Origin of the sequence: Elioraea sp. (assembly GCF_022842375.1) — a bacterium.
In the GTDB taxonomy this organism is placed as follows: domain Bacteria; phylum Pseudomonadota; class Alphaproteobacteria; order Acetobacterales; family Acetobacteraceae; genus Elioraea_A.
On record NZ_JALHPR010000024.1, the window covers coordinates 1 to 54,688 of the forward strand.

The window sequence follows — 54,688 nt, forward strand, 5'->3', positions numbered from 1 at the left end:
GCCACGGGGGCTGCGTTGACGCCCCAGGTCGCGATCGCGCGCGCCGAGGGCCACGTCTGGCCCCTCGGCGCGCCGCTGCCGGCCGGCGAGCCTGCCACGCTCGCGCCACGCTTGGCCGCATTGGCCGGGCGCGGGGCGGCGCTGCTCGCGCTCGACGTGCCGATTGGCCTGCCGCACCGCTTCGCCACGGCGCATCTGGCGGTGCATCCCGGCTTCGCTGCCTGGCTCGACGCCCTGCACGACGATGCGCCCTTCCTCCGCCCGGCAGCGACCCTGGCCGACGTCTCTCCCGCCCGCCCGTTCTTTCCGGCGGGCCAGGTCGCAGGGGCTGGGCTGAAGGCAAGCTTCCTCGACCGCCTCGGCCTCGACGGCGAGACGCTGCTGCGCGCCTGCGACCGTGGCGGCCGGACGGCCAACGGTGGCCGGATCGCGCGCGCCTGCGGCCTGTTCTGGACGCTGGGCGGCAACCAGGTCGGCAAGGCGGCGGCAAGTGCCTGGCGCGAAGTGCTGCTGCCGGCCCGCGCGTCAGGGCTCAGGCTCTGGCCGTTCGAGGGAACCCTCGCCGCACTTGCCACGCCCGGTGGCGTCGTGGCGGCCGAGGCGTACCCAGGCGAGGGCTATGCCCGGCTCGGCCTCCGCTTTCCCTCGGCGAAGCGGCGACAGGGCTGGCGCGCGGCGCAGGCCGCCGCAATCGCTGCCTGGTGCGCGCGCCATGGCATCGTGCCGGACACATCGCTCGCGGCCCGCATCGCCGACGGCTTCGGCCCATCGCCAGAGGGCGAGGATGCGTTCGACGCGACCATCGGCGCGCTGGCCGCCATCACCGTCGCTGCCGGCATCGATCCGGAGGGAACGCCCGACGACCCTGCCATCCGCTCCTGGGAGGGATGGATGCTGGGGCGGATCGATCAGCCCCCGTAAAGACCTGCGGTATCGGCCCGCGCCTTGGCGAGCGAGACGAGCAGGTCGAGGACCGGCGTCGCCACCCCGGCCAGCCGCGCGAGATCGAGCGGCACGGTGAATTGCGCATCCACCTCCATCTGCCGTCCGAGCTCGAGGTCCTGCAGGATCGAGGGCTTGTGCGCGAAGCCGCCCCAGGCATCGAGCCGCGCCGCGACATCGAGCGTCACGTGCCGCCCATGCGCGGCGGCGACGGCGAGGCATTCATGCATCGCGTCGATGCCGGCCTGGCGCAGCACGGGGTCGCCGATCATGCCGGCAAGCCCCTTGCCGGTGAGGATGGCCAGCGGGCCGGAGGCGACGTTGCCCGACAGCTTCTCCCACACCGCCGTGCGGATGTCGGCCTCGACCGGCGCGCCCATGCCGCCGGCCTCGAGCGCGGCTGAGATCATCTTCGCACGCGGGCTGATCGTGCCATCGGGCTCGCCGAGGATCACCCGGCTCCTGGCCTGCGCCACGTTCACCACGCCGGGCTCGATCACGGTGCAGGCGGAGTAGACGACGCCGCCCATCGCACGACCGATACCGACCCCGTCCCACAAGGCACCGCCAGGGTCGAGCACATCGAGCCGCGTGCCGTCATGCGGCCCGCCTTCCTTGTGGAAGTACCACCAGGGGATGCCGTTGATCACGTAGGCCACCGGCGTCTCCGGGCCGAGCAGCGGCGCGATCGCGGCCGCGACGGAGGCGAGCGCGGGCGCCTTCGTCGTCACGATCACCGCATCCTGTGGCCCGAGCGCTGCGGGGTCGGCCGAGCAGGCGACGCGCTGCACCTCGTCGAGCTCCGGCGTGATGACGCGGATGCCGCGTGCCGCGATCGCCTGCCCTTGCGCGCCGCGGGCGACGACCGAGACATCCGCCCCGCCGCGTGCGAGGCGGAACGCGACATGCCCGCCGATCGCTCCGGCGCCGAACACAGCGATGCGCATCAGCGTGCGGCCCGGAGATGCGCGATGAGCCGCGCCCCGGTCTCGGCGAGCCAGGTGGCTGCCCGCGCGCCCGTCTCGGCGTTGCCGAAGGCGGGGTTGGCGCCGGAGACGCCCGATGGCGCGATGTCGTCGATCTCGAGCGGCACGGTCACCTCCACATCCTCGAAACGAATGGCGCCGAACCCGGTGACCTTGAGGCCAAGCACGGGCGGCGGCGGTACGGGCCCTGCCATCAGGTCGGGCCGACAGAGCTCGGGGAACAATGCGAGGGCGACCGACCACACGGGGTCGGCGCCATGCCCGATTGGCCCGAGCGCACCCGGCGGCGGCTTCGCGACGTCGCCCGCGAAGGCGGGCCACTTGGCCGCGAGCGCGCGCCAGATATGCAGGCAGGGAACGAGCGCGCCGCCGCGGCGCTTGATGCCGCGCGTCACCTCGTCGATGGTCGGGTTGTTCCCGGAATGACCGTTGACGATCAGCACCCGGTCGAGCCCGTGGCCCATCAGGCTGTCGAGCGTGTCCTCGAGCAGCGCCGAGAGCGTCTCGCGCCGAAGCGCGATGCCGCCGGGCACGGGGCGGAACCAGTCGGCGTAGCCGAACGGGATCACGGGGGCGACGAGCGCCTCCGCCCCCTGCTGAACCGCACGCTCGGCCATCATCACGGCCAGTCGTTCCGCCAGCAGATAGTCGCCCATCGGCGCATGCGGGCCCTGCTCCTCCAGGCTGCCGAGGGGCAGCAGGATGACGGGCCGCCGCGTGAACCGCTCGCGCGCCTCGGCCGAGGTGAGCTCGGCCAGCTTCAGCTTGCGTTGCATCGGCTCAGCGCAGGATGTCGAGCGCCGCGCGCGACAGCGCCTCGACGCCGATGGTGATCGATCGTTCGTCGGGCTGGTATGCGCTGTTGTGCAGGCTATCGCTGCGGCCCGGCGTGCCGGAGCCAATGCGGAGATGTGCTGCCGGCATCGCATCGGCGAAATAGGCGAAATCCTCGGCCCCCATGCTCGCCGCACCCTCGATCACCGCCGCCTCGCCGAAGGTGCGCCGCATCGTGCCGAGCACGCGGTCGAGCAGCGGCGCGTCGTTCACCAGCGGCGGCACCTTCCGCGCGTAGACGAACTCCGATGGCAGCCTCAGTCCCGTCTCGATGCCGGCGAGGAGGCGGCGCATCCCAGCCTCCACGGCATCGCGCGCAGTGGCGTCGAGTGTGCGCACGGTGCCCTTCAGCGTCACGGCATCGGGGATGATGTTGCGCACCGTTCCCCCCTGGATGTGGCCCACCGTGACGACGGCGGGCGAGAGCGGGTTCACCTCGCGGCTGACCAGCGTCTGCAACTGGCCGATGAAGAGCGCAGCGCCCACCACCGGGTCGATCGCCTGGTGCGGGTGCGCCGCGTGGCCGGAACGGCCGCGGAACACGATGTCGAACGCATCCGACGCCGCCTGGCAAGCACCGTTCACATAGGCGATGGAGCCGACCGGCTGGTACGGCCAGTTGTGGAAGCCGAGCGCGTAGTCGGGCTTCGCCTCGTCGAGGATGCCGTCGGCGATCATCGCAGCCGCCCCTTCGAGGATCTCCTCCGCCGGTTGGAAAACCAGCATCACGCGGCCCGCGAAGCTTGGCGCAAGGCGCTTGAGCACGGCCGCGGCACCGAGCAGCGTCGTGGTGTGAAGATCATGCCCGCAGGCGTGCATCCTGCCATCCTGCGCTGATGCGAAGTCGAGGCCCGTCTGCTCATGGATCGGCAGGGCATCCATGTCGGCGCGGATCAGCAATGTCGGACCCGGGCGCCCGCCCTCGATCATGCCCACCACGCCGGTGCGCCCCACGCCGGTGCGCGCGGCGATGCCGAGGCGGCCGAGTTCCTCGGCGACGCGCGCCGCGGTGGCGTGCTCCTCGAAGGCGAGTTCGGGGTTGCGGTGAAGGTCGCGGCGGATGGCGATCAGCGCGGGTGCGATACGGTCCGCTTCCTCGCGCACGACGCTCTCTGGGTCGTTGGCAGCCATCTTCCGTCCTGTTGCTGAAAGGGCGCGACGACGCCCCGGCACGCGGCAGGCGTGCGGTTTCACGGGTTGAGCACGCCGCGGGCGCGCGCGTTCGTCACGCAATGATGGAGCGCCCCGTGGGCCCGGGCAAGTGCGGTATCGGCTGCTTGCCGCGGGCGGGGCAGCGTGCCATACGCAAGGCGGGGGAGAGAACGCAGCGAGGGAGGGATCGCATGACCGGAGACGGTCACCCGAACGAACGCGCAATGACGCCGGTGCCACGCCGGGCACTCGTGGCGGCATTTGCCGTCATGGCCGGCTGGGCGTCGCTGAGCATGCCCGCGCGCGCCCAGGCACCCTGGCCCAATGGCCCGATCCGCTTCGTCGTTCCCTTCGCGCCTGGCGGCACGACCGACATCATGGCCCGCCTCGTCGGCGAACGGCTGCAGGTGCGGCTCGGCGTTCCCGTGGTGGTCGAGAACCGCGCTGGGGCGGGTGCGACGGTCGGCAGCCTGGTGGTGGCTCAGGCCGCCTCGGATGGACAGACGATCGTGATGAGCAACATCGCCAGCCACGCGATCAGCCCGAGCCTCTACCGCAACATCCGCTACGACCCGGTGAAGGATTTCGCGCACATCGCCATGGTGACGGTGAACCCCTCGGTCATGGTCGCTAACCCCAGGTTCGAGGCGCAGAGCCTCCAGGCCTATATCGCACTCGCGAAGGCGAGGCCCGGGCGCGTGGACTATGCGACGTCCGGGGCCGGTTCGTCGAACCACCTGATCGGCGTGCGCCTCTCCCTCGCCGCGGGGGTCGAGCTCAACCACATCCCCTATCGCGGCGCCGGCCCCGCGATGACGGACGTGATCGCAGGCGTCGTCGGCGTGATGTTCGACAGCCTTCCCTCCGCCGCCTCGCATATCCGCGGCGGAAGCGTGAACGCCCTCGCCATCTCCTCGAATGAGCGCAACCCTGCGTTCCCGAACGTGCCGACCTTCCGCGAGGCGGGCGTCGACATCGTGTCCTACTCCTGGTTTGGTGTCTCAGCACCCGCGGGAACGCCGGCGGCGATCGTGGCGAGGCTCAATGCCGAGATCCGCGCAGCGGTGGCCGAGCCTGCCGTTGCGCAGCGGCTCGAGGAACTCGGCGGCAGCCCGCGCGACTGGACGGCGGAGCAGTACACCGCCTTCGTCGCAGAGGAGTTCGCTGCCTGGGCGCCGGTCGTGCGCGCCTCGGGAGCAACGGTGCAGTGAAGGTTTGGGCAACGATGCGCGGCGCAAGGGAGCGCACCCGATGAAGCTGAAGCCCGACGCGCAGGCCCTTCTGGCCGGTTTCCTGTTCATCGCCTTCGCCGGCGCAATGCTGTGGATGAACATGGAGCATCCGATCGGCACCGCGCGGCGGATGGGGCCGGGCTACATGCCAATGCTGGCATTCTGGATCCTGGGCGGCGTCGGCGTCGCGGTGATGATCGGCGGGCTGTTCAGCGGTGCGAACGCGATCGGACGCTTCGTCTGGCGCGACATGGCTCTCATCCTGGCCGCGATGATCGTGTTCGGCCTGACGGTCGAGCGGCTCGGCTTCGTCGCCTCGATCACGCTCTGCGTCATCATCGCCTCGTTTGCCGAGAAGGTGTACCGGCCGGTCAGGGTTGCCGGGCTGATCGCGTTCCTGCTGGCCCTCTGCTGGTTCCTGTTCATCTGGTATCTGGACATCCGGATCCCGGTCTTCCCGTGGTCATACTGAGGGCGCCGCGATGGAACTCCTGTCCAACCTCGCCTTCGGCTTCGGCGTCGCGCTCACCTTCCAGAACATGGGCGCCTGCCTGATCGGCGCGCTGCTCGGCACCGCCATCGGCGTTCTCCCGGGAATCGGGCCGGTGGCGACGATCAGCCTGCTGCTGCCGCTGACCTTCGGCATGCCGTCGACCACCGCCATCATCATGCTCGCGGGCATCTACTACGGCGCTCAGTACGGCGGCTCGACCACCTCGATCCTGATGAACCTGCCGGGCGAGGTGAGTTCCGTCATCACTGCGCTCGACGGCTACCAGATGGCGCGCAACGGCGAGGCGGGGCCTGCGCTCGCGGTCGCGGCGCTGGGTTCGTTCTTCGCTGGCTCGGTCGCCACCCTGCTGGTCGCCGCCTCAGGCCCGCTGCTCACCTCCGTGGCGCTGTCCTTCGGCCCGGCCGACTATTTCAGCCTGATGTTCCTCGGCCTCATCGTCTCGGCGGTGCTCAGTGAGGGCAGCCCGATGAAATCGATCGGCATGATGGTCGCAGGTGTCGGGCTGGGTCTCGTCGGCACCGACGTGCAGACCGGCCAGCAGCGCTTCACCTTCAACATCCCCGAACTGTCCGACGGGATCGGCTTCGCGCCGATGGCGATGGGCATGTTCGGCGTCGCTGAGATCATTCGCAACCTCGAGATGCCCGAGGTGCGCGACGCGCTGAAAACCAAGATCACGCGGCTGTGGCTGACCAAGGAACAGTTCAAGCGGGTCTCCGGCCCGGTGCTGCGCGGCACCGCGCTCGGCTCCATCGTGGGCATCCTGCCGGGCGGCGGCGCCGCGCTCGCCTCGATGGGCGCCTATACGCTCGAACGGCGCATCAGCCGCAACAAGGCGATGTTCGGCAAGGGCGCAATCGAGGGCGTCGCAGCGCCCGAGGCCGCGAACAACGCAGCGGCCCAGACCTCGTTCATCCCGCTGCTCACCCTCGGCATCCCAGCCAATGCGGTGATGGCACTGATGGTCGGCGCGCTGATCATCCAGGGCATCCAGCCGGGCCCGCGCATGATCGAGGCGCAGCCCGACCTGTTCTGGGGCCTGATCGCCTCGATGTGGATCGGCAACCTGATGCTGGTGGTGATCAACCTGCCGCTGATCGGCATGTGGGTCAGGCTGCTGAAGGTACCGTACGACCTGATGTACCCGGCCATCCTCGTGTTCTGCGCGATCGGCGTGTACAGCCTCAACAACAACAGCTTCGATGTCTACGTCACGGTCGTATTCGGCTTCCTCGGCTACGTGTTCAGCAAGATCGGCTGCCCCCCCGCGCCGATGCTGATCGGCTTCGTGCTGGGGCCGATGATGGAGGAGCATCTCCGCCGCGCCATGCTGCTCTCGCGCGGCGACCCGATGGTGTTCCTGCAGCGCCCGATCAGCGCGACGCTGCTCGGCCTCGCCCTGCTCGCCGTGATCGCGATGGCGCTGCCCTCGATCCGCCGCGGCAAGGACCAGGCCCTGGCTGGATGATCGGGGCTGGCTGACACAGGACCCGGACGATGACGATCCTCGACGTGACGTGCCTTTCAGCGGCCGGCCCACAGCGGCGCACGCTTGCCGTGCGCGCCCTCGTCGTCGCCGGCCTCACGGGGCGCGACACGGCGGCGGTGGAGCATCACCTGCATGAGCTCGCCGCCATCGGCGTGAAGCGGCCCGCCCGCATCCCTGCCTATTTCCGCAACACCTTCTCGCTGATCACCCATGGCACCGCGATCGAGGTGCTCGGGCCGGACACGTCGGGCGAGGTCGAGTTCGTCCTTGTCGGCATGCCGGATGGGCTCTGGGTGGGCTTGGGCTCCGACCACACCGACCGCCGCGTCGAGGCGGTGGCGATCGACGTCTCGAAGCAGCTCTGCGCCAAGGTCATCGCGCCGGTGCTGTGGAAGTTCGATGAGCTCGCCGCGCACTGGGACAGGCTGACGCTCAAGGCCTGGATCGAGGAGGATGGCGGCCTGAAACCGTACCAGGACGGCAGCGTCGCCGCGATCCGCCGGCCCGAGGACCTGATCGCCGGCTACACCAGCGGCGCGCCGCTGCCGACAGGCACGGTGATGTTCGGCGGCACGTTCGGTGCGATCGGCGGCATCCGGCCAAGCCCGCGCTTCGAGATGGAGCTGGCCGACCCCGTGCTGGGCCGCGCCATCCACCATGGCTATACCGCCGCCACGCTGCCGCTCGCCTGATCGCTCGGATCAGCCGAGCGTCTTCTGCATCAGCACAAGGTCGAGCCAGCGATCGAACTTGCGGCCGACCTCGGGCATGACGCCCGCGCGCACGAAACCGAACCGCGCGTGCAGCGCGAGCGAGGCCGCGTTGCCCGCCTCGATCGCGCCCACCATCACGTGGACGCCGCGCGCGGCGGCGCGGTCGATCAACGCACCCAGCAGCGCCGTTCCCGCACCGGATCGATGCGCCAGCGGGTCGACATACAGCCCATGCTCGACAGTGTGCAGGTAGCCCTCGAACGGGCGGAACGGCCCGAAGCTGCCGAAGCCGATCACGCCGCCCGCCCGTTCCGCCACGAGCACGGGAAGCCCCGCGCGGCGCCGATCCTCGAGCCAGGCAGCCCGTTGCGTGAGCGTCACCGGCGTGACGTTCCAGTTCGCGGTGGTGCTGACGATCGCGTGGTTGGTGATCGCCGTGATCGCGGGAACGTCGCCGCCGCCAGCCTCTCGGATCATGGTCTCGCGGATGGTGGTGCCGCGCCCCTTGCCCTGTTCCTGCATCCTGCCTGGTCTTCGCCCTCCGCCGAATGGTTCCCGCCCATCCTCATGCCATGCTCGGCGCCATGACGCGACCCCACCCGGCCCCGATCGCACGCGCCGATGCAGCGTTGCTGATCGTCGCATTGGCCGCCGTCACGTCGCTGTCGAACTTCCACCGCGCCTCGCTCGCCGTGATCGCGCCTGAGCTGTCGGCGGAACTGGGCCTCGATGCGGCCTCGCTCGGGCTCGCGAACGGCGTGTTCTTCCTGGCCCTTGGCCTGATGCAGATCCCCGTGGGCCTGCTGTTCGACAGGATCGGCGCGCGCGCGACGGTCGCTGCCCTCGGCCTCGTCACATTCGCCGGCGCCATCGGCCATGCGGCAGCGACCGATGCCGCGGAGGTGATCGCCGCGCGCTTCGTGCTCGGCGTCGGCTCGGCGGCGAGCTTCATGAGCGCTGTGTATCTCTGCTCGCGCTGGTTCGGCCCCGCACGGCTTGCCGGAACCGTCAGCCGCGTCTTCGCGCTGAGCCAGGCGGGAACGCTGCTGGCCGGCACCCCGCTCGCTGCGGCCAGTGCCGTGATCGGCTGGCGCGGCGCGTTCCTCGCGGTCGCTGCGCTCACCGCGTTGATCGGCCTCCTGTTCCACCGCATCGTGCGTGACGATCCGCCGGGCATCGTGCCGGCCCCGCGGCGGGCGGAGCGTGCCGGCGCTGTGCTTGCCGGCCTCGGCGCGGTGCTGCGCACGCGGGGGCTGTTCCCGATCCTTGCGATCCACGGCTTTGCCTATGCCTCCGCCGCGGTGGTCCTCACCCTCTGGGCGGGGCCGTATCTCGCCGATGTGCATGGGCTCGGGCCGATCGGTCGCGGCAACGTGATGCTGGCCATGTCGCTCGCCCAGGCCGGCGGGACGCTGCTGGTCGGCCCGCTCGACCTCAGGTTCAACACGCGGAAGTGGATCGTCGTGCCGGGGGCATGCGTGACGCTGGCGATCCTCGCATTGCTGGCCGCCTTTCCGGCCATGCCCGCGGCGGCCAGCATCGCGTTGCTCGTCCTTTTGTGTGGGACCACGACCTACAGCGTCATCACCGTGAGCCATGGCAGGAGCCTCTTTCCAGACCACCTCGCAGGCCGCGGCGTCACCACCGTGAACATCGCCCAGGTGGGGGGCGCGGCGCTGCTCCCCGTGCTGACGGGCAGCGCCGTGACGCATGTCGGCGCGGGCGCGGTCCCAGCCCCGCCTGGTGCGTACGGTGCCTGCTTCGGCGTGATCGCGCTCTGCCTCGGCGCTGGGCTGCTCGTGTATGCGCTTCGCGCGCGTGATGCGAAGCCGAGACACTGAGCGGCCCGATCGCGGATCTGTTATTGCAATACGATGATGGTACCGTGACAAGCTTTTGTCATGGACCGGGGACTGCTTCGCGACACGTTGCTTTTCACGGCATTCACCGTCGCCGTTGCGGTCGCGGCCCTTGCGCGGCATCCGGATGAATGGCTGATCGGCGAGGACGGGTTCCTCGAGACACTTTCGGCGCTGCTCTACGCCACGGCCTTCTTCCTTGGCGGCGCGACGTTGCTGCGCCTTCGCCGTACTGCGCACTCAGCCCTGTGGTTCATCACTCCCTTCGGCCTGCTCTGCGCGCTCGACGAGATCAGCTTCGGCACGCGCCTGTTCGGCTATGACGCACCCCCGCTCAAGGGCGGCGGCGAGTTCGATGGCGCGCATGACCTGATCATCCTGGCGAAGCGGGAACTCCTCGGCCTTGACCAGGGCGATGCGCTGCTGCTGCTTGGCTGTGCCACCCTGATCGCTCTCGGCGCGACCGTGCTGCTCCGCCGACGCCTGGTTGCCGCAGCGCACGCCGTGCTTGCAGACCCCGTGTTGTTGCGCGTGGCCGCCTGCATTTCCTTCCTCGTTGGTTCCCAGGCGCTCGACATCGAGCTCGTGACCATTCCGAAGCAGATGTACCTCGAGGAATGGGGCGAAACCTCGGGCGGGTTCTGGCTGCTCGCCGCCGCCGTCGCCGCACGCAGGCCCGCCGCCATTCCGCATCACCGCGCGCGGCCCAAGCACCGTCACGCGATCAGCGCGACCACCCCGACGGCGACGAGGATGCTGTACGCAACCACGCGGAACGATGCCTGGCCGACGCGGCCGAACAGCGCCGCGCCCACGCGCACGAATGCGAGCAGCACCGGTACGAGCAGTGCGACCTTCACCAGCACCTCGGCCGTGAACAGCCCGCCGACATAGGGCGGGATGAGCGAGACGAGGCCGAGGATGGCAAAGAACAGGATCAGGTTCGCCCGGTGCTCGCGCGCCTCCTCCGTTCCCGCCAGCAGGTAGACGATCACGGGCGGCCCGCTCATCCCGGTGGAGCCCTTCATCAGCCCCGCCGTGGCGCCGACGGCCATGGTGAGCGGAAGCGGGCGAGAGCCGCGATACCGCCAGCCGCTCGCCAGCACCCCGCCGAACACGAGGACGAGCCCGCCCATCACACGCGTCAGAATCTCGGGGTCGGCCACGAACAGCACCCAGGCGCCGAAGGGCACCATGGCGCAGGCGGCGAAGGCCATCGGGAAGGCGACGCGGCGGTTGACGTGCTGCCAGGCGCCGAACAGCAGCTGGCTGCCGATCAGCGCCTCCATCAGCAACATCGCCGGCACGCCGACGGTGGGGCCCCAGAGGACGCTGTAGACGGGGGCAAGCGTGATGGCGGTGCCGAAGCCGGCGAAGCCACGCATGATGCCCGCGACCGCCGTCGCCGCCGCGGCCACGCCCAGCCGCCAGTCGACCGCCGCGAGCAGCGCCTCGGCAACACCGCTGAGCATCAGCGATTCACCACGGCTGGGTGGCGTCGAGCGGCTCGAGCGGCACCACGGCGGTGTTCACCAGCACCTTGCCGGCATGCTCGAAATTCACCGTCACCCGGTCGCCGACCACGCTCTGCACCTGGCCCTCGCCCCATTCGGGGCGTTCGGGGTGGCGCACGCGCTGGCCAGGGACGAGGTGGGAGGGCACGGCGGAAAGGATAGGCGGTCGCCGCCGGCCGCACCACACCCCGAAGCCACCGGGCCGCGCCACCGCCCGGTCGGGTTGCCGGGGCCGCGCCCCCCGCCTAGCATCCCTCGCAGCGGCACGCCGAGGCCGCAATGGGAGGATCCAGGCATGGCGGGAATGAACAGGCGCGCTGCGCTTGCGGGCATGGGGGCTGCGCTGCTGGCGCGCCCGGCGCTGGGGCAGTCCGGCTGGCCCACCGGGCCGATCAGGATCATCGTTCCCTTCCCGCCCGGCGGCAGCACCGATGCCGTCGCGCGCCTCGCCTCTCCTGGCCTGCAGCAGGCACTCGGCGTTCCCATCGTGATCGAGAACCGCGCCGGGGCGGCCGGCAGCATCGGCACCAGTGCCGTTGCCCGCGCCGAGCCCGACGGCAATACTTGGCTGCTGACGTTCGACAGCCATGCGGTGCTCGAGGCATTGCTGCCGTCGCTGAACTTCAGCCCCGAGCGCGACCTCGTGCCGGTGATGCATATCGGCGGCGCCCCCTACGTCCTTGCCACCAGGCCGGACAAGCCCTTCCGCACGATCGCGGATGTGGTCGCGGCGGCCAAGGCACGGCCGGATGCGGTGAGCTTCGGGTCCACCGGAAACGGCACGGTCGGGCATCTCGCGATGACACTGCTCGGCCAGCGCGCCGACGTGCGCCTCACCCACATCGCCTATCGCGGCGGCGGCCCTGCCGTAACGGATGCGGTGGCCGGCAACATCGACCTCATCATCGGCTCCGCAGCCGTGCTGAACCCACAGATCGCCGGCGGCAGGCTTCGCGCCGTGGTGCAGATGGGGTCGGAGCGCCTGTCGGCACTCGCCGACACGCCGACGATGCAGCAATCGGGCTTCGACGGTTTCCTCGCCGAGGCCTGGTGGGCCGTGTTCGCTCCGGCGCGCACGCCGGCCCCGGTGATCGAGCGGTTCCATGGCGCCCTCGTCACGGCGTTCCGGGAGCCGAAGGTGGTCGAGACCATGACCACGGCACAGCAGGCACGGATCGTGCTATCCTCGCCCGACGAGGCAGCCCGCTTCGTTGCCCGCGAGGTCGAGGTGTGGGGCAAGGTGGTGCGCGACAACCAGATCAAGCCGGACTGACCGGGCGGCGAAACGGCGCTGCCTGGTCAGTCGTTCCTGCTACCTTGCCCAGGGGTTGCGGCGACCGGCGGGGCGTGCCGGCTGGGCGGGCGGCACAGCCCAGGGCGCCTCCCATGCTGGCCTGCCGGCCCCGTCCGCGACGGTGATCGCGGCCAGCGCCGCCACACGCTGCGCCACCGTCGGGTGCGTGCGGAACCAGCGGAGCCAGCGTGGCCCGCGCGCCGTCATGCGCTCGAAATCATCGCCCTGGATGCGCTCGAGCCTTCTCAGCGCCGCGGCGAGCGCTGCCGGCTCGCCTGTCAGCTCCGCGGCCCCGGCATCGGCCAGGAACTCGCGCGCGCGGGTGAGCGAAAGCGTCAGCAGGTCCGCCACCAGCGGCGAGAGGATCAGCAGCACGGGCAGCAACGGATGCGCCCCGATCGCGCCGAAGCCGGCGAAGATCGCCACGATCAGCCCGGCCTGCGCCATCGCCCGGGTGGCGGTGGCAGCGATCGTGGCGAGCCTGAGCACGAACAGGTCGCCATCGCGCACATGGCTCACCTCATGCGCGAGCACGGCGGCAAGCTCCTCCGGCGGCAGCGCCTCGACCAGCGCGCGCGTCACCCCGATGCCGGGCGCTGCCATGGTGCCGGCGGCGATGGCCTGCAGATGCCGCTGCGGCAGCAGCCAGAGCCGCGGCGCGGCGGCGAGCCCGGCGCGGGCCGAGAGCGTGGCCAGCATCGCGTGCAGCCCCGGCGCCTGGAACGGCGAGAGCGGCACCGCACCGAGCGCCTGGCGGAACACCGCCTCGGACGGCGCGGCCGACAGGACGAAGGTCATGGCCGCGAAACCGAGCCCGACTCCAAGTCCGAGCCCGCCTGCCGCAAGGTGGCCGATCGCTGCGGCCAGACCCGCCAGGGCAGTCAGGATCAGCGCGGTCTCCAGCCTGTTCCTCGCCCGGCTGCGGGCGAGCAGCGCACGGTCGGTCGTCTGGCGGGGCCGTGGCGGCAGCTGTTGCATCGCGCTGCTGGTGGTATCGCCTTAATCCCCGTGGCGCTATAGCTCCTGCGCCGCCCGAACACGGCACCCGAACACAGCAACGGTTCACGCCATGTCCCTGACACGCCTTTCCCCTGTCATTCCGGTCATCCTCTCGGGCGGAACCGGCACCCGCCTCTGGCCGGCGAGCCGCGAGAGCCTGCCGAAGCAGCTCCTGCCCCTCGTCTCGGGCAGGACGATGATCGTCGAGACGGCGCTGCGCGCGCCGCCCGAGGCCGGGTTCGCCGCTCCCATCATTGTCTGCAACGAGGCGCACCGGTTCATGGTGGGCGAACAGCTGCGCGAGGCGGGCGTCGCCGGCGCGCGGATCGTGCTCGAGCCCGAGGGTCGCAACAGCGCGCCCGCGATCGCCGCCGCCGCCGTGCTGGTGGCCGAGACCGATCCCGACGCCCCGCTCTGGATGATGGCGGCGGACGCCGCGATCATCGACATCCCCGCCCTGCACCGGGCCGTCGCCGCCGCCGCGGCGGCCGCGCGCGCGGGCCATGTCGTGACCTTCGGCATGACGCCGACCGCCGCGGAGACGGGCTATGGATATATCGAGACGGGGGCCGCACTCGCTGGCCTCGACGGTGTCCATGCCGTCGCGCGGTTCACCGAGAAGCCCGATGCCGCGACGGCGGAGGCCTTCCTCGCCGGGGGCAAGCACCTCTGGAACAGCGGCATGTTCCTGTTCACCGCAGCGACCCTGATCGCCGAGCTCGAGCGGCATGCGCCGGACGTGCTGACGGCCGTGCGTGCCGCCGTTGCCGCGCGCACCACCGATCTCGACTTCATCCGCCTCGACAAGGCGGCATTCGCCCGCGCTCCCTCGATCAGCCTCGACTATGCGGTGGCCGAGCGGACGACGAAGGCCGCCGTGGTGCCCGCATCGCTCGGCTGGTCGGACGTCGGCTCGTGGGCAGCGCTGTGGGAGCTCGCCGCGAAGGACGCCTCGGGCAATGCCGCGGTCGGCAACGTCCTGATCGAGGACAGCCGCAACAGCTACGTCCGCAGCGACGGGCCGCTGGTCGCGGTTCTCGGGCTCGAGGATGCCATCGTGGTCGCGACCGAGGACGCGGTGCTCGCCATGCCGCGAAGCCGTGCGCAGGACGTCAAGCGCATCGTCGACCGGCTGAAGGCGGCGAAGCGGCGCGAAGCGACCGAGCACAAGCGGATGTACCGCCCCTGGGGCTTCTACGAGGGCCTGATCATGGGCGAGCGGTTCCAGGTCAAGCGCATCGTCGTGAAGCCGGGCGGGCGACTGTCGCTGCAGAAGCACATGCACCGGGCCGAGCACTGGGTGGTGGTGAACGGCACGGCGGAAGTGACGCGCGACGACGAGGTGCTGCTGGTGCGCGAGAACGAAAGCGTCTACCTGCCGCTCGGCTGCGTCCATCGCCTGGTGAACCAGGGCAAGATCCCGCTCGCACTGATCGAGGTGCAGTCGGGTCCCTATCTCGGGGAGGACGACATCGTCCGCCTCGAGGACGTGTACGGGCGAGGCTAGCGGCCGATGGATCTCGAGCTTCGCGGCAAGGTCGCCCTCGTCACCGGCGCGTCCGCCGGCCTCGGCCGTGCGATCGCGCGCGAGCTCGCGGCGGAAGGCGCACGGCTTGCCATCCTCGCCCGCCGCGAGGCATTGCTCGCCGAGGCAGCAGCCGAGATCGTCGCCGCCGGCGCCGAGCCACCCCTCGTGATCGTGGCAGACGTGACCGATCCGGCGACGGCCGACCATGCGCGCGACTCCGTCACCGCCCGCTTCGGGCGCTGCGACATCCTCGTCAACAACGCCGGCGGCTCGCGCCCGCAAGTCGGGCTCGGCGACGATGCGGCGTGGGAGGAGGCGATGGCGCTGAACTTCACCGCCGGGCGCCGCATCACGCACGCGATCGTTCCGCTGATGCAGCAGCATCGATTCGGCCGCATCGTAAACCTCACCGGCCAGGACGAGCCCTTCAACGTCAATGCCGCCAACGCGCCGAACGGGGCGGTGCATATCTGGGCCAAGGCCCTGTCGCGCGCTCTCGGGTCTGACGGCATCACCGTGAACTCGATCGCACCAGGCCGCATCCATTCCGAGCAGATCGACCAGCGCGTGATGCCGACCGAGGAAAGCCGGCGTGCGTGGGTGGCAGCGAACGTGCCGGTCGGCTACATCGGCGAGCCGCGCGACCTCGCCGTGCTCGTGGCCTTCCTCGCCTCGCCGGTTGCCCGCTACATCACCGGCCAGGTGATCCATGTCGATGGTGGAACGCGGCGGTTCAGCCATTAGGACCAGCCTGCTACGGTGCCTCCGTGCACACGCTCGAAGTCGTCCTCTTCCTGATCGCCGCCGCCCTGCCACTCGCGCTCATCGCGCGGTGGCTGGCGCTGCCTTATGCGGTGGCCCTCGTGATCGGCGGCATGGCGCTCGCCGTCGTGCCGTTCCTGCCGGAAGTCAGGGTCGAGCCGAGCTTCGTGTTGACCTTCTTCCTGCCGCCGCTGCTGCAATCCGCTGCCTTCTTCATGCCGTGGCGGGCCTTCAAGGCCAATCTCCGCCCGATCCTGATGCTCGCCGTCGGGCTCGTGCTGTTCACCACGCTGCTCGTGGGCGTCGCTGCGAAGCTGCTGCTGCCTGACCTGCCCTGGGCCGTCTGCTTCGCGCTTGGCGCGATCGTCTCGCCGCCCGATGCGGTCGCCGCCGCCTCAGTGCTCGAGCGCCTGCGCATCCCCAAGCGCCTGCTCGTGATCCTTGAGGGCGAGAGCCTGGTGAACGATGCCTCCGGCCTCATCCTCTACAATTTCGCCATTGCCGCGGTGCTGACGGGCGGGTTCTCCGCCACGGAGGCGGCAGGGCGGTTCGTCGTCGTCGCCGCCGGTGGCATCGGCGTGGGGCTCCTTGTCGGGCTTGGCGCCGCCTGGGTGATCCGTCGCCTGCCGGAGACGATGCTGGTGATCACCACGTCCTTCCTCGCCGCCTACGCCGCCTATCTCCTGCCCGAGCGGATCGGCGCCTCCGGCGTGCTCGGCACCGTCTCCTGCGGCCTCGTGCTCGGCTGGCGCGCGCCGAAGGACCTTACCCCCCGCGCGCGGATCGAGGGCAAGGCGACGTGGGATGTCGCGGTCTACCTGCTGAACAGCGCGCTGTTCCTGCTGATCGGCATGAGCCTCGACGAGCTGGTCGAGCGGATCGAGCGGCAATCGCTGGTAGAGATGCTCCTGATCGGACTCGTGATCTCCGCCGTCACCATCCTCGTGCGGTTCGTCTGGGTGTTCCCTGCCGCCTGGCTTGCACGCGCCGTTTTGCCGCCACTGAAGCGGCGCGATCCGCTGCCGTCATGGCGCGTGCTCACCGTCCTCTCCTGGGCCGGCATGCGCGGCGTCGTCAGCCTGGCCGCCGCCCTCGCAATCCCCGAGCGGCTGCCGGACGGCACGCCCTTCCCGGGTCGCGACATCGTCCTGGTGCTGACCTTCGTCGTGATCCTCATCACGCTGGTCGGCCAGGCGACGACGCTCGGGCCACTGATCCGCCGCCTCGGCGTCACCCGCCCCGGGGCGGAGACTGACCCGCATGCCGAGACACGGACGCTGATCGCCGACGTGGCACTCGCTCATCTCCGCGGCCGGGCGTCAGACCCGCTCGACGGTGCGATGGCGCACGACCTCCTGCCTGAGTTCGAGGCGCGCGCGGCAGCCGTGCGCGGCACGGGCGGCGCGGCGGCAGCGGCGGCCACCGCCCGTCTCTCGCTCTATCTGGAGACGAAACGGATCCAGCAGCGCGCGCTCGTGAAGCTCCAACGCGAGGGCAGGATCGAGGACGAGACGCTGCGGCATCTGCAGGAGGAGCTCGATTTCGACGAGCTCAGGATGCGGCGCGCCCTCGGCCAGGCCACCGAGGACTAGACACGCAGCCTACGCAGCGAGCGCCTGGATGCGCGCCGCGAGGTCCTTCATCGAGAAAGGCTTGGCGAGGAACTGCACCGCGCTGCCGGGCAGGTCGGCCAGCGCCTCGGTCTCGGCGTAGCCGGAGACGAGGATCACCGGCAGCGTCGGCAGGATTGCACGCACGGCGCGGACAAGCTGCGGCCCGTCCATCCCGGGCATCGACACGTCGCTCACCATCACCGCAGGCGGCGCCTCGGCGGCGGCGAGCACGGCGAGTGCCGCCTCGCCGGAATCGGCCGCGAGCACGCGCCAGCCCGAGAGCTCGAGCCCACGTGTCGTCAGCCGCCGCACGGCCTCCTCGTCCTCGACCAGCAGCACGGTGCCGCGCACGGGCGGCCGCTCGGCCTGGTCTCTGCGAACAGGCTCTGCCGGCAGCGTCGCATCGGCGCTGCTGCGGCGCGGGATCGCCGGGCGCGACAGCGAATCCTGGGGCGGATCAGGCGCGAGCGCGCCCTCGTGGCGCGGCAGGTAGATGCGGAACGTCGTGCCTTCCCCCGGGCTGCTCTCGACCGCGATGAACCCGTCCGTCTGGCGAACGATTCCATACACCATGGCGAGGCCGAGCCCCGTGCCACCCGTCTCGCGCTTGGTGGTGAAGAACGGCTCGAACAGCCTTCCCAGGTGCTCCGGCTTGATGCCCGTTCCCGTATCGGCTACCTCGACCATCGCGTAGCGGCCAGGCGGGATCACCTCCTGGCCGCGCACGAGCGGGCGATAGAGCGTCACGGCGCCGGTTCGGATCGACAGCCGCCCACCCTGCGTCATCGCATCGCGGGCATTGAGGGCGAGGTTCACCACCACCTGGTCGAACTGCACCGGGTCGACGCGAACAAGGCTTCCCGGCTGGTCGAGGTCGAGCGCGATGGCGATGCGCTGGCCGAGCAGGCGGCGCAGCAGGCTCGCCACGTCCTCGATCGCGGCGTTGAGCGCGAGCACGCGCGGCTGCAGCGTCTGCTTGCGGCCGAAGGCGAGCAGCTGGCGCACCAGCGCAGCCCCCCGCTCGGCGCTGCGGCGGATGTGCACGAGGTCGCCACGCGTCGTCTCGTCCTGGTCCTGCCGGTCGAGGCTCATGTCGGCGGCAGCGATCACCGCCGTCAGCAGGTTGTTGAAGTCATGCGCGATGCCGCCGGCAAGCTGGCCGACGGCCTGCATCTTCTGTGTCTGCGCAAGCTGGGTCTCGAGCGCGCGGTGGCGGGTGATGTCGATCAGCCGAACGACCGCGCCACCGACCGTGCCGTCATCGTCGACAAGCGGTGAGACCGAGACCATCGCGACCGTGACGCCTACGCCCTCCTCGCCCCCGCCGCGACCCAATCGAAGCTCGAGCCCCGTGCGGCCGACCGGCATGGCGGCGAGGCGCGCCAGCTCCGCCGCCAGCATCGCGCGATCCTCGGGGTGGACGAGCCCGTCGAGGCGATGGCCGGGCGAGGCCGCATCGGGATCGGCACCGGCCAGGATGACGAGGGCCTCGTTCGCCGCGACGATCGCGCCCGACCGGTCGACGATGGCGATGCCGATCGCCGCCTCGTCGAACAGCCTGCGCCAGGCCACGCCATCGCCGGCGACGAGCGCGTCAAGCAAAGGCGACGGCGCGTAGGGCGTCTCAGCCACCACCCGCTCCACCAGCACGGCGGCGCAGGCGCCACACATAGGCAATGATCTCTGCCACGGCCTGGTAATGCTCCTCCGGGATCTCGCGATCAAGGTCGACAGTATAGAGCGCGCGGGCCAGCGGCGGGTTGGCGATGATGGGAACCTCGTGCTTTTCCGCCGCAGCCCTGATCCGTGCCGCCATGTGGTCGACACCCTTCGCGACGATGCGCGGCGCCCCCTGCCCGCCCGTCTCGTAGGCCAGCGCGACGGCATAGTGGGTCGGGTTCGTGATCACCACCTCGGCGGTGGGGACGGCCGACATCATCCTGTTGCGCGACCGTTCGATGCGGATGCGCTTCAACCGTGCGCGGATCTCGGGGTCACCCTCGGTCTGCTTCATTTCCTCGCGCAGATCCTCACGCGACATGCGAAGCCGCCGCTGGTGGTCATAGCGCACCCAGACGAAGTCGAGCACGGCAATGGCGGTGAAGGCAGCGGCAAGTGCCGCGAGCAGCAGGAAGCTGTCTGCGAGCAGCGTCGCCATCAGCTGGCTCGTCTCCCACGTGATCGAGGGAACGAGCTGCCAGGTCATGCCGTCGAGCACCAGCCAGGACACGACGCAGAGTATCGCGAGCTTGGCGACGTTCTTCAGGAACTCAACGATGTTCTGCGCCGAGACGAGGCGCTTCACGCCGGCGATCGGGCTCAGTCGCGAGAGTTTCGGTTCGATCAGGGTGGACGAGACCATTCCCCGCGTCTGCATGAGGGTCGTCAGCGGACCGAGCAGCATCGGCAGCGCCACGATCGCGAGCGTGGCGAGAGCGCCCCAGAGCAGCGTGTCCCAAATCACCGGCGAGAACGCGCCGTCGGTGAGTTGCGCCGGCTGTTCGATCAGCACCAACGCGCTCTCGACCAGCTTGTGCGCCGCTGGCGGGAGGATCAGCGCCATGCCGATCAGCGCGCCGACCATGCCTGCCGCACCGGCAATTTCGCGCGAGACGGCAACCTGGCCTTCCTCGCGCGCCTTCTCGAGCCGCCGTTGTGTCGGGGCTTCCGTCTTTTCGCCCGGGCCCTCCTCGTCCGACATCCCGGCTCAGAGCCCCGGCATGGAGGAGAAGAGCGCCCGCGCACCCTCGACCCAGGCGGCGAGCATGCTGCCGGCGAGCAGCGCCATCAGCGCGAGACCGCCGATGATCTGCACCGGCATCGCAACGAAATAGACCTGCATCTGCGGCACGATGCGCGACATCACGCCGAGCGCCAGCTGGAACACGATGCCAGCAAGCACGAAGGGCCCGGAGAGCTGGAAGGCAAGCCCAAAGGTCGCTGCGGCCATGCGCACGGCTGCGTCGGCTGCCGCCTCCGCTGGAAACGGGGCACCCGGCGGGATCACCCCGTAGGAGCCGACGAGGGCCGCGAGCGGCAGCGCATGCAGGCCCGTCGCGAACAAAAGCACGATGGCACCGAGGCCGAGGAGGCGCGACAGCGCGGTTCCCGTGGCACCGAAGGCGGGATCGAACAGCACCGCCGAGGAGAGGCCAAGCAGGAAGCCGATGAACTGTGCCGCAAGCGGGAGCACGAGCACGACCATCCGCGCAAGCCCGCCAAGCCAGAGCCCGACGAGGCATTCGGTGACGACGAGCAGAACCGCCCTCGCCGCATCCACCGGCGGCGGGGGCAACCCAGGCGAGACGATCGGCCAGACGACGGCAGAGAACGAGAGCGCGATGCCGGCCTTCACCGTCACCGGCACCTCGGCCTCGCCGAATGCAGGCAGCGCCATCACCGCAGCGCCGATGCGGCAGACCACGAGCAGGAACCCGAAGGTCCAGGCAGGCAGCAATGCGGGCAGGTCCGCGACCGCAAGCATCAGCTCAGAAGCCGCCGCCGCCGACCGCGATCATGCGATCGAAGAGCCGTTCCGCGAACGTGCCGAGCGTGCCGCCGATGAACGGCGCCGTCAGGGCAGCGACAGCGGCGACCGCGATCACCTTCGGCACGAACACGAGCGAGGCTTCGTTGACCTGCGTCAGCGCCTGCAGCAGCGAGACGATGAGGCCGACGACGAGGGCGGCGATCATCAGCGGCGCGCTCGCGAGGATCGTCACCCACAAGCCCTCGCGCACCAGCGCGAGTACGTCCTGGTCGGTCATCCCCACCCCCTTCTGGGCCAGAGATTGCAAGGAAGAGACGCCAAGCGGCGTCAGATCGGCATCCGCATCACGTCCTGGTAGGCCTGGATCACGCGGTCGCGGATCGCGACCGTGGTCTGCAACGCAAGCTCGGCGCGCGCGACCGCGGTGACGACGGAGGTGATGTCGCCGCCGCCCGCGATCGCATCCATCGCGGCGCGGTCGCTCTGCCGCGCTGCGTCGACGGTCCCGGTGACCGCGCGCTCGAGCAGCGCGCCAAAGCCACTTGGGCCGCCTGCCCCCATGGCTGCACCGGCGGCAGCACCCGCTGGCTCGCCCGGCTGGCCGAGCGCGGTTGCGGCATAGCGGGAGGCGGCGGTCGCGGCTGGAATGGAGGCCATGGTCAGGTCCCTCAGCGCAGGAGCTCGATCGCGCGGGTGAGCATCCCGCGCGTGACTTCGAGGACCGACAGGTTGGCGCTGTAGCCGCGCTGCGCCTCGCGCATGTCCATCATCTCGATGAAGCTGTTCACGTTCGGCACTTTCACGTAGCCGTTGTCGTCAGCTGCCGGGTGGCTGGGATCGAAGCGCGTGCCGAAGGCACTCTGGTCGCGGTCGACGCCCTTCACACGCACGGTCTCCGCACCGAGGGCGCGGTCGAGCCTGTTCTCGAACGCGACCGTCTTGCGGCGATATGGCTCGCCCCCCGGGCTGGTCGCCGTGGTGTCGCGGTTGGCCATGTTCTCGGCCACCACGCGCAGGCGCAGCGCCTGGGCATCCATGCCGCTCGCCGAGATCCTGAACGACTTGAAGAGGTCCATCACGTCCTCCGAAACAGCCGCGGGTCCTGGCGGCGCAGCGGCGCATTCTGCCGGGCAAACCTTTCCACCGCGTTGCGCCGGGCCAAGCAGCGGCGGGTCATCCGCCGCGGCCGAGCGCGATGCGGAAGAGGCCCAGGTACTTCCGGTAGAGGCCGGTGGCGAGTTCGTGGTGCATCTCCGTCTCGGCCACGCGTGCCACCTGGTCGTCCATCCGCACGGCGTTGCCGTCCTGCGTGCGCTCCGCGGCCTCACGTTCCGGCCTTATGGCCTGGGCGCCGGCGGCCGGAGTGATGTGGCGGGCGGAGGTCTGCACCATCGCGACGTTGCCGGTCGTTCGCGCCATCACCTTGGCGAACGCAGGCAGGTCGCGCGCGGCGTAGCCCGGCGTGTCGGCGTTGGCGATGTTCTGGGCGAGCACCTGCTGGCGCTGGGCGAGCCAGCCGAGGCGCTGTTCCGCGAGTTTGAGGAGGCCGATCCTGCCGGGGTCCATCGATCGATCCTTGAGCAGCACGCGCTGCGGTCACCTCTTCTGCGCCGGCAGGATGAACGGCGCGTTAACGGCGGCATGCATGCGTCCTTAATCCCTTGCTAACCCGGCCATGGTGATGTTCGGCCTGCGCCGCCAGGACGGAGGTGCGAAGGCAGAGGCCGGCAGGACCAATGGCCAGACTGGACAATGACGGACACGACGATGGCGACGATGCCGGGCCGAAGGATGCGGTCGAGGCGATCGCTGCCGCCGTGACGCAGCTGACCGAGACGCTCGTGCTCGCGCGCGTGCTCGTGCATGCGGGCATGGCGGTCGACCTTGGCGGGCTCGAGCGCGAGGTCGGCGATCTCTGCGCCGACGCCATTGCGCTGCCGCGCGCCGAAGGCCGCGACATGGCGACCCCGCTCGCCGACCTGCTCGCCGAGATCGAGCTTCTCGAACGCGCGATGGAGGACCGCCCACCCACTCTGTGAGTTCCCCCTCACGTCCCACCATGCAGCACACGGCAGAAGGCCTGCGCACCCATGGATACGCTTTCCTCCATTCCGCTCGCGATCGGCGCGCTGGCCGCGACGATCGGCGCGATCTTCCTGGTCGCGGCGATCGCGCGCCGTAGCGGCCTTGCCGCTGCCGCGCGGCCCGGCCGCAGGCTCGCGATCGTCGAGACCGTCTCCCTCGACCCGCGCAGGCGCCTCATTCTCGCCCGCTGCGATGGCGGGGAGGCGCTGCTGCTCGTCGGCGGGGAAAGCGACCAGGTGGTCGGATGGATCACGCCACCGGCAACATCGACCAAGGCCGGGGTGACGCCATGATCCGGGCGCTCGTCATCGCGCTCATCCTGCTCGTGCCCTCGGCAGCACTGGCACAGAGCGTCACGCTCGATCTCGGCGAGGCGACGGACGGCTCGGCAGCGACCCGGCTGATCCAGCTCACCGCGCTGATCGCGCTGCTCTCGCTCGCACCGTCGCTGCTCGTGATGGTCACGTCGTTCGCACGCATCGTCATCGTTCTCAGCCTCCTCCGCAGCGCGCTCGGCACACAGGGGACGCCGCCCAATATCGTGCTGATCGGGCTGGCGCTGTTCCTCACCTTCTTCGTCATGCAACCGGCCTTCGAGGCTGCCTGGTTGCAGGGCATCCTGCCGATGACCGAGGGGCGCGTGGCCGAGCTCGAGGGCATGCGGCTTGCCGCGGAGCCGTTCCGACGGTTCATGCTCGCCAACCTCCGCGAAGCCGACCTGTCGCTGTTCCTCGACCTCGCACGCCTGCCCCTGCCCGAGACGGCGGATGCGACGCCGTGGCGCGCGCTGGTTCCCGCCTTCCTGGTGGGCGAGCTTCGTCGCGCCTTCGAGATCGGGTTCCTGCTGTTCATTCCGTTCCTGGTGATCGATCTCGTCGTCGCCTCCGTGCTGATGAGCATGGGCATGATGATGCTGCCGCCCACCGTCGTGTCGCTGCCGTTCAAGCTGATCTTCTTCGTGCTGGTCGATGGCTGGCGCCTCATCTCCGGCTCCCTCGCGCAGGGGTTCGTCACAGGCTGACAGGCTGGAGTCCGGCCCGCTTCCGATCCGAACCGCTTCCGTGTCATGATTGCGCCGGATCGGCCGTGGCAGAAGGCGCGCGGCCGCCCATGACGTGGTTCGGGGGCGTGGCATGCGGCGGTTGTTGCTCGGGCTGATCGTTCTGCTGCTGGCATCCGGCGGCGCATCCGCAGACGAGGACTGGCGGAGGCTCTGCACGCTCGGCGGCGTGGCCGACCGTGATGGCCGCATCGCCATCGCGCCGCAGGCATCCGCAAGCACGATCTCCTCGGTGCTGCCCGATGGCGGCCTCGTTCCATTCAGCATCGAGCGACGCTTCGAAGCCGACCTCGCCTATTTCGCGCTCGTCGGCCGACTCGGCGACACACCGGGCCTTCACGGCAATCGCGTGCCGGCAGGCGCGCGCGAGGCCCCCGTGCTGCACGCGCGCGCGACCGAGGACAGCCAGCGCACGGAGCTCAGGATCAGGCTGCCGCGCGTCGAGACCTTCGCGCTCTGGCCGGCACATCGCGTCATCATCATGGTCTGCCGTCCGAACAGGGGCGCGATCGAGGCGGTGGGCGCAATCGACGTTCCGATCGCAGGATACGGCACCGCGGTCGTCGGTGCGCTCGCCCTCGTCGCGCTCGTGCTCATCGCCACCGCCGCGGTCCGCCGGCGCATGTCTCCGGGCCTCAGCGTCGCCCGCTCGCTCGACCCGCTCGTGATCGCGCAGGACGGCCTCGGCTATGGCTCGATCTCGCGGCTGCAGGTGTTCTTCTTCAGCCTGATCGTGTTCGGCCTTCTCACCTACATCGCATTGCGCACAGGTGTTGTCGCGGCAATCTCGGGCGATGTGCTGATCCTGATGGGCATCGCCGCCGTCGGCACGGCAGGGGCCGCGCTCGTCGGCAACACGGGGCCGGTGGCGACGCGCACTGCGGAGACGGAGCGCACGCCAGCGGACTCGGGATCGGGCTCGGGCTCGCTCGCACCGGAGACGCGCATCTTCCTCGCCGCCACCGGCCTCGTGCCGCTCGACCGCGTGGCGCAATGGCGTGACCTGTTCGTGGCGCGCGGCGAGATCGACATCTTCCGCGTGCAGGCGGTGGTGTTCAGCATCTTCGTCGGCGGCACGCTGGTCATTTCGGGGCTCGAACAGCTTGCGGCCTACGAGATCCCACCAACGGTGCTCGGGCTGCTCGGCCTCAGCCAGGCCTCCTATGTCGGCGGCAAGATCGTGTTCCGGCGCCCGGGCGACATCGCCGAGCTCGACTCTGCCGCAGCCACCGCGCGCGCCGCCCTGGCTGCGATCGCCGCCGGTGACACCTCGGCTCCGATGCTCGACCAGGCACGGATCGCACTCGGGCAGTTGAGGAGGGCGCTCGCGCTGCTTCTGGAGGAGGCCGTGCCGCAGGCGCGGATGGAAGCCCTGATCGCCGCTGCCGCACGCCAAGGAAGGCAATGAGTGAAGGGAACAGGCGCATGATCTTCACCACGACCAACAGCGTCGCCGGGCGCGAGATCACCGGCTATCTCGGCATCGTCTTCGGTGACGCGATCGTCGGCGTGAACGTGTTCCGCGACCTCTTCGCCTCGATCCGCGACATCGTCGGCGGCCGCTCCGCCGCCTACGAGAAGGAGCTTGCCGCGGCCCGCCAGGCAGCGCTCGAAAGCCTGCTCGAGGAAGCCCGGCTGCTCGGCGCCGACGCCGTCGTCGGCGTCGACATCGACTATGCAACGGTCGGGCAGAACGGCAGCATGATGATGGTGACGACGACTGGGACGGCCGTGACGCTCGGGCCTGCGACGGGCTGAACCGTCACCGCGTCGGCAGAAGCTCGGCGATATAGGGCGGCAGCGCGAAGGCGGCCTGGTGCACCCCGGGGCTCCAGTACCGCGTGGTGCCGAGGATGCCGGCCTCGGCTGCGCGCCGGGCGATCTCATCGGCGGCAACGCGCCGCAGCGATCCATCCTGCGCGGACCAGCCAAGCGTCATGAACCCGCCGACATAGGTCGGCACCGCCGCGAGGTAGGCCGAAACGTCAGCGAAATGACGGGCGCGGCGGAGGGAGGTGTCGCGCAGCTCGTCGCCCTGCATGAAGGGAACGCCGCACTGGTTCACCAGGATGCCGCCAGGGCCGAGGATGCGCGCGCAATCGGCGTAGAACGCATCCGTGAACAGCACCTCGCCGACGCCGATCGGATCGGTGCTGTCGACGATGACCACGTCATAGGCGCCCGCCTCGGCCTCGCGTACATGGGCGATGCCGTCTGCGATCAGCACACGGGCGCGCGGATCGTCCCACGCAGCGCCGCCGATGCCCGGAAGATGGGCGCGAGAGAGACGCACAACCGCGGCATCGATCTCGACCATCGTCGCCTCGGCCACGCCGCTGTGGGCGAGGACGCGCCGCAGCACCCCGCCGTCGCCGGCGCCGATGATCAGCACGCGCCGCGCCGCGCCATGGGCGATGAGCGGCACGTGGACGATCATCTCCTGGTAGGCGAACTCATCGGCTTCGGTGATCTGCACCACGCCGTCGAGCAGCATGGCACGGCCATGGCTCTCGGTCTCGACGATGCGGATGTCCTGGAAATCGGAGCGCTCGTGCGCGATCTCGCGCAGGATGCGGAAGCGCTGCCCCCAGGCGGGGTAGAGCGCCTCCGCGATCCAGGTTTCCTCCGGCAAGGGAAGTACGCCGTCTAGGAGATCACACCGCGCCGCTGCTCGGACACTTCGACGCGGCCGGCGCGGAACGCCACCTTCAGGTGCGGCAGCGCGAGATGCGGATCGCACGCGCCGCACATGAAGATGTCGATCGCCGCATAGCCTCGCTCGGGCCACGTGTGGATCGAGATGTGGCTCTCGGCCAGCACGAGAACGCCCGAGACGCCGCCGTTCGGCGTGAAATGATGGAAATGCCCGTGCAGGATGGTCGCCCCGGCCGCCACGGCTCCGGCGCGCAGCGCGGCATCGACATGCGCGGGATCATCCAGCGCGTCGGCTTCCCAGAGATCGACGAGCAGGTGCATGCCGGCGAAACGAACGCCGTCCCGCTCGATGAAATAGTCCTTCGGCGCCTCGTCCACGGTGGTGCCTGCGGCATCCCGTGTCGTTGCGCCCTCCGTCTGGGCATCCATCGTCGTCTGGGCTTCGCTCGGAAACTCCGAGACCATCCCCAGTCGGGCGAGAGCGTTCATCGCGAACCCCTTCCAACCAGCAGATGACCAGCGGCTGCGGTCAACTTCCCGCACTAACGGGCGCGGCTATGTGCGGCAAGCGCCACGGGGATGCAAGCAGAAATCGAACATTGCTGCGGCGCGAACACGAACGCGTCATGCCTTTGCAACAAGGGGTCAGTTGGGCACCGCGCCACCGCCGATCGCGGCGATGCTGCGCGGCAGGGCACGGGCGAGCTCGACTTCGGCGGCGAGCCGCGGCAGGTCGATCGCACCGCCGGCAGGGTCTGACGTCAGCAGCCGGAACGGTTCGGCGAAGGCCCCGTTGGCCATCTGTTCCCCGCGTGTCGAGGCGAGCGACGCAAGCGTCGCCGTGTCGCCGGCCAGAGCCGCGGCGGCGGCGAAGCGCACAAGCAGGCGACGCTGCGGCTCATCCAGCGCCACGTCAGGCGGGGGAAGCCGCGTTTCAGCAAGTTCGGCGAGCGCGGAGACAACCTCGCCCCACACGCCCTTCGCGGCGGCGATCTCGACGCGCGCCTCGGCGGCACCCGGCAGGCCGCGCAGCATCGCGAGCGCTTCGGTGTGCTTGCCATCGGCCGACATCGCGCGGGCGCGGACGAGCAGGCGATCCGCCGCCAGCGTTGCCGGCAACCGTTCCGCCTCGCTCGCGGCGAGTGCGCCGAGCGCGCTTTCGGCATCCTGGTCGCCGAGCCTGAGCTGGGCGAGGCGAAGCCCGGTGCGGGCACGATCGAGCCCGCCCTCTGGCTGTGCCGTCATCAGCCGCGTCAGCATCGTCGCGGCCCGGCTGGTGAGATCGAGCGCGATCAGGCGCTCGGCCACGCGGGCAACCACCGCATCGCCGGCAGAGCCTGTCGGCAGCAGGTCGGCGCTCTCCTCGAAGAGTGCGACGGCCTGCGCGGCGGGCAGCGCATCGGCAGCACCGTCACGGAAAAGAGCGAGGAAGGCGCCGGCCGTGCGCGGCCTGATCTCGGCGATGTGCTCGGGGAACGACGCTTCCGTCTCGCGCAGCAGGGAGAGCGCGCCGCTCCAGTCACCGGCCTCGCCGCGCAGCTCGGCGGCGCGAAGCCGCAGCAACCGCTCGGACGCATCGCCGCGCCAGGCATAGAGCAGCGGCTCGAGTTTCGCAGCGGCCTCGGGCGCGCCGATCCTGCCTTCGCGCAGCGCGAGTTCGGCCGCACGCGACAGGGCGCGATACCGCATCCGCCGGTCCCGCGCGTCGCCGAGCGCCTCGTAGGCGGCAAGGGCATCGTCAACCCGGCCTTGCGCCTCCGCCAGCAGCGCGCGGGCGAGCGCGAGCGAGGGGACATCGCCGACGCGTGCAAGCAGTGCCGCGGCGGCGGCAGCCTCGCCACCGGCGGCCATCGCCTCGGCAGCGGCACTGCCAAGGCGCGTGCGCAACGCATCGGGGTAGGACGGCAGGAGCCCGGCGCTCGCGGAGAACAGCGGTGCGGTCGACGCAGGTGGCTCGCCTTCCTGGTCTGCCAGGTAGGCGCGCCAGAGGGTGATCTCGTCGGTGCCGTCCAGGCGTGGGTCCTTCAGCGCCGGGCGGGCATCGTCCAACCGCCCCGCGATGAGCGAGGCAGCGCCGGCGAGCGCCGCCCAGCGGGGCGTCGCGCCAGCCACGGGGTCCTCGGCGGCGGCGACATCGAGCACCGCGCGTGCCTCGACGCCGAAGCCGAGCGCGAGCATCGCCTCGGCGAGCGCAATCCGCGGCCGCGCGCGGGCAAGCGGCGGGGCCAGGGCGGCTTCGCCGCGCAGCAGGCGCACCCGTTCCGCAAGCGCATCATGCGGCAGGGCGGGAAGATCGAAGGCGCGGGTGAGCGCGTGGCCGGCGAGCGCGTCCGGCGAGGCAAGCTGGGCTGGCGAGAGAGCGAGCCCGCGTTCGAGCTGCGGCCCGGCTGCAAGGACGAAGCCCTCGGGCTGCACGCGCATCGTCACGTGGTCGGATTGCGCGGTGATCGCCACGCCACGCAGCGTCGGCACCAGCGAGAACTCGGCAAAGGCGCGCGCGACCGGCTGGCGCGCCTCGCCGGCCTTCAGCGTGCCGACGATCAGGAGCTCGCCCGTTTCCGGGTCATGCAGGTGCACGGCACGGCCCGCATTGGCTGCCCGCAGCAGAAGCCGCCGGCCGGAGGGGTCATCCTGCACCTCGGCGGGAACCGATTCGGAGGCAGCGGCCCCGGCGGGCAGGATCTCGACGATCAGGCCGCGCTCACCCGGCAGCACGCGGGCGGCCGCCGGCAGCGGTGCCGGGATGCGCAGCAGCGTCGCTGCGCTGCCGACCGTCAGGACCGCCCTGCCGAAGACGGGATCGTTGCGGAGGGCCGCGAGATCGACGGGCCGCGGATCGTCGAACACGACCCAGAGTTCGCTGCCCCGGCGCATCACCGCGACACCCGTATCGCGCTCGAACGGAAGCCGGGCCGCAGGCCCTTCCGTGCCGCGATGCGGCAGGGCGGCGAGGCTGATCGGCACTTGGCGCTGCGGCACCGGCTGCAGCAGGGGAACTGGTCGCGGCGCCTGCTCGGGCTGCGGCTGGGCAGCGGCCTGGCGTGGTCGCTCCGCCGGGTTGGCCGGGCGCGGCGGCAGCGGCAGGGCATCACGCGCCGGCGTCGGCAGCTCGGGCGGCGGGGGCGGGGGCAGCGGAAGCGATGCGAGGCGCTGCGCCGGAGCCGCGAGGGGAGGGGCCAGGGGAGGGGCCAGGGGAGGCGCTAAAGGAGTCGCCAGAGGAGCCGGCACGGATGAGGGAGCTGCCGAGGGTGCGGGCGGTGTGATCCCCGCCTGGGGTTGGAGCTGGGCCGGGGAACGGGGTGCCGCGGCAGCATTCGCCTGCGCCGCTTCGGGGGGGAAGATGTCAAGGACGATGCGCCCGCCGAGGCGGTAGTCACGCACCCGAACGCCAGGCTTCAGCGTGATCACCACGCTGCTGCCCTCGGCTGTGAAGCCTTCCACCATCGGCGGAAGACGGCGAAGCGAGGCCGTATCGAAGCCCGGCGTGCGCGCGAACCGTACACGCACGCGATCGCCCTCGCGCACCACTGTGTAGTCGGCAGGCGTGGGCCAGTCGAACACCACGCGGCTGTAGGTCGGATGGACGCCGAAACGAAGCGCGACAGCCTCCTCGGCCCTTGCCTCGATCCCTGCCGACGCGAGCAGGAGAGGCAGGGCGAGACAAGAGGCGAGGAGGGTGTTGCGCATCAGTCGAAACTCGCGAGAAGGCGGTCGATCTCGGCCTGATCGACACCGTTTCCGGGAAGCTGCGGGCCGTTCAGCAGCGCTGCCTCGCCTTCGGGCTCGGATTTCGGCGAAAGCCGCGCCTCGCCCGGAACACGCGCGGCGAAGGTATCGATGATCGCCCCGATCCGCTCCTCGATGGACTTGAGGGTGGAGACGACCTTGGTGATCCTCTGTCCGGTGATGTCCTGGAAGCTGCACGCCTCGTAGATCCGCGTGGTCGCTCCCTGGAGCTTGTCCGACACCTCGGCGCTGACCTCGGAGGAGATCATGTCGAAGGTCTCGCAGGCATCGAGGATCTCATTGGTCGCCCGTGCCGTCGCCTCGACGATGGCATCGAGCTCATCGGTCGCCGACGGGATGAAGCTGCCGTTGATGTCCTCGACCTGGAGCGAGGCGATCTCCTGCTTCGCCGCCGCGATCGTGCGAGCAATCTGCTCGACCTCCGAGAGCAGGGTTGCCTCTGTCTGCGAAAGGTCGCCGTGCATCGTTCCGAGCACTGTCTCGACGATGTTGGCGACCGCTTCCGGCGTCGTCGCGTCGCGGTGGCGGTCACGCAGGACCGCAAGCCGCTCCGCGAGCTCCGCCACGCCCGTCGGGCCTTGCACTCCCTCAGGCATGGACCAGCACCTTCTCGATCTTCTCCTTCAGCGTCTCGGCGTTGAAGGGCTTCACGATGTAGTTCGAGACGCCGGCCTGCTTGGCGGCAACGACGTTCTCGGTCTTGCTCTCTGCCGTCACCATGATGAACGGCATGTTCTTCAGCTTCGCGTCGGCGCGCACTTCCTGGAGAAGCTGCAGACCCGTCATCGGCTGCATGTTCCAGTCGCTGATCACGAGCCCGTAGCTGCCGGTGCGCAGCATCGACAGGGCCGCGGCACCATCGGTTGCCTCATCCACATTCTGGAAGTCGAGCTGCCGCAGCAGGTTGCGGATGATGCGCAGCATCGTCTTGTAGTCGTCGACGATGAGGATGTTCATGTTCTTGTCCATGTGCCCGTCCTGTCCTCTCTGTTCCCTTGCGTGATCGGTGTTCAGCGGCCGGCCTCGGCGCGAGGTCCTGTCGCACGCCGCCTTGCCAGCTCAGCCGTCAGCGCCTTCGCCTTGTCCGGCTCCATGCCAGCAAGGATCGTCGCCGCCGACCGCTCCTTCATGCGGTCGACCACCTCTACCAGCGTGACCATTTCAAGTTCGTTGAAGATGCGCGCGGCATCGCGTGGGCGCATGTTCTCGTAGATGCGCACGAGGCCACGCCAGCCGCTGTCCTCACGCTCGCGCGCCGCCTTGTCGAGCGCCTCGAGGCGCTGCTGCAGGGCGCCGAGTTCCTCGACGCGGCGTGACAGGCGCTGCTCGGTGGCCACGAGCACGCTCTCGCGCACGGCCAGCGCCTGCTCGCGGGCATCGAGGGAGGCGCGGCGAGCACGCAGTTCCTCGAGCACGGAGCGTTCCGCGGCCGTGATGGCGCCAGGCTGGGCATCCTGAACCTGATTCTGGGCCTGATTCTGGGCCTGATTCTGACCCTGGCCCTGGCCCTGGGCCTGGGCTGGCTGCGCCGGGGCATCAGAGGCGGCACGGAACGGCTCCGCCGTCACGCGCGCTGCCTGCGCCGGCGTGCCGATCGGCAGCAACGTCGCATCGCCGCGGCGTGCGGCATCAGGCGCGCGGAGCGCGAGATCGGTTGCCTTCACCGCGAGCAGCACGGCCATCACGACGATGGCGCTCGGCAAGAGACGCGGCGTGAAGCGGAGGGACATGCTCATCGCGCCGCCCGCAGGGCCTGGAGAAGGTCGCGCTCCGCCTGGCTGCGAACGCGTGGCGCATCGGCCTCCGCCGCCGGCGGGGTGGGCATCGGTGCGAGATTGGCGCGCGAGGGCAGGCCGCGCTCGCTCACCGCGCCGCGCGCCTCGCGCACCGCGCCGTCGAGCCTGTCGGCAAGCTGCTCGCCACGCTCAAGCAGGAACAGGAGGTCATCGCGCAGCCGCGCCGCACCCTCGACCTGCTCGGTCACCTGCCGCCCCGCACCTTCGGCGGCGGCACGCAGCCGTGCGGTCGAGGCCTCGGCGCGCGCCGTCGCCTCGTTGAAGCCGGCGACGAGCGCCTCGAGCGCTGCGTTGTCGCGGCGCAGAACGCCAAGCCGCCGCTCGAGCCTGATGGCGTACCAGAGGGTTGCCGCGAGCAGCAGCGCGAGTGCGAACTCGAACCCCCATTGCAGCGCTGCCATGGTCATGCGCGCACTCCTTCCCGCCGCGGTGCGTCACGGTCGATCCGCACTGCCATGCGGCCGTTCCGCCGCCCCATGTGCCCCTCGAAGAGCGACACGCCACCGCAACGAAGCCTCACCGGGCTGTCGATCGTGCTGTTGAGCACGAGCTGGCTTCCCGGCCGCATCCGCACGATGTCGGAGAGCTTCATCCACTGCTCGTCCAGCACCGCGTCCATCTCGACATCCGTCTCGAGCAGCTCGTCGGCCAGGTGGTTTTCCCAGATGCTGTCGCGGCCGAACTTCTCGCCCATGAACTGCTGCAGCAGCATCTCGCGCACGGGCTCGAGCGTGGCATAGGGCAGCAGCAGCTCGAGCTTGCCGCCGCGATCGTCCATCTCGACGCGCAGCTTCGCCAGCACGGCGGCGTTGGAGAGGCGTGAGACGACGGCAAAGCGCGGGTTGGTCTCGAGCCTCTCGAAGCGGAAGTTCACGGGGCAGAGCGGGTCGAAGCTCTGCGCAAGGTCGGCCAGCACCACGTGGATCATGCGCTCGACCAGCGTGCGCTCGATCGTGGTGTAGGGGCGGCCCTCGATGCGCATCGGTGCGGTGCCGCGGCGGCCACCGAGCAGCACGTCGACGATCGAGTAGATCATCGCGCTATCGACCACCATCAGCCCGTAATTGTCCCACTCCTCCGCCTTGAACACGGCGAGCATGGCGGGCAGCGGGATGGAGTTCAGGTAGTCACCGAAGCGCAGCGACACGATGTTGTCGATCGACACCTCGACGTTGTCTGAGGTGAAGTTGCGCAGGGACGTCGACATGATGCGGACGAGACGGTCATAGACGATCTCGAGCATCGGCAGGCGTTCGTAGGTGATCAGGCCGGAGGAGATGATCCTCTGGATGCCCGACATCTGGTCATCGCCGCTGCCGCCACCCTCGAAGCCGAGCAGGCTGTCGATCTCGGCCTGGTTCAGGACGCGCGCCGCATCGACGCCGCCTCCATCACCTTCGCCCTCCTCGCCGTCGACCGAGGCACCCCACGCCGCGGCGAGCGCGTCGTCGTCGATCTCTTCGTTCTGGCCGTCGGCCGGGTCTGCCGGAGGTGTCATTGCACGAGCATCTCGACGAAGAGCACATCGGTGACGCGGGCAGGCCGCGTGGCGACACTGGCGCGCGCGATCAACTCCTCGCGGAGCCGGTGCATGCCGGCTGACCCCCGAAGCTCCTCGGGGCGAAGCTCGCGCAGATAGGTGGTGAAGAGGTCCTGCAGCCGCGGCACGGCGGCCTGCACATGCGCGAGGTCACGCCCATCGGCGATCTCGATCTTCGACCTGAGCTTGAGGTAGCTCGCGCGCCGATTGCCGACATTGAGGTTGACGATGATCTCGGGCATCTCGAACAGCGCCGGCACGATCGGCGGCGGCTCGGAGGGTTCCGCCTCGGCCGCGGGCTTGGCGCCCATGCCGAGCATTCCAGGCAGGATGCCGCTGAACCAGAGGCCGGCACCGGCGATGACAAGCACGAGCGGCACGGCGAGCAGGATGAGCTTGCCCTTGCCCTTCTTCTTGCCTTCGCCGCCCTCTTCGGCCCCCTGCTCTGGTGCCGCTGCCGCTGCCCCGCCAGACATCGGCGCTTCTCCTGCCCGAGCGAGCCCACCCCCATGGCGACCTCACGCATGCATCTGTGCCCGGGACCGGTTAACGAAGCTTGAAGCCGGCAAGAATTGCTGCCCCGCGCCGAAGCGCGACGCGCATCGTCCGCCTCACCCGGCACACCCTGCCGCCCGAACCGCTGCCTTTCGGCGAAACCAGCCTCGAAGCTGGGTTGCGCACGCTGGCACGGGCCTTGCTCGATCCGGGATGGACGGCACCTCGCCACCGAGGATGCCACGGCCTGGAAGACGCAGATGGAACAGACGACCTACGTTGCCCTCTCCCGCATGATCGCGATCCAGCGCCAGACGGAGATGACGGCGCACAACATCGCCAATGCGGGGACGCCGGGCTTCAAGAGCTCGCAGAAGGTGTTCGCCGACTATCTGCTGACGCAGCACCGCGTCGACCAGCCCGCCAGCGCGCGCACGATCCACTTCGTGCAGGACCGGGCCACGCACCGCGACCACGAGGCGGCGCCGATGCAGCGCACCGGCAACACGCTTGATGTCGGCATCGCATCGGATGGGTTCCTCGCCTTCGAGACGCCGCGCGGCGAACGCTACGGCCGCAACGGGCGCATGACGCTCGACCCGAACGGCAGGATCACCTCCTCGGAGGGCTATCCCGTCCTCTCGACCGATGGCACGCCGCTTGTCGTCGCGCCGAACGAGAGCCGCATCTCGATCTCTGCCGATGGCACGGTGAGCACACCCGACGGCGAGATCGGCCGGCTGCGCGTCATGCGTTTCGAGCAGCCGCAGAAGCTGATCGCCGAGGGTGCGACGCTGTACCGCGCCGACGAGGGGCAGGAGCCGCAGGCAGTGGCGGCACCTGGCGTGATGCAAGGCATGGTCGAGGAAGCGAACGTCCAGCCCGTCGTCGAGCTGACGAGGCTCATGGCGCAGCAGCGCGAGTTCGAGTTCGCTGCGCAATTCGTCGAGCGCGAGGGCGAGCGCCAGCTCCAGGCGGTCGAGCGCCTGCTGCGCCGGCGCAGCTGACGCCGCGCGCCCAGGACAAGGCCCGGAAAGGACAGAGACCCATGCGTTCCCTCCACATCGCCGCGACCGGGATGCTCGCGCAGCAGACCAATGTCGAGGTGATCTCGAACAACATCGCCAACCTCTCGACCACTGGCTACAAGCGACGCCGCGCGGAGTTCCAGGACCTGATCTACCAGAACCTCCGCCGCGTCGGCTCCACCAGCTCCGATACCGGAACGGTTGTTCCCTCCGGCGTGCAGATCGGCCTCGGCGTCAAGACGGCCGCCGTCTACCGCATCGCCGAGCAGGGCAACCTGAGCCAGACCGACAACCGCTTCGACCTCGCGATCCGCGGCCCTGGCTATTTCCAGGTCGAGCTTCCCTCAGGCGAGACCGCCTACTCGCGCGACGGGACGTTCGGCCTCTCGCCGCAGGGTGAGATCGTGACGGCCGATGGCTTCCGCGTGCTTCCCGGCATCCAGATCCCCAACCAGGCGCGCGACGTGACGATCAACGCCAATGGCGAAGTGCTGGTGAAGCTCGACGGCCAGGCGGCGCTGCAGAACGTGGGCCAGATCCAGACGGCGATCTTCGCCAACGACGCCGGCCTCGAGGCAATCGGCGACAACCTGTTCCTCGAAACACCGGCCTCGGGTCAGGTGCAGGCGGGCGTTCCCGGCTCGCCCGGTTTCGGCAACATCATGCAGGGCTTCGTCGAGACCTCGAACGTCAACGTCGTCTCGGAGATCACGAGCCTGATCACCGCCCAGCGCGCCTACGAGATGAACAGCAAGGTGATCACTGCGTCCGACGAGATGCTCTCGACACTCACACGGATGCGCTGAGGAGGATCGACGCCATGCGCACATCGCTTCTGCTCGGTGCCACCCTGGCCGCCGCGCTCGCCGCTGGACTCGCGGGTGGGGCGGCAGCGCTCACGCCACGCAGCCACGTCGTGGTGCACGGGCCCGAGGTCAGGCTGTCGGATCTGTTCGACGGCACGCTGCCGCGCGGTGACCGGGTGCTCGGCCCCTCGCCCGCGCCCGGCCGCGTCTATACCGTCGAGGCGGGGCAGCTCACCGCCATCGCGCGCGCCAACGGCATCACGCTCGCCTCGCCGACGACGGCGGTGGTGGAGCGCCCCGGCCGCCCGCTCTCGCGCGAGACGATCGAGGAGGCGCTGCGCGAGGCACTGCTCGCCGCCGGCGCGATCGACACCGCCGATGCGCCCATCGCGCTGAACGCCTTCACCGCACCCGTCGTTCCGCTGTCGACGGCGCAGCCGCGCATCATCGTCGAGGATCTCGGCTGGGATGCCGGCCAGGCGCGCTTCAATGCGCAGATCGCCGCGATCGTCGGGCCCGAGGCGCCGGTGCGCGCACGTATCGCAGGAAGGGTGGATGACACCGTCGCGGTGCCGGTCGCCGTGCGCAGGCTTGCCGAGGGCGATACGATCCGCGCCTCCGACATCAAGCTCGTCCGCATGTCGCCAGCCCGCGTGCCACAGGACGCCGTGCTCGACCCCCAGCGCCTTGCAGGCCGCACGCTGCGCCAGTCGGTTGCCGCCGGCGCGCCGCTGGCCGGCGAACAGTTCGGCACCGCATCGGCCGTGCAGAAGGGTGCGGCTGTGGTGATGCTCGTCGACCTGCCAGGCCTCTCGATCACCGCCCAGGGCCGCGCGCTCGAGGATGGCGCACAGGGAGCCCGCATCCAGGTGATGAACGTCGCCTCCCGCGCCGTGCTCGAGGCCGTCGTCCTCGGGCCAGGACGGGTTCGCGTCGCGGCCGACAGCGCGCCGATCAGCAGGCCCCAGCAGGGACGCACGCCCCAGCGCCGCGCGGAGCTCGTCCGATGATCCGTCTCGCAGCCATCCTGCTCGCCGGCACCATGCTCGCCGGCTGCAACGCCGCCACGCGGCTCGCCGAGATCGGGCGCGGGCCACGCCTGTCGGAGATCGAGAACCCGACGCAGACGCCGGAGTATCGCCCCGTCAGCATGCCGATGCCGCAGGCGCGCGAGCCGGTGCCGAATGCCAACAGTCTCTGGCGGCCGGGCGCGCGCGCCTTCTTCCGTGATCAGCGCGCCGCCCAGGTCGGCGACATCGTCACCGTGCTCGTGAGCATCCGTGACGAGGCGCAGCTCGCCAACAGCTCGACCCGCTCGCGCGACAACAGCGAGAGCCTGGGCCTGCCCGCGATGCTCGGCCTCGAGAGCTCGATCAACCGCATCCTGCCCAACAGCGTCTCCGCCTCGAACCTCGTCTCCGGCAACTCGACCAGCGGCTCGACAGGCACAGGGCAGATCCAGCGCAACGAAACCGTGACGCTGCGTGTCGCTGCCGTGGTGACGCAGGTGCTGCCGAACGGCAACCTCGTGGTCGGCGCGCGGCAGGAGGTGCGGGTGAACAACGAGCTCCGCGACCTCGGCATCGCGGGCGTCATCCGCCCGCAGGATATCCAGAGCGACAACACGGTGCGCCATGACCGCATGGCGGAGGCGCGAATCTCCTATATCGGTCGCGGCATGCTGTCGGACGTGCAGCAGCCGCGCTACGGCCAGCAGCTGCTCGACATCATCCTGCCCTTCTGAGAGAGCATCCGTCAGTTCTAGGCCAGCGCGGCGAGGACGGTGTCGAGCGTGGCACCCTGGGCGGAGGCAGCGCCGAGCGCCGCGACGAGCTTGGTCTCGCTCGCCTTGCCGATCAGCGCCTCGGCCTGCGGCGTCACGGAAATGCCCACGGCCCCCAGCACCTGCATCAGTTGGCGCCCGACGACGGAAAGCGCCTTGCGGCAGCGGAGATCGAACGGTACAGAAACGAAATCGATCTTCATCTTGATCTTGTTGCGCGACGAGGCCTCGTACAGCGCGTGGAATCCGGCCTGCAGCGTGACGACCTGGATCATCCCGCCGACCGCGGCCTGCCCGCCGTAGCTCTCGTTGGCGTGGAACTCGAACTCGGTCTCGAGCGAGGCGGTCTTCGGCACGAGCAGGTCGATCTGCTCGATGCTGTGAAGGCCCTTGCTCAGCGCGTCGAACAGCCCGCCGACGACTTCCGCCGGCGAGGGAACCGGCGCGCCCGAGCCCTCACGCTTCGGCCCGGCGAGCTTGCCGAGGCCGCGGATGAGGTTGTCGGCCTGCGCCTGCGCCGCCGCGCGCAGCGGACCGTCGTCCTCCTCCACCGCGCATTTGGCGAGCTTGCCGATCGTTGCCAGGAGCGACGGTGCCAGCGAGGAAAGGCCGATCGCCGCCAGGCTCTCCGCGAGCACGGCGGTATAGGTCGCGAGCGAGGTGAAGGCCGTCAACGCCATGGTCGCCTCCTGGTCTCTATGCGTCAGCCCATCGGGCGGATCCCCTGGGCGGGTGTGAGGTTGAGCGTGAACACCGCCTGGCCACCGGGGCCGAGATCGAGCGTGACGGCAACGCTGCCGCCGCCGATCGCGAGATTGGTCTGGTTCAGCCGCCCCTCCGCCTGGTTCACCGCATCGGCGATGGCGGTGAGCGGCGCCGTTGGATCAAGCGCGATCGGGAACGGCATCCTGCCCTCGCCGAACTGGGCCCAGACGGCCTCGAGCATGCGCGAGAGCGCCTCGAACATCTGCCTCGGGCTGGGCTGCACATCGGCGGCAAGGCCGAACAGGCTGCGCGCCGTATCGGTCATCGCCTTGGTGGCCGCCTCGGCTGCCGCCCCGCTAAGGCCGAGCGTGGCAAGCGTGGCGCCGAGCGCCGTGGCGCCAGCGCCGATCGGCGTGTTCGACAGCGTCTCCGCTGCCTGCTGGACGATGGGCGAAAGCGGGAACGGCACCGTGGTCAGCCCTTCGCCGCGGCACGCAGCCGCGCGAGCAGGAGCTTCTCTGCCCGCGTCAGCAAGGCGATGCTGCCCTCCGCGCCGGCTCGGTCGCCACCGGCGAGCAACGACGCGACGGCGTCGAGCCGTGCCGCAAGCGCGCGCGGTGCATCACCGTCCTTGCCCTTGGGGGCAGCGCGCGCGAGCGCTTCCGCGACATGCGCAACGGCTGCGGAACTGAGCCTGGCATCGCCCTCGCGCACTGTCTCGGCGAGCGCGCCAGCCGCCTCGTTGCCGCCACGCACGATGCCTCTGCCGATCAGCGCGCCGGCCTTCGCCTCGGTCTCGCGCGGGGAATAGGGAACCTGCACCACCGTCAGCTTGATCGTCGCGTGGTTGGTCTCCCGTGTCGACGAAGTCTCCACGGTGAACATCGGATTGAGCACGCGCACACCTGAGAGGTCGGCGCCGTACTTGGCCGTCTCTGCCACCGCAACCCAGTCGAAATCGAGCGTGACTTCCGCCTGCTTCGTTGCCAGCGCGCCGAGATCGGTCACGGAGGTTTCGAGCAGCCTCGCATGTCCCCGCGCCAGGGCATCGAGCACGGTGACGACGAGCTTGCCGATCTGTTCGGGCTGTTGCGGCCACGCCATGGGCGCCCTCCATCAGCACACGCTAGGTGATGGAAAGCGAGTACGCAACAATCCGTTTGCGCAGCGAACTGCCTTCCCCCCTTGGCCCTGGCCGGCGGATGGTCAATCCTCACCCTTGCCTTCCCCTCCCGCATGGCAGGACCGGAGCATGACCGCGATCGACCCCGTGACCGTATCCGTCGTCCAGCATCGCCTGCAGGCGATCGTCGAGGAGATGGGCGAGGCGATGCTGCGCACCGCCTATTCGCAGATCCTGAACTCGAGCCGCGACTTCTCCACTGCCCTGACTGACCCTGAAGGCAGGCTGGTCGCGCAGGCCGAGCACGTGCCCATCCATGTCGGCGCCCTGCCCTGGGCGGTGAAGTCGGTGCATGACTATTTCCGCGGCCGGATCCATCCCGGCGATGTGTTCCTGCTGAACGACCCGTATCGCGGCGGCAATCATCTGCCTGACCTGACGGCCTTCGTGCCGGTGTTCGACGGTGATCGCCTGGCCTTCTGGGCGATCAACCGCTCGCACCAGAGCGATATCGGCGGCGCCACGCACGGTGCCTACAACCCGGCCGCGACCGAGATCTGGCAGGAGGGCATCCGCATCCCGCCGTTGCGCCTCTACGATCGTGGCAGGCTGATCGACGACGTGGCCGAACTGCTCGTGCTGAACGTGCGCCACCCGCGTGATTTCCGCGGTGACCTCGCGGCGATGATCGGCTCCGCCCGCGTCGGCGAGAGGCGATTGCAGGCGCTGCTTGCCGAATTCGGCTCACCCACCGCGCATGCGGCGATCGAGGCCGTTCTCGATGGGGCGGAGCGCCAGGTGCGCGCGGTGATCGCCGCCTGGCCCGACGGCGTCTACCACGGCGAGGCGATCATCGATGATGATGGGCATCGATTCCGCGACATCCATATCCGCGCGACCGTGACCAAGACAGGCAGCGACCTCGTCGTCGATCTCTCCGACAGCCACGAGGAAGTCGATGGTTTCATCAATTCTGCCTATGCGAACACGCGCTCTGCCGTCGTCGTGGCACTTGCCTACCTGATCGATCCGGAGACGCCGAAGAACGACGGTGCGTTCCGCCCCCTCACCGTCATCACGCGCGAGGGAACCATCGTCCACCCGCGCCCGGGCAAGCCGGTGACGCTGTCGACCAATTGCTGCGGCCAGGAGATCATCGAGGCCGTGATCAAGGCGCTGGCGCCTGCCTGCCCTGATCGTGCGATGGCGGGATGGGGGCGGCGCTTTCGCATCGCCATCCAGGGCCGCGATCCGCGGCGCGACCGGCCCTTCATCTGGCACCTGTTCCAGGCCCGCCCCGGCGGTGGCGCGTCGCCCGTGGGCGATGGCTGGCCAGGGGCTGGCGAGTGGCAGGCGGCAGGCGGCATCAAGTTCGGCAGCATCGAGGTGGCTGAGGTGCGCTTCCCGCTGTTCTTCCTCCGTCACGAATTCCGCCCCGACAGCGGCGGCGACGGGCGCTTCCGCGGCGGCCCTGGGGGCGACCTTGCCTTCGCCGTGGAGGTGGCCGAGCCCGCCGTCGCGAACACGGCCGGCGACGGTATCCGCCACGGTGCGTGCGGCCTGTTCGGCGGGCATGACGGCGCGCCCCACCACTATGTGCTGCGGTCTGCCAGTGGCGGGAAACGTGAGCTGAAGACGAAGGAGGCCGGCATCGTGATCGCGCCGGGCGACATGATCATTGCGCAGTCGGGCGGCGGCGGTGGCTGGGGCGACCCAGCGGAACGCAGCCTGGAGGAACGCCAGCGCGACGAAACGCTCGGCTTCGTCACCGGCGAGGCCCGGTGATGCGCTATCGCATCGGAATCGATGTCGGCGGCACCTTCACCGACCTTGTCGCGGTTGACGAGGCCGGGCGCGTCGTTCACGCCAAGGCCGCCTCCACACCGCATGACCAGTCGCTCGGCGTCATGGAGGGGCTCGGGCTCCTTGCCGCCGCGCTCGACCTCGGCCTGCCACACTTACTTGCGGGGACGGAACGGATCGTCCACGGTACGACGGTGGCCACCAACGCGCTGCTCGAGCGCAAGGGTGCGCGTACCGCGCTGCTGACCACCGAGGGGCATCGCGACATCCTCGAGATGCGCGAGGGGCTGAAGGACGATCGCTACAACCTCCGCATGCCGCCGCCCGAGCCGCTGGTGCCGCGCGATCTTCGCCTCGGCGTTGCCGAGCGCATCCGCCATGACGGGCGTATCGAGACACCGCTCGACCCGGCCTCCCTCGCACGGGCGATCGAGGTGCTACGCGCGCGCGAGGTCGAGGCCGTGGCCGTCTGCTATCTCCATGCCTATCGCGATCCGTCGCATGAGCGTGCCACGGCGGAGGCCATCCGCGCGGCACTGCCTGGCAGCTACGTCTCGCTCAGTTCGGATGTGCTGCCGCAGATCAAGGAGTACGAGCGCACCTGCACGACCGTGGTCAACGCCTATGTCGGGCCTGCACTTCGCCGCTATCTCGAACGGCTCGCGGTCAGGCTTGCGGAGGCGGGTTCGCCCGTGCCGCTGCTGATCATCCAGTCGCATGGCGGGGTGGCGACGGTTGCGGACGCCGTTCGGCTTGCCGCGGGGGCGGTGCTGTCGGGGCCGGCCGGTGGCGTCGCCGGGGCTGCACATGTCGCGCGGCTGACGGGGGTGGGCGATCTCATTCCCTTCGACATGGGCGGCACGAGCACCGACATCTCCCTGGTGACGGCCGGCGAGGCGGCGATCTCGTCCGACCGCAAGCTCGCCGGCCAGCGCGTCGGGCTGCAGAGCCTCGACATCGCGAGCATCGGCGCCGGCGGCGGCTCGATCGCGCGCGTCGATGCCGGCGGCGTGCTGCATGTCGGGCCCGAGAGTGCCGGGGCGATGCCGGGGCCCGCCTGCTACGGCCGCGGCGGGGAGCGTGCGACGGTGACGGATGCGAACCTCGTGCTCGGTTATCTCGATGCCGCGAACTTCCTCGGCGGTCGCGCACGTCTCGACACCGCGGCGGCCGAGGCGGCGGTCGATCGCATCGCCATCGCACTCGGCGTCGATCGCATGGCGGCGGCCGCCGGCATCCATCGCGTCGTCAACACGCGGATGGCGGAAGGCGTGCGGCTGGTCTCGGTGCGCCGTGGCATCGATCCGCGGCGCTTCGCGCTGCTTTCCTTCGGCGGGGCCGCGGGGCTGCACATCACCGACATCGCGCGGCAGCTCGAGCTCACCCGCGTCATCGTGCCGCGGCTTGCCTCGGTTCTCTCCGCCTGGGGCATGCTCGCGACCGACCTGCGCTACGAGCTTTCGCGCACCCATCTCGGCGATGCGAGCGTGCTGTCAGCCGATGCGCTGCGCCAGGCGTTCGCCGGCATGGAGGGGGAGGGCCGCGCGCGGCTCGCCGCCACGCGCTTTGCCGGCGAGGTGCGCACGCAGCGTTCGGCCGAGATGCGCTATGGCGAGCAGATCTTCGAGGTGATGGTCCCGCTCGACACGCTTGCCTGGGAACGTGACGACCTCGTCGCACAGATGGCCGATGCGTTCCACGCGCGGCACGAGGCGCTCTACACCTACGCGCTGAGGGACCAGGAGGCCGTTCTCGTGAACGCCCGCATTGCTGTGATCGGCGCGCTGTCACCTCTCGCGGCAGAACACCGTGCCGCCAGCACGACCGGTAGCGCGGCGGCCACCCGCCGCGTCCATCTCGGCGGATGGATCGACGTTGCGGTTCATGATCTCGATGGCCTCTCGCCGGGCCAGGTGATCGCCGGCCCGGCGATCATCGAATCGAGCACGACGACGGTACTGCTGCGGCCGGGCGACAATGCGACGGTCACGCCGCTCGGCTGGCTCGACATCGCGGTGCAGGGCCGCAGCGGGGGATAGCGGATCGCGCGATCGTGCCCTCGCCAGCGCGCCGCCGTGCCACCATCTCCGCCGCAGGGCGAGTCACGGGGATTGTGTGGCGATGGGGCTTCTGATCGATGGCAGCTGGACCGATGGGCGGCCCGATGCGAAGGGCGGCGAGGGCCGCTTCGTGCGCGCGCTGTCAGGCTTCCGCAACTGGGTGACGGCGGATGGCGCGCCGGGGCCCACGGGCACGGGGGGGTTTCGGGCGGAGCCTGGGCGCTATCACCTCTACGTCGCCTACGCCTGCCCCTGGGCGCACCGCACGCTGATCTACCGCGCGATCAAGGGGCTCGACGGCATGATCTCGATCTCCGTCGTGCACTGGCTGATGGCGGAGAATGGGTGGAGCTTCACTGACGGTCCTGGCGTGATCCCCGACGGCGTGAACGGTGCGCGCCATATCCATGAAGTCTACACGAAGGCTGACGCTCGCTATACCGGCCGCGCGACCGTGCCGGTGCTGTGGGACAAGGCCAGGGGCACCATCGTCTCGAACGAATCCTCCGAGATCATCCGGATGCTCAACAGCGCCTTTGATTGCGTCGGCGCGGCGCCCGGCGACACCTATCCAGAATCGCTGCGGGGCGAGATCGATACGCTGAATGAGCGCATTTACGAGACGGTGAACAACGGCGTCTACAAGGCGGGCTTCGCCACGACGAAGGCGGCCTACGAGGAGGCCGTCGTGCCGCTGTTCGAAACGCTCGACTGGCTCGACGCGCGCCTGGCGACAAGGCGCTACCTGACTGGCGAGGCGATCACGGAGGCGGACTGGCGGTTGCTGCCGACGCTGCTGCGGTTCGATGCCGTCTATGTCGGGCACTTCAAGTGCAACGTCCGCCGCATCGCCGATTATCCGAACCTCTCCGGCTATATGCGCGACCTCTACGCACAGCCTGGCATTGCCGAGACGTTCAACATCGATCACGCGAAACGGCACTATTACGAGAGCCATCGCGGCATCAACCCGACGGGAATCGTGCCGGCGGGCCCGATGCTGGATTTCACGCGCCCGCATGGTCGCGACGGCATCGGGGCATGATCTCGCGCCGCGCCTTCACCGCCACCGTCATTGCCGCTACGGCAGCGCCATTCGTCAATCGCGCCACCGCACAGGCGACCGACGATATCCGGAGCATGATCGCCGGCATGAACCAGCTGCATTCGTTGCAGATCCAGCTTGGTGATGAGGTGGTGTTCGCCGCCGCCCCGCGTGGGGCCGGGCTCGATCGCATGGCCAACATCAAGTCATGCTCCAAGAGCCTCGTCGCCCTGCTGCTCGGTTCGGCGATCGATCGTGGCGAGATCGCTGACGTCACCGCTCGGTTGCGCGACGTTGCGCCTGCGCTGATTCCGCCGCGCGCGACTGCCGGTGTTGGATCGATCACGATGCAGGATTTCGTCACGCTGAGCGCCGGGCTCGAGGGGACGTCAGGCGCGGGTTATGGACGCTGGGTGAGTTCCGCGAACTGGGTGGCGGACGCGCTGCAGCGACCGATGGTCGATACGCCGGGCGGACGGATGATCTACTCCACCGGCACGACGCATGTGCTCGGCGCGGCGATCGCGCTCGCCACCGGGCAGAGCCTGCTCGCACTTGCGCGTGCGAGGCTCGGCGCGCCGCTTGGCATCGAGATCCCGGCCTGGACGCGCGATCCGCAGGGCAACTATCTCGGCGGCAACGACATGGCGCTGACCCCCCGCGCGATGCTGCGCATTGGCGTGATGATGCGCGATGGCGGTCGTTACGCTGGCGCCCAGGTAGTGTCAGAGGCGTGGATGCGCGCTTCGCTCATTGCCCGCACGCGATCGCCCTGGTCGGGCCTCGGCTACGGCTATGGCTGGTTCCTCAGCCAATCCGGCTACGTGATCGCGCGGGGCTTCGGCGGGCAGCTGATCGCGGCGAACCCGGGCCGGGGCCTCGCCGTCGCGATCACGTCGGGGCTGGAGCGGCCGGCACGGTCGCAGGGCTATTTCGGTGAGCAGATGGCCCTGCTCGACGGCCCCGTCCTGGCGCTCGCCTAGGCCGGCTCAGCGGCCGAGCGCTGCGGCATAGCGGGCAGGATCGAAACCCACCAGGATCGTTCCGCCAACGGTCAGGACCGGCCGCTTGATGGCAGACGGGTGGCCCAGCATCAGCGCGATGGCGCGCGCCTCCGTCAGCCCCTCCTTCTCGGCGTCGGGCAGCTTGCGGAACGTCGTGCCGGCGCGGTTCAGCAGCACCTCCCAGCCCGCGCTCTTCGCCCAGGCCGCGAGCATCGCCCGGTCGATGCCCTGCGTCTTGTAGTCATGGAACGCGTGCGCGATGGCGTTGGCGTCCAGCCAGGCCCGCGCCTTCTTCATCGTGTCGCAGTTCTTGATTCCGTGGATGGTGACATCTGCCGGCATCGCTTCCCTCACTCCCGTTCGATTGCTGCGCGCCCCGGTCGATGCCTGCCTTCAGCGATCCCACCATCGTGGGGCCGGCTGCGCAGAGCGGGCAGCGCTGAGCGGGGGCAGCTTCGGCCTCTGATCCTCGGTCATCCCGGCTGGATGTAGAAGGTCGGCGCCGGATAGACTGCGGGGCTCTGGTCGCGAATCACGCGTGCCGTGCGATGCGGCCGGTTCGACGGGCGCGTGTCGAGGTAGTGCTGCGTCACGAGCGGGCGGAAACCTTCGGCGCGGATCCAGTAGTGGATATGCGGCGGACGCGGCCAGTACTCCTTCGGAAACAGCGACATCACGTCGAAGCGGCCCGCGTGGTCTGTGATGACGGTGCCGCGAAGGTCGATCTCGTCGTCACGAAAATCGCTGTAGTTGCCCTTCGTCTGCGGGTGGTAGCGCCCCTGGCCATCCGTCTGCCACAGCTCAAGCCTCGCACCGGGGACAGGCTTCTCCGGGTCCGCCGCATTCATCACCTGCCCGACAATGCGCATGGTTTCACCAGGCTTGCCGAAGCGGTTCAGATTGGCAACGATCGGGGTGTTGGCGATGTAGTAGGGTCCTTCCATGTCGCTCGCCGTCGGCACCATGGCCTGCTGTGCCGCCGCCCGACCAAACGACAGTCCAAGACCTGCCGGCACCATCGCCGCAACCGTGAGAAAGCGGCGGCGAAGTGTCTGTCGGTCCGTGCTGTTCACGCCGCTTCTCCTCGACTTCGGTTCCGGTGCTCCACGCTTGCCTCATGGCAGGGCACGCGACGGCGGACAAGCGCGAGCTTGGTGGAGTCGATGAAGGCGATGTCAGGCTTACTCGCGTCAGGGGCAGTGGATCACGGGGCCCGGCCAGGGATGCCGCCGCCACGCCACGGCCGATGGCAAAGGGGAAACCGAGGTTTTCCGTCCCGACGAGCAGCCTGGCGCGGAGCCCCTCCGGCGTGGCGGACGTTGCCCGCGCCTTCTCCCAATGGTCCAGATAGGCCAGCGTGGCGTCGAACACACTCGCGTCATTGGCGCTGCCCGGCTTGCGGTGGCCGGGGATGAGGGTGCGCGCGCCGACGCGGACGCTTCAAGGCGAGCGGTGCGAATACGCTGATATCGTCAGCACGTGTCACTTGGTGCGGGATATCGGCCGATCGGCGAAAATCACTCCCACTCGATTCTCTCAATGCATCGTAACGTGCTGATTTATAAGTGAAAAATCTTTCTTCTGACGGTCAAAACCCGACCGCCGAGCCGTCAAAATCTTTCGCTTTTGATTGCAAAGGAAAATTCGCGCGATTTGGATTTAGCGCGGTTTCATCGTCTATCGACAACGATCGGTCAATTTTTCGCGCCATCAACCATGCAGGGCACTGCGCGCCGATGCGAGAAAAGACCGTCGCCGTTCATAGCACAGGACGTTCGTGCTCGCCATGCTCAACGTCTCTCCCCCTTCCAGATCTACTCGCTGGGCCTGGTGACTTGATGCAAGGCGAATGAACCGGATAGACAAGCGCTTCTGGCTGCGGCGGTGTGGAAGGACACATGGCCAGCAAAGGTCCGAGATGGTGACGAGAAGGCAGCGGCGTAATGGCTCGGTGCGCTAAGCCCATCCACTAGCCGGTTTCGAGTCCGGTCCGCAGCAAATCGTCGGGACCGGCATCGATGCCACGACGCTCTATGCCTATTATATCAAGCCGCCGCTCTCTACACGATCCTGCAATATTGCGATAAGACCAACCATGACCAAGAGCATGAAATGGCTGCAGGCGAAGGCGCCCGGATTCAATCATCTCGCCAAAGATGAGCAGGCCGCGATTACTGACTTCGCGCTACTCTGGAGCCTGTTCGAGTCCCGCGTCCTTGACACCGAGGGCAACGTCAAGGCGATCTGCGGCGCGGTCGAGGCGTGGCAGGAGACCGGGAGGCTCGATGCTGACGCCTTCAACCCCGAACTCGGCTACTTCCGGCAGCGCTATTACGCCGATGGCGCCTTCACCTATCACTTCGACCATCTGCATTTGAGGAATCCCGACCGCGAGGCCCTGGTACGTGCCGTGATCGACGGCAGCGACAACGACCCATGCAGCCGCATGGCCGCCGTCCTCATCATCGTCTTCCGCTATCGCAACAACCTCTTTCACGGCGTGAAATGGCAGTACAAGCTGCAAGGCCAGCTCGGCAATTTCACCACCGCGAACGACGTGCTCATGAAGGTGCTGGAACGGCACGGCGCACTCGCTGACGGATAAGAGCGCCGGCGCACGCCCACGACGGCCGGAACTGTCCATGCCCGATACCAACGACGCCATCCCGCCAAACCTTGCCAGCCTTCATGCCGGGGAAGAATTCCTGCGCGACAAGGCAATCGGTCTCATCGCTGGCGATGAGCGCCTGAAGTTGCACCTGACCATCACCGAAGCGGCCATGGACCTCGCAGATGTCCTGCGCCAATTCGAAACCGCCGACGAGGACCTCAAGGTCATCCAGTTGCTTGGGATGCGCACCTTCAATGCCTTCGGCGCGAGCGTGAAGCTTGCTCTATCGGGCTACAGCCAAAACAGCGCACTGATACTGCGTGACGTGCTCGAGACGGTCTTCCTGATCGACTATTTCGCCGGCGACCGAACCCTGATCGAGCGTTGGCGTTTCGCCGACAAGAAGGCGCGCCTAAGGGACTTCGGACCGGTGAAGGTTCGCGAGGCCCTCGACGCCCGCGACGGTTTCACCGACAAGAAGCGCTTCGCGATGTACGAAATGTTCTCCGAGCTCGCCGGCCATCCCACCATGAAGTCTGCCTTCATGATGCGGCCGCAGCGCGACGGCGACGCGGTCATCGGCCCGTTCATGGAGACGACGACCTTGGAAGCCGTCGTCTCCGAAATGGGTCGCCTCGCGATCCAGGTTGGCGAACAGCTCAACCTGTTCTTTCCAGCCGACTGGCCGCAGGGCCTTCCGAGCCGCCTCGCCTTCACCAAGCTCAAGCAGCGCTGGATCGCAACCTTCTACCCAAGTCCTGGTCACGCAACGCCGACGTCCGATAAGCCCGACGGCGCGTGACCGTCGGGCTCGTCATTACGATCTGCCAGATATCCGGGTCCAGACGCGGCGCCAGAAGCCCGGTTCCTCCTTGGGCGGAACGGGTTGAACCGAAGGTTCGACCTTCGGTGACTCCCCGTAGAAGCGCGCTTTGGCGGTGCGATCCCGACGACGCTCGGCTTCGACCTGCTCGTCACTCCACGGGCCGGCCTCGATCACTTTGCCGCGGTCGATCACATAGTGCGACCGGCACTTCAGTGTCCAATTGCCGATCGACGGGCGCAGCGAGATGGTCTCGCCGTCGAACGTCATCTTCCAGTCCGTCGGCGTGAGGGGCGCCACGACCTCCTCGCCGCAACCGCAGCAGCAGCTGTGGGCCGATGTCGCATATTCCATCGAGACATAGAGAATGCCCGCCTCAAGGCGCTCCGGGATGTGTTCGACGAAACGATGGTCGAGTCGCTTGTGTCGCATCACGCGAGGTCCCCATTGATCAGCATGTTGCCGTCGGTGGTGTAGGTGCAGTGATGCTCGCGCTCGAGGTCCCGGTAGAAGCCTCGGATCTTCTTCCACTTAACGACCGCGAGGACCGCATTCAGCGCGTTGAGGTCCGCGACCTGGATGTTGGAGGCGTAGATGTCCTTGGCGCCGCCGCCGACGAAGGAAATGCGCTGCCGCGCATGATCCCGTTTCTCCGGCGTGCTGGCGGTCACCCGTAGGATACCGCCGAGCGACCCCTCGTCGAGCTCAAGACCCATGCCGACATCGACGAACGCGGCGCCGATCGCCTCAAGCTTCTCGACGATCAACCGCTTCGCTTCGCCGGCGTCGAGGGATAGGAACGCGAAGGTGACACCGTCGAGAAGGTGCAGGTTGTCGGCCCCGAGCTCGACATCGTGCGCCACGATGTTGCGGTGCATCCGGCTATAGACGCGCTTCAGATAGTCGACCTTCTTCGGCGCCTCGCGCAGTTCTTCCAGGCTCGGCGCGCCGGGCGCACGAAACGCGTTGTGGGTCAGGAACTCGTCGCTGTCGAAGAGCCGGATCTCGCGAACCGGCGTCTTGGCGACGAAGTCCAGGATGTAGCCGCCGGTGCCGCCGCCGCCGATGATGGCGACCCGCTCGTTGACGAGCCGCTCGGTCAGGACGCCGATACCGACACGGTCGGAGGCGGTCTCGACATAGTTGAAGACGCTGTCTTCCTCTTCTTCCGGTTCGCGGAAGGTGCGAGCGGTCATGCCGGGCTTCAGCACCGCAGCGGGCCCCGCGATGATGTTCGCGTAGCTCGTCATCTTGTGGTGGTAGTCCGTGTAGCCGCCATCCGGCTTGCTGGAGAAGCTGTGTGTCGCTTTGAGGCCGTGGCCGAGGTCGAAGGCGCCGGCCTGATGCGAGATCCCCTGGATAGGTGTCCCATCTGCGCGGCATGGGAAGTCGCCATCCCAGTGGACGACATGGGTGTCGGGCGTGCGCGTCGCATCGCCGGCCAGCGTGAGGCTCGAGATGAGGGTGCCGATGCGCACCTCCCGATGCGCATCGACATAGGGCACCTCCCGCATGACGAGATGCCCGCCCTGCCGCTGGACGAAGTAGCCTTCGTCCCGCAGCCGCTTGAGGTCGAGATTACGACTGAACAGTTCGCGTGACATTGAACACCGTGCCTTTCTTCTTGACGTCGACCGAGCCGCCGGCACCGAGTTCGCCCGCGTGCGGCGTCGACGCCGCATGCCGATAGGTCATCGAGAAGACGACGTTGGGCTCGTGCTGGCCCGGGAAGGCGAGCTGGACGATCTGCTCGAACGTGACCGTGCGGGCATTCACCGTGCGCGGCCGCGAATTGACTATGATCTCGAACGTCAGCCGCGCGGTGATGAACCGCTCGATGCCGGGCTCGGCCAGATCGATCATCTCGCCATGCTCGATCAGGCGATCTTCGCCGCCGGGGACCTCGAGGAAAACGCCCTCCCCCTCGCCCGGCTTGGCGAGGCCGTAGAGCACCGCACCGCTGAGGATGGGCTTGCCCCAGCGCAGCTCGTCGTCGTTCAGCGTGAGCTTGAAGTCGCGATCCGTCAGGAAGGCGACGAACCGCTCGGCGCCGTGCTCACGCAGGTCGAAGGGCTCGTTCAGCCGCACGTCCTCGAAGTCCCCCGAGGGGAGAATCGCGAACAGGCTGTAGCCGTCCGGCGGGTCCAGGGCCCCGGCCTCGAGCAACTGACGGCCGAGCGGCACGGGATCGCTCACCTGACGGGACTGGAAGTTGAGATCGCCCTGCGCGAGCAGGAAGCGATACCCCCGCGCCGGACGCAGCGCCCGGCCTTCGCGCAGGGCGTCGCCGAGATCGTCGTAATCGAGAAGCTCTTCGGTGTTCATAAGATTGGATCCTTAGGTTCTGCCGCGGCGATGCAGCGGCTCTAAGGGTCCAATCGGGGCGAGATCCGCCGACCGGTAAGGTCAGACGAACTTTTTTCGCAGGGGGCCGTCGGGGGTCTGCCCGCAGATGAAGAAGGCCGGGCAATTCGGGCAGGTGCGCGACGACACCTCTGCCGGAAACCGTCCAGCGCGGATGTCGCCGAGAAACTTGGCGAGCTTGTCCTTGCGCCCCTTCAGCTCCCGATCCGACAAGGCGAGCGCATGCGTCTCGCCATCGGAAAGATGGACGAGCTCCGCGACGGCGCCGGGAAAGGCCTGCTGGACCGCCAGCATCAGCGCCGCCGCGCCGACATCCTTGCTCTCGGCCGACCGCCTATGGCCCGTGCGGATACGACGGACGGTCCGGACGCCGTCCGGCCGCACCAGCACCTCGTCCGGCCGAACGATGATCTCTTCGCCGCCGAAATTGAGGCTGAGCGCGACCGGCGCCTCGGCGACCGCGTCGGCGCGATTGGCCAGGAGGAAGCGCAGCATCGCCAGCGCCAGGTCGCGGAATTCTGCGCGATAGCCATGGTCGCCGAGGCCCTGACCGGCAAGCGCCGCGTCGGTGCGATCCTCCAGGTCCCGCTCGGTTATAGGGCTATCCGACGTGATCACCCCCTCGACCACCACGCGCACCGCCTCGTGAAGGTGCATGAAGGCGGTGGCGGTCCGCCGCCCGCCGACCTGCAAGACATGCGTGTAGAAGAAGCGGCGCGGGCAGGACTCATAAAGGGCTATTTGCGCGGCCCCGAACTGCAGCCGTCCATCGACGATCAACTCGATGCCCTGAGCTTCCGCCGCCATGGGAAGCGGCCGCGCCGGCACGACCGAACGGCGCGTCAAGTTGGTCCCGAGACGGTCGAGGAATGGCGATAGCGGTCGATTGTGGCCGTTGCTCTTCTCGGTCGGCGCATAAAGGATCAGCCGGTCGCGGGCGCGCGACTGCGCCACGTAGAACAGGCACTCCTGCTCCTCGGCCTGGCCCGCGCGGAACGCCTCCAGCGCGCTGCCTTCGGCCCCCGCGATCATGCCGTCGGGCGCCGGACAGGGCGGCGCCGGCGGCGTGCGCGGGATGGTGTCGCTGTTGAGCCCTGGAATATGGACACCGCCGAACTCCAGGCCCTTGGCGCCATGGATGGTCATCAGCCGCACGGCGTCGAGATGCTGGGCGGCCGCCGGAAGCTGACGCAGGTCGCGATCGTCACCGAGACGGACAAGCCTACGCACCCGATCGAGCACGCGCGTAATCGGCAGTCCGCGGCCGGCCGGCTGGACCCGCAGGAAGTTGAGGAACTGCCAGATCGCGATGCCGCGCGTGCGATCGGCGAGGTCCGCCGACCCGCCAAGGCGCGCGGCGATGCTGGTGCGATCGAGCAGCAGCGTCGCGAGCACGGTCCAGGGCGCGGCCGTTTGGTCGAAGCCGCTGAGCGCGGCCGCGAGCTTGGCGAACGCCTGGCGGCCGGCATCGCCGACGCCGGGGATCGCATCCACCTGCTGGAGCCAACTGCCCGGGGCGTGGTCGGTCGCCCGCAGATGCTCGAAGATCGCCGCCACGTCCGCAAAAGAGATCGTGAAATCACGCCAGCAAGCGATGCGCACTAGGCCCATGGCGCGCCGATCGACAAGGACGGAGAGCAAGGCCAGGAGATCCTTGACCTCGGCCCGCTCGAATAGGCTGCCCAGAAACAGCACGGGCACACCAAGCCGCTCAAGGTCCTGCCCGATCGTCGACAGCTTCTCATTGCCGGTGCAGAGGACCGCTTGGTCACGATAGGCATAGCCCTCTCCACGAAGCGCCTCGATCGCGTCGGCCAGGGCCACTTGCTGCTGCTCGGCGCGCTGCACCGTGCGCAACTCGGGCTTCTTGCCGTTGCCGTCGCGCTCGGCGTCGAGACCGCTGTCCGCGTCGCCCGCGCGCATCGTGATCGCGAAGCCGGAGAAGCTGGCGACGATCTCCGGCACCGAGCGATAGTTGCGCTTCAAGCGGCCGCGCATGCCGCCGGGAAAGTCCCCCTTCCCGAACCGGGTCATGTTGAAGGACGACGCGCCCCGAAACCGATAGATCGACTGCTTGGCGTCGCCGACCATCCAAAGATTGCGGCCGCTTGGCCGCAGCGCGCTCAGCAAGCGCACGCTGCTGCGGTTCACGTCCTGATACTCATCGACCAGGACGTGGTCGTATTGCGCCTGCAGCGTTGCGCGGATGGCCGCGTCGGTCTCGAGCAGCTTGACCGGCAGGGCGACAAGGTCCCCGAAGTCGACGCAATGCGCGTTGCGCTTGAGCTGTTCATAGGCGGCGTAGACACGGGCCACCTCGCCGGCGCGTTCGGCGGCGTCGCGTCCATCAGGGTCGCGAGCTTTGGCAAGCATGGCGGCGGCGAGCGCAGCATAGGTCTCGGCGTCAACCACCTCGTCCTTTGCCCGCGACACCGCGGCCAGCATGTCGGCGATGATCTGGGTTGGATCGTAGAGATTGCGGTAATGCGCGAGCCTCAGCCGCGGGAACTCCTCCTCAAGGAGCTCGACCGCCTCGGTCCGATCCATCATCCGCGGGTCTTTCGGCAGCCCGAGCTCGGCATGGAAACGACGGATGATATCGAGACCGAAGGCGTGGAACGTGCCGATCCACATCGCGGCCGCAGCCTCGGGCCGCTTGCGCGCAATGCGCTCCGCCATCTCGCCCGCCGCCTTGTTCGAGAAGGTGAGCAGCAAGATGCGCCGCGAATCGACACCTTCCTCCAGAAGGCCTTCGACACGCGCGATCAGCGTCTGCGTCTTGCCGGTGCCGGGGCCCGCCTCGAGCAGATAGGCTTCGCCGCGATGCGCTGCGGCCTCGGCCTGCAGGGGATTGAGCGGCCGCTCGACATGCGTCGCGGCCGCGGCAGGCGGCACCGCTGGCAGGAGCAAAGCGTCGAACAGCTGCTGCGCGACGACCTCGAACGGCGCGCCGAGCTTCGCGGCGATTGCGGAGGCGGGGAGCCCCTGGTCGAGATGGAGCACGCGCGCGACAGTGCGCGGCAGCAGCAGCTCGCGCGCAAACAGGTCCATCTGGACCTCGCGGCGCTGCCGGCGTCCATAATCGACAACCCGATCCATCCCGACCGGCGAAGGCTCGGCCGCGCGAGCCGGATCGATCGTCGGCGCGGGTTCGCTTTCGGGATCGTCGCCGAGCTCGACATGGCCAATCTCGTGCGCCACGAGGAAGGCCTGCTCGAAGCGAGACCCCACGCG

Annotated in this window: 57 protein-coding genes (1 of these 57 cut by a window edge); 25 read left to right on the forward strand and 32 right to left on the reverse strand. The window is 69.2% G+C overall.

Annotated elements, in window-relative coordinates:
• A partial coding sequence (locus tag Q0C38_RS17410; RefSeq protein WP_291298392.1) for a hypothetical protein occupies window positions 1–921 on the forward strand: 921 nt, incomplete at its 5' end.
• On the opposite strand, the gene Q0C38_RS17415 is transcribed toward Q0C38_RS17410, so the two are convergent.
• Genes Q0C38_RS17415 through Q0C38_RS17425 form a run of 3 tightly spaced genes read right to left on the reverse strand, consistent with a single transcriptional unit; the run spans window position 909 to window position 3,893 of the window.
• Window positions 909–1,889, reverse strand: coding sequence for a ketopantoate reductase family protein (locus Q0C38_RS17415; RefSeq protein ID WP_291298393.1), 981 nt, complete (start codon window positions 1,887–1,889; stop codon window positions 909–911). The two genes, Q0C38_RS17410 and Q0C38_RS17415, sit on opposite strands and share 13 nt — an antisense overlap.
• Window positions 1,889–2,704: a creatininase family protein gene (locus Q0C38_RS17420; RefSeq protein ID WP_291298394.1), complete on the reverse strand. Its 816-nt coding sequence runs from the start codon at window positions 2,702–2,704 to the stop codon at window positions 1,889–1,891. Before Q0C38_RS17420 ends, Q0C38_RS17415 begins: the two co-directional genes overlap by 1 nt.
• 4 nt (window positions 2,705–2,708) lie before the next feature.
• Window positions 2,709–3,893 carry a M20 family metallopeptidase gene (locus tag Q0C38_RS17425; protein WP_291298395.1) on the reverse strand — a complete coding sequence of 395 codons (1,185 nt, stop codon included), beginning with the start codon at window positions 3,891–3,893 and terminating at the stop codon, window positions 2,709–2,711.
• A gap of 212 nt (window positions 3,894–4,105) precedes the next feature.
• On the opposite strand from Q0C38_RS17425, the gene Q0C38_RS17430 reads away from it, so the two are divergent.
• From Q0C38_RS17430 to Q0C38_RS17445, 4 genes are read left to right on the forward strand one after another with little or no spacing between them, the layout of a single operon-like run.
• On the forward strand, window positions 4,106–5,125 hold the full coding sequence (locus tag Q0C38_RS17430; protein ID WP_291298396.1) for a tripartite tricarboxylate transporter substrate binding protein: 1,020 nt from the start codon (window positions 4,106–4,108) through the stop codon (window positions 5,123–5,125).
• Window positions 5,126–5,165: 40 nt separating this feature from the next.
• Window positions 5,166–5,618: a tripartite tricarboxylate transporter TctB family protein gene (locus Q0C38_RS17435; RefSeq protein ID WP_291298397.1), complete on the forward strand. Its 453-nt coding sequence runs from the start codon at window positions 5,166–5,168 to the stop codon at window positions 5,616–5,618.
• Between the two features lie 10 nt (window positions 5,619–5,628).
• Window positions 5,629–7,128: a tripartite tricarboxylate transporter permease gene (locus Q0C38_RS17440; protein ID WP_291298398.1), complete on the forward strand. Its 1,500-nt coding sequence runs from the start codon at window positions 5,629–5,631 to the stop codon at window positions 7,126–7,128.
• Window positions 7,129–7,157: 29 nt separating this feature from the next.
• Window positions 7,158–7,841 (forward strand): DUF2848 domain-containing protein, encoded by a 684-nt coding sequence (locus Q0C38_RS17445; protein ID WP_291298399.1) that lies wholly within the window; start codon window positions 7,158–7,160, stop codon window positions 7,839–7,841.
• Window positions 7,842–7,850: 9 nt separating this feature from the next.
• Here the strand turns inward: Q0C38_RS17445 and Q0C38_RS17450 are convergent, their stop codons facing one another.
• Entirely contained in the window at window positions 7,851–8,384 is a 534-nt protein-coding gene (locus Q0C38_RS17450) for a GNAT family N-acetyltransferase (RefSeq protein ID WP_291298400.1), read from the reverse strand.
• Window positions 8,385–8,446: 62 nt separating this feature from the next.
• Here Q0C38_RS17450 and Q0C38_RS17455 point away from each other — a divergent pair, with 62 nt between their 5' ends.
• A complete protein-coding gene (locus tag Q0C38_RS17455; protein ID WP_291298401.1) occupies window positions 8,447–9,703 on the forward strand; it encodes an MFS transporter in 1,257 nt (418 codons plus the stop codon).
• A gap of 734 nt (window positions 9,704–10,437) precedes the next feature.
• On the opposite strand, the gene Q0C38_RS17460 is transcribed toward Q0C38_RS17455, so the two are convergent.
• Both Q0C38_RS17460 and Q0C38_RS17465 read right to left on the reverse strand, forming a co-directional pair.
• Window positions 10,438–11,193: a sulfite exporter TauE/SafE family protein gene (locus tag Q0C38_RS17460; RefSeq protein WP_291298402.1), complete on the reverse strand. Its 756-nt coding sequence runs from the start codon at window positions 11,191–11,193 to the stop codon at window positions 10,438–10,440.
• A gap of 7 nt (window positions 11,194–11,200) precedes the next feature.
• Entirely contained in the window at window positions 11,201–11,383 is a 183-nt protein-coding gene (locus Q0C38_RS17465) for a DUF3553 domain-containing protein (RefSeq protein ID WP_291298403.1), read from the reverse strand.
• Between the two features lie 147 nt (window positions 11,384–11,530).
• Here Q0C38_RS17465 and Q0C38_RS17470 point away from each other — a divergent pair, with 147 nt between their 5' ends.
• Window positions 11,531–12,508, forward strand: coding sequence for a tripartite tricarboxylate transporter substrate binding protein (locus tag Q0C38_RS17470; RefSeq protein ID WP_291298404.1), 978 nt, complete (start codon window positions 11,531–11,533; stop codon window positions 12,506–12,508).
• 39 nt (window positions 12,509–12,547) lie between these two features.
• On the opposite strand, the gene Q0C38_RS17475 is transcribed toward Q0C38_RS17470, so the two are convergent.
• On the reverse strand, window positions 12,548–13,507 hold the full coding sequence (locus tag Q0C38_RS17475) for a M48 family metalloprotease (RefSeq protein ID WP_291298405.1): 960 nt from the start codon (window positions 13,505–13,507) through the stop codon (window positions 12,548–12,550).
• A gap of 91 nt (window positions 13,508–13,598) precedes the next feature.
• Here Q0C38_RS17475 and Q0C38_RS17480 point away from each other — a divergent pair, with 91 nt between their 5' ends.
• Genes Q0C38_RS17480 through Q0C38_RS17490 form a run of 3 tightly spaced genes read left to right on the forward strand, consistent with a single transcriptional unit; the run spans window position 13,599 to window position 17,410 of the window.
• Window positions 13,599–15,035: a mannose-1-phosphate guanylyltransferase/mannose-6-phosphate isomerase gene (locus Q0C38_RS17480; RefSeq protein ID WP_291298406.1), complete on the forward strand. Its 1,437-nt coding sequence runs from the start codon at window positions 13,599–13,601 to the stop codon at window positions 15,033–15,035.
• A gap of 6 nt (window positions 15,036–15,041) precedes the next feature.
• Window positions 15,042–15,800 (forward strand): SDR family NAD(P)-dependent oxidoreductase, encoded by a 759-nt coding sequence (locus tag Q0C38_RS17485; RefSeq protein WP_291298407.1) that lies wholly within the window; start codon window positions 15,042–15,044, stop codon window positions 15,798–15,800.
• 23 nt (window positions 15,801–15,823) lie between these two features.
• A complete protein-coding gene (locus tag Q0C38_RS17490; protein WP_291298408.1) occupies window positions 15,824–17,410 on the forward strand; it encodes a Na+/H+ antiporter in 1,587 nt (528 codons plus the stop codon).
• A 9-nt stretch (window positions 17,411–17,419) separates the two neighbouring features.
• Here Q0C38_RS17490 and Q0C38_RS17495 read toward each other — a convergent pair whose 3' ends face one another.
• From Q0C38_RS17495 to flgB, 7 genes are all read right to left on the reverse strand, one after another.
• A complete protein-coding gene (locus Q0C38_RS17495; RefSeq protein WP_291298409.1) occupies window positions 17,420–19,063 on the reverse strand; it encodes a PAS domain-containing sensor histidine kinase in 1,644 nt (547 codons plus the stop codon).
• On the reverse strand, window positions 19,056–20,132 hold the full coding sequence (gene flhB, locus Q0C38_RS17500; protein WP_291298410.1) for a flagellar biosynthesis protein FlhB: 1,077 nt from the start codon (window positions 20,130–20,132) through the stop codon (window positions 19,056–19,058). Before flhB ends, Q0C38_RS17495 begins: the two co-directional genes overlap by 8 nt.
• 6 nt (window positions 20,133–20,138) lie before the next feature.
• Entirely contained in the window at window positions 20,139–20,915 is a 777-nt protein-coding gene (locus tag Q0C38_RS17505; protein WP_291298411.1) for a flagellar biosynthetic protein FliR, read from the reverse strand.
• A gap of 4 nt (window positions 20,916–20,919) precedes the next feature.
• A complete protein-coding gene (fliQ, locus tag Q0C38_RS17510) occupies window positions 20,920–21,198 on the reverse strand; it encodes a flagellar biosynthesis protein FliQ (protein WP_291298412.1) in 279 nt (92 codons plus the stop codon).
• Window positions 21,199–21,248: 50 nt separating this feature from the next.
• Window positions 21,249–21,578 (reverse strand): flagellar hook-basal body complex protein FliE, encoded by a 330-nt coding sequence (locus Q0C38_RS17515; RefSeq protein WP_291298413.1) that lies wholly within the window; start codon window positions 21,576–21,578, stop codon window positions 21,249–21,251.
• 11 nt (window positions 21,579–21,589) lie between these two features.
• Window positions 21,590–21,997, reverse strand: a complete 408-nt coding sequence (flgC, locus tag Q0C38_RS17520; protein WP_291298414.1) for a flagellar basal body rod protein FlgC — start codon at window positions 21,995–21,997, stop codon at window positions 21,590–21,592.
• Window positions 21,998–22,094: 97 nt separating this feature from the next.
• The gene (gene flgB, locus Q0C38_RS17525; protein WP_291298415.1) at window positions 22,095–22,487 is read right to left on the reverse strand and encodes a flagellar basal body rod protein FlgB; all 393 of its coding nucleotides are present in this window, start codon (window positions 22,485–22,487) and stop codon (window positions 22,095–22,097) included.
• Between the two features lie 170 nt (window positions 22,488–22,657).
• On the opposite strand from flgB, the gene Q0C38_RS17530 reads away from it, so the two are divergent.
• The 5 genes from Q0C38_RS17530 to Q0C38_RS17550 all read left to right on the forward strand — a co-directional run bounded on the left by Q0C38_RS17530 (window position 22,658) and on the right by Q0C38_RS17550 (window position 25,824).
• Complete coding sequence (locus Q0C38_RS17530) at window positions 22,658–22,960, forward strand: hypothetical protein (RefSeq protein WP_291298416.1); 303 nt, start codon at window positions 22,658–22,660, stop codon at window positions 22,958–22,960.
• A gap of 51 nt (window positions 22,961–23,011) precedes the next feature.
• Complete coding sequence (locus tag Q0C38_RS17535) at window positions 23,012–23,299, forward strand: flagellar biosynthetic protein FliO (RefSeq protein ID WP_291298417.1); 288 nt, start codon at window positions 23,012–23,014, stop codon at window positions 23,297–23,299.
• A complete protein-coding gene (gene fliP / locus Q0C38_RS17540) occupies window positions 23,296–24,027 on the forward strand; it encodes a flagellar type III secretion system pore protein FliP (RefSeq protein ID WP_291298418.1) in 732 nt (243 codons plus the stop codon). Before Q0C38_RS17535 ends, fliP begins: the two co-directional genes overlap by 4 nt.
• Window positions 24,028–24,139: 112 nt before the next feature.
• Window positions 24,140–25,474, forward strand: coding sequence for a hypothetical protein (locus Q0C38_RS17545; protein WP_291298419.1), 1,335 nt, complete (start codon window positions 24,140–24,142; stop codon window positions 25,472–25,474).
• A 17-nt stretch (window positions 25,475–25,491) separates the two neighbouring features.
• Complete coding sequence (locus Q0C38_RS17550) at window positions 25,492–25,824, forward strand: heavy metal-binding domain-containing protein (RefSeq protein WP_291298420.1); 333 nt, start codon at window positions 25,492–25,494, stop codon at window positions 25,822–25,824.
• A gap of 4 nt (window positions 25,825–25,828) precedes the next feature.
• Here Q0C38_RS17550 and speE read toward each other — a convergent pair whose 3' ends face one another.
• The 9 genes from speE to Q0C38_RS17595 form a co-directional block, all read right to left on the reverse strand.
• Window positions 25,829–26,698 (reverse strand): polyamine aminopropyltransferase, encoded by an 870-nt coding sequence (gene speE / locus Q0C38_RS17555; protein ID WP_291298421.1) that lies wholly within the window; start codon window positions 26,696–26,698, stop codon window positions 25,829–25,831.
• A 14-nt stretch (window positions 26,699–26,712) separates the two neighbouring features.
• Window positions 26,713–27,210, reverse strand: coding sequence for an adenosylmethionine decarboxylase (gene speD, locus Q0C38_RS17560; RefSeq protein WP_291298422.1), 498 nt, complete (start codon window positions 27,208–27,210; stop codon window positions 26,713–26,715).
• Between the two features lie 156 nt (window positions 27,211–27,366).
• Window positions 27,367–30,408, reverse strand: a complete 3,042-nt coding sequence (locus Q0C38_RS17565; protein ID WP_291298423.1) for a hypothetical protein — start codon at window positions 30,406–30,408, stop codon at window positions 27,367–27,369.
• A complete protein-coding gene (locus Q0C38_RS17570) occupies window positions 30,408–31,064 on the reverse strand; it encodes a protein phosphatase CheZ (RefSeq protein ID WP_291298424.1) in 657 nt (218 codons plus the stop codon). Before Q0C38_RS17570 ends, Q0C38_RS17565 begins: the two co-directional genes overlap by 1 nt.
• The gene (locus Q0C38_RS17575; protein WP_291298425.1) at window positions 31,057–31,437 is read right to left on the reverse strand and encodes a chemotaxis response regulator CheY; all 381 of its coding nucleotides are present in this window, start codon (window positions 31,435–31,437) and stop codon (window positions 31,057–31,059) included. Before Q0C38_RS17575 ends, Q0C38_RS17570 begins: the two co-directional genes overlap by 8 nt.
• Before the next feature lie 41 nt (window positions 31,438–31,478).
• A complete protein-coding gene (locus tag Q0C38_RS17580) occupies window positions 31,479–32,204 on the reverse strand; it encodes a MotE family protein (protein ID WP_291298426.1) in 726 nt (241 codons plus the stop codon).
• Window positions 32,201–32,671, reverse strand: a complete 471-nt coding sequence (locus Q0C38_RS17585) for a DUF6468 domain-containing protein (protein ID WP_291298427.1) — start codon at window positions 32,669–32,671, stop codon at window positions 32,201–32,203. The genes Q0C38_RS17580 and Q0C38_RS17585 overlap by 4 nt, the downstream gene beginning before the upstream one ends.
• Window positions 32,668–33,762, reverse strand: coding sequence for a flagellar motor switch protein FliM (gene fliM, locus Q0C38_RS17590; RefSeq protein WP_291298428.1), 1,095 nt, complete (start codon window positions 33,760–33,762; stop codon window positions 32,668–32,670). Before fliM ends, Q0C38_RS17585 begins: the two co-directional genes overlap by 4 nt.
• Window positions 33,759–34,280, reverse strand: a complete 522-nt coding sequence (locus Q0C38_RS17595; protein ID WP_291298429.1) for a flagellar basal body-associated FliL family protein — start codon at window positions 34,278–34,280, stop codon at window positions 33,759–33,761. Before Q0C38_RS17595 ends, fliM begins: the two co-directional genes overlap by 4 nt.
• A gap of 279 nt (window positions 34,281–34,559) precedes the next feature.
• On the opposite strand from Q0C38_RS17595, the gene flgF reads away from it, so the two are divergent.
• The 4 genes from flgF to flgH are packed head-to-tail and all read left to right on the forward strand — an operon-like array spanning window position 34,560 to window position 37,877.
• Entirely contained in the window at window positions 34,560–35,306 is a 747-nt protein-coding gene (gene flgF, locus Q0C38_RS17600) for a flagellar basal-body rod protein FlgF (RefSeq protein WP_291298430.1), read from the forward strand.
• A gap of 41 nt (window positions 35,307–35,347) precedes the next feature.
• Complete coding sequence (flgG, locus tag Q0C38_RS17605) at window positions 35,348–36,133, forward strand: flagellar basal-body rod protein FlgG (protein WP_291298431.1); 786 nt, start codon at window positions 35,348–35,350, stop codon at window positions 36,131–36,133.
• A gap of 14 nt (window positions 36,134–36,147) precedes the next feature.
• Window positions 36,148–37,143, forward strand: a complete 996-nt coding sequence (flgA, locus tag Q0C38_RS17610; RefSeq protein WP_291298432.1) for a flagellar basal body P-ring formation chaperone FlgA — start codon at window positions 36,148–36,150, stop codon at window positions 37,141–37,143.
• Window positions 37,140–37,877, forward strand: coding sequence for a flagellar basal body L-ring protein FlgH (gene flgH, locus Q0C38_RS17615; RefSeq protein ID WP_291298433.1), 738 nt, complete (start codon window positions 37,140–37,142; stop codon window positions 37,875–37,877). The genes flgA and flgH overlap by 4 nt, the downstream gene beginning before the upstream one ends.
• Before the next feature lie 17 nt (window positions 37,878–37,894).
• Here the strand turns inward: flgH and Q0C38_RS17620 are convergent, their stop codons facing one another.
• Genes Q0C38_RS17620 through Q0C38_RS17630 form a run of 3 tightly spaced genes read right to left on the reverse strand, consistent with a single transcriptional unit; the run spans window position 37,895 to window position 39,725 of the window.
• Window positions 37,895–38,596: a hypothetical protein gene (locus Q0C38_RS17620; protein ID WP_291298434.1), complete on the reverse strand. Its 702-nt coding sequence runs from the start codon at window positions 38,594–38,596 to the stop codon at window positions 37,895–37,897.
• Window positions 38,597–38,619: 23 nt separating this feature from the next.
• The gene (locus Q0C38_RS17625) at window positions 38,620–39,090 is read right to left on the reverse strand and encodes a hypothetical protein (protein WP_291298435.1); all 471 of its coding nucleotides are present in this window, start codon (window positions 39,088–39,090) and stop codon (window positions 38,620–38,622) included.
• Window positions 39,091–39,095: 5 nt separating this feature from the next.
• Window positions 39,096–39,725, reverse strand: a complete 630-nt coding sequence (locus Q0C38_RS17630) for a hypothetical protein (RefSeq protein WP_291298436.1) — start codon at window positions 39,723–39,725, stop codon at window positions 39,096–39,098.
• Window positions 39,726–39,873: 148 nt separating this feature from the next.
• On the opposite strand from Q0C38_RS17630, the gene Q0C38_RS17635 reads away from it, so the two are divergent.
• From Q0C38_RS17635 to Q0C38_RS17650, 4 genes are all read left to right on the forward strand, one after another.
• A complete protein-coding gene (locus tag Q0C38_RS17635) occupies window positions 39,874–41,529 on the forward strand; it encodes a hydantoinase B/oxoprolinase family protein (protein ID WP_291298437.1) in 1,656 nt (551 codons plus the stop codon).
• Complete coding sequence (locus Q0C38_RS17640) at window positions 41,529–43,586, forward strand: hydantoinase/oxoprolinase family protein (protein ID WP_291298438.1); 2,058 nt, start codon at window positions 41,529–41,531, stop codon at window positions 43,584–43,586. The genes Q0C38_RS17635 and Q0C38_RS17640 overlap by 1 nt, the downstream gene beginning before the upstream one ends.
• Before the next feature lie 82 nt (window positions 43,587–43,668).
• Complete coding sequence (locus tag Q0C38_RS17645; protein ID WP_291298439.1) at window positions 43,669–44,652, forward strand: glutathione S-transferase family protein; 984 nt, start codon at window positions 43,669–43,671, stop codon at window positions 44,650–44,652.
• Window positions 44,649–45,635, forward strand: a complete 987-nt coding sequence (locus Q0C38_RS17650) for a serine hydrolase (protein WP_291298440.1) — start codon at window positions 44,649–44,651, stop codon at window positions 45,633–45,635. The genes Q0C38_RS17645 and Q0C38_RS17650 overlap by 4 nt, the downstream gene beginning before the upstream one ends.
• Window positions 45,636–45,641: 6 nt before the next feature.
• On the opposite strand, the gene Q0C38_RS17655 is transcribed toward Q0C38_RS17650, so the two are convergent.
• Entirely contained in the window at window positions 45,642–45,998 is a 357-nt protein-coding gene (locus tag Q0C38_RS17655; RefSeq protein ID WP_291298441.1) for an arsenate reductase, read from the reverse strand.
• Window positions 45,999–46,129: 131 nt separating this feature from the next.
• Entirely contained in the window at window positions 46,130–46,729 is a 600-nt protein-coding gene (locus Q0C38_RS17660; protein ID WP_291298442.1) for a hypothetical protein, read from the reverse strand.
• 1,022 nt (window positions 46,730–47,751) lie between these two features.
• Here Q0C38_RS17660 and Q0C38_RS17665 point away from each other — a divergent pair.
• Complete coding sequence (locus Q0C38_RS17665; RefSeq protein WP_291298443.1) at window positions 47,752–48,261, forward strand: hypothetical protein; 510 nt, start codon at window positions 47,752–47,754, stop codon at window positions 48,259–48,261.
• Window positions 48,262–48,298: 37 nt separating this feature from the next.
• On the forward strand, window positions 48,299–49,069 hold the full coding sequence (locus tag Q0C38_RS17670; protein WP_291298444.1) for a hypothetical protein: 771 nt from the start codon (window positions 48,299–48,301) through the stop codon (window positions 49,067–49,069).
• Between the two features lie 15 nt (window positions 49,070–49,084).
• On the opposite strand, the gene Q0C38_RS17675 is transcribed toward Q0C38_RS17670, so the two are convergent.
• The 4 genes from Q0C38_RS17675 to Q0C38_RS17690 form a co-directional block, all read right to left on the reverse strand.
• Complete coding sequence (locus Q0C38_RS17675) at window positions 49,085–49,522, reverse strand: DUF6527 family protein (protein WP_291298445.1); 438 nt, start codon at window positions 49,520–49,522, stop codon at window positions 49,085–49,087.
• Window positions 49,522–50,694, reverse strand: a complete 1,173-nt coding sequence (locus Q0C38_RS17680; protein WP_291298446.1) for a ThiF family adenylyltransferase — start codon at window positions 50,692–50,694, stop codon at window positions 49,522–49,524. The genes Q0C38_RS17675 and Q0C38_RS17680 overlap by 1 nt, the downstream gene beginning before the upstream one ends.
• Window positions 50,669–51,415 carry a multiubiquitin domain-containing protein gene (locus Q0C38_RS17685; RefSeq protein WP_291298447.1) on the reverse strand — a complete coding sequence of 249 codons (747 nt, stop codon included), beginning with the start codon at window positions 51,413–51,415 and terminating at the stop codon, window positions 50,669–50,671. Before Q0C38_RS17685 ends, Q0C38_RS17680 begins: the two co-directional genes overlap by 26 nt.
• 81 nt (window positions 51,416–51,496) lie before the next feature.
• Window positions 51,497–54,688 carry the 3' portion of a UvrD-helicase domain-containing protein gene (locus Q0C38_RS17690; RefSeq protein WP_291298448.1) on the reverse strand. It continues 210 nt past the right edge of the window, so only the last 3,192 of its 3,402 coding nucleotides appear in the window; its start codon lies off the right edge, out of view; it ends in the stop codon at window positions 51,497–51,499.

Excerpts from the sequence above, each read along its gene's own strand:
- flgG (WP_291298431.1), top strand. The coding sequence starts at position 35,348 with ATGCGTTCCCTCCACATCGCCGCGACCGGGATGCTCGCGCAGCAGACC.
- Q0C38_RS17470 (WP_291298404.1), top strand. The coding sequence starts at position 11,531 with ATGGCGGGAATGAACAGGCGCGCTGCGCTTGCGGGCATGGGGGCTGCG.
- fliP (WP_291298418.1), top strand. The coding sequence starts at position 23,296 with ATGATCCGGGCGCTCGTCATCGCGCTCATCCTGCTCGTGCCCTCGGCA.
- Q0C38_RS17585 (WP_291298427.1), bottom strand. The coding sequence starts at position 32,671 with ATGACCATGGCAGCGCTGCAATGGGGGTTCGAGTTCGCACTCGCGCTG.
- Q0C38_RS17565 (WP_291298423.1), bottom strand. The coding sequence starts at position 30,408 with ATGCGCAACACCCTCCTCGCCTCTTGTCTCGCCCTGCCTCTCCTGCTC.
- Q0C38_RS17675 (WP_291298445.1), bottom strand. The coding sequence starts at position 49,522 with ATGCGACACAAGCGACTCGACCATCGTTTCGTCGAACACATCCCGGAG.
- Q0C38_RS17635 (WP_291298437.1), top strand. The coding sequence starts at position 39,874 with ATGACCGCGATCGACCCCGTGACCGTATCCGTCGTCCAGCATCGCCTG.
- Q0C38_RS17505 (WP_291298411.1), bottom strand. The coding sequence starts at position 20,915 with ATGCTTGCGGTCGCGGACCTGCCCGCATTGCTGCCTGCCTGGACCTTC.
- Q0C38_RS17535 (WP_291298417.1), top strand. The coding sequence starts at position 23,012 with ATGGATACGCTTTCCTCCATTCCGCTCGCGATCGGCGCGCTGGCCGCG.
- Q0C38_RS17670 (WP_291298444.1), top strand. The coding sequence starts at position 48,299 with ATGCCCGATACCAACGACGCCATCCCGCCAAACCTTGCCAGCCTTCAT.
- Q0C38_RS17620 (WP_291298434.1), bottom strand. The coding sequence starts at position 38,596 with ATGGCGTTGACGGCCTTCACCTCGCTCGCGACCTATACCGCCGTGCTC.
- Q0C38_RS17530 (WP_291298416.1), top strand. The coding sequence starts at position 22,658 with ATGGCCAGACTGGACAATGACGGACACGACGATGGCGACGATGCCGGG.
- flgF (WP_291298430.1), top strand. The coding sequence starts at position 34,560 with ATGGAACAGACGACCTACGTTGCCCTCTCCCGCATGATCGCGATCCAG.
- Q0C38_RS17645 (WP_291298439.1), top strand. The coding sequence starts at position 43,669 with ATGGGGCTTCTGATCGATGGCAGCTGGACCGATGGGCGGCCCGATGCG.
- flgB (WP_291298415.1), bottom strand. The coding sequence starts at position 22,487 with ATGGACCCCGGCAGGATCGGCCTCCTCAAACTCGCGGAACAGCGCCTC.
- Q0C38_RS17435 (WP_291298397.1), top strand. The coding sequence starts at position 5,166 with ATGAAGCTGAAGCCCGACGCGCAGGCCCTTCTGGCCGGTTTCCTGTTC.
- Q0C38_RS17680 (WP_291298446.1), bottom strand. The coding sequence starts at position 50,694 with ATGTCACGCGAACTGTTCAGTCGTAATCTCGACCTCAAGCGGCTGCGG.
- Q0C38_RS17545 (WP_291298419.1), top strand. The coding sequence starts at position 24,140 with ATGCGGCGGTTGTTGCTCGGGCTGATCGTTCTGCTGCTGGCATCCGGC.
- speD (WP_291298422.1), bottom strand. The coding sequence starts at position 27,210 with ATGAACGCTCTCGCCCGACTGGGGATGGTCTCGGAGTTTCCGAGCGAA.
- Q0C38_RS17595 (WP_291298429.1), bottom strand. The coding sequence starts at position 34,280 with ATGTCTGGCGGGGCAGCGGCAGCGGCACCAGAGCAGGGGGCCGAAGAG.
- Q0C38_RS17685 (WP_291298447.1), bottom strand. The coding sequence starts at position 51,415 with ATGAACACCGAAGAGCTTCTCGATTACGACGATCTCGGCGACGCCCTG.
- Q0C38_RS17650 (WP_291298440.1), top strand. The coding sequence starts at position 44,649 with ATGATCTCGCGCCGCGCCTTCACCGCCACCGTCATTGCCGCTACGGCA.
- Q0C38_RS17485 (WP_291298407.1), top strand. The coding sequence starts at position 15,042 with ATGGATCTCGAGCTTCGCGGCAAGGTCGCCCTCGTCACCGGCGCGTCC.
- Q0C38_RS17460 (WP_291298402.1), bottom strand. The coding sequence starts at position 11,193 with ATGCTCAGCGGTGTTGCCGAGGCGCTGCTCGCGGCGGTCGACTGGCGG.
- Q0C38_RS17630 (WP_291298436.1), bottom strand. The coding sequence starts at position 39,725 with ATGGCGTGGCCGCAACAGCCCGAACAGATCGGCAAGCTCGTCGTCACC.
- flgA (WP_291298432.1), top strand. The coding sequence starts at position 36,148 with ATGCGCACATCGCTTCTGCTCGGTGCCACCCTGGCCGCCGCGCTCGCC.
- Q0C38_RS17515 (WP_291298413.1), bottom strand. The coding sequence starts at position 21,578 with ATGGCCTCCATTCCAGCCGCGACCGCCGCCTCCCGCTATGCCGCAACC.
- Q0C38_RS17570 (WP_291298424.1), bottom strand. The coding sequence starts at position 31,064 with ATGCCTGAGGGAGTGCAAGGCCCGACGGGCGTGGCGGAGCTCGCGGAG.
- Q0C38_RS17580 (WP_291298426.1), bottom strand. The coding sequence starts at position 32,204 with ATGAGCATGTCCCTCCGCTTCACGCCGCGTCTCTTGCCGAGCGCCATC.
- fliQ (WP_291298412.1), bottom strand. The coding sequence starts at position 21,198 with ATGACCGACCAGGACGTACTCGCGCTGGTGCGCGAGGGCTTGTGGGTG.
- Q0C38_RS17475 (WP_291298405.1), bottom strand. The coding sequence starts at position 13,507 with ATGCAACAGCTGCCGCCACGGCCCCGCCAGACGACCGACCGTGCGCTG.
- Q0C38_RS17430 (WP_291298396.1), top strand. The coding sequence starts at position 4,106 with ATGACCGGAGACGGTCACCCGAACGAACGCGCAATGACGCCGGTGCCA.
- Q0C38_RS17655 (WP_291298441.1), bottom strand. The coding sequence starts at position 45,998 with ATGCCGGCAGATGTCACCATCCACGGAATCAAGAACTGCGACACGATG.
- Q0C38_RS17575 (WP_291298425.1), bottom strand. The coding sequence starts at position 31,437 with ATGGACAAGAACATGAACATCCTCATCGTCGACGACTACAAGACGATG.
- flgC (WP_291298414.1), bottom strand. The coding sequence starts at position 21,997 with ATGGACCTCTTCAAGTCGTTCAGGATCTCGGCGAGCGGCATGGATGCC.
- fliM (WP_291298428.1), bottom strand. The coding sequence starts at position 33,762 with ATGACACCTCCGGCAGACCCGGCCGACGGCCAGAACGAAGAGATCGAC.
- Q0C38_RS17640 (WP_291298438.1), top strand. The coding sequence starts at position 41,529 with ATGCGCTATCGCATCGGAATCGATGTCGGCGGCACCTTCACCGACCTT.
- Q0C38_RS17480 (WP_291298406.1), top strand. The coding sequence starts at position 13,599 with ATGTCCCTGACACGCCTTTCCCCTGTCATTCCGGTCATCCTCTCGGGC.
- Q0C38_RS17550 (WP_291298420.1), top strand. The coding sequence starts at position 25,492 with ATGATCTTCACCACGACCAACAGCGTCGCCGGGCGCGAGATCACCGGC.
- Q0C38_RS17665 (WP_291298443.1), top strand. The coding sequence starts at position 47,752 with ATGACCAAGAGCATGAAATGGCTGCAGGCGAAGGCGCCCGGATTCAAT.
- flhB (WP_291298410.1), bottom strand. The coding sequence starts at position 20,132 with ATGTCGGACGAGGAGGGCCCGGGCGAAAAGACGGAAGCCCCGACACAA.
- Q0C38_RS17455 (WP_291298401.1), top strand. The coding sequence starts at position 8,447 with ATGACGCGACCCCACCCGGCCCCGATCGCACGCGCCGATGCAGCGTTG.
- Q0C38_RS17425 (WP_291298395.1), bottom strand. The coding sequence starts at position 3,893 with ATGGCTGCCAACGACCCAGAGAGCGTCGTGCGCGAGGAAGCGGACCGT.
- Q0C38_RS17445 (WP_291298399.1), top strand. The coding sequence starts at position 7,158 with ATGACGATCCTCGACGTGACGTGCCTTTCAGCGGCCGGCCCACAGCGG.
- flgH (WP_291298433.1), top strand. The coding sequence starts at position 37,140 with ATGATCCGTCTCGCAGCCATCCTGCTCGCCGGCACCATGCTCGCCGGC.
- Q0C38_RS17440 (WP_291298398.1), top strand. The coding sequence starts at position 5,629 with ATGGAACTCCTGTCCAACCTCGCCTTCGGCTTCGGCGTCGCGCTCACC.
- Q0C38_RS17420 (WP_291298394.1), bottom strand. The coding sequence starts at position 2,704 with ATGCAACGCAAGCTGAAGCTGGCCGAGCTCACCTCGGCCGAGGCGCGC.
- Q0C38_RS17415 (WP_291298393.1), bottom strand. The coding sequence starts at position 1,889 with ATGCGCATCGCTGTGTTCGGCGCCGGAGCGATCGGCGGGCATGTCGCG.
- Q0C38_RS17450 (WP_291298400.1), bottom strand. The coding sequence starts at position 8,384 with ATGCAGGAACAGGGCAAGGGGCGCGGCACCACCATCCGCGAGACCATG.